Origin of the sequence: Streptomyces sp. NPDC014891, from assembly GCF_043081085.1 — a bacterium.
Taxonomy (GTDB): domain Bacteria; phylum Actinomycetota; class Actinomycetes; order Streptomycetales; family Streptomycetaceae; genus Streptomyces.
This window is the reverse complement of sequence record NZ_JBIBWF010000001.1, coordinates 1,034,886-1,089,552: the sequence shown is the minus strand read 5'-3', so window position 1 is coordinate 1,089,552 and position 54,667 is coordinate 1,034,886. Positions and strand designations below refer to the sequence as shown.

At 73.6% G+C, this 54,667-nt stretch carries 58 protein-coding genes and 1 riboswitch (2 of these 59 only partly in view); of the genes, 39 read left to right on the top strand and 19 right to left on the bottom strand.

The window, feature by feature from the left end; translation table 11 throughout:
• The 4 genes from ACF09E_RS04620 to ACF09E_RS04605 all read left to right on the top strand — a co-directional run.
• On the top strand, positions 1-65 hold the 3' portion of the coding sequence (locus ACF09E_RS04620) for a MerR family transcriptional regulator (RefSeq protein WP_392203821.1). 679 nt of this gene lie to the left of the window's left edge; the window shows 65 of its 744 coding nt (coding positions 680-744); the start codon falls outside the window, past its left edge; the stop codon is at positions 63-65.
• Between the two features lie 122 nt (positions 66-187).
• Positions 188-661 (top strand): bifunctional nuclease family protein, encoded by a 474-nt coding sequence (locus ACF09E_RS04615; RefSeq protein WP_015032172.1) that lies wholly within the window; start codon positions 188-190, stop codon positions 659-661.
• Positions 662-853: 192 nt separating this feature from the next.
• The gene (bldO, locus tag ACF09E_RS04610) at positions 854-1,498 is read left to right on the top strand and encodes a whiB transcriptional repressor BldO (RefSeq protein WP_392203820.1); all 645 of its coding nucleotides are present in this window, start codon (positions 854-856) and stop codon (positions 1,496-1,498) included.
• Positions 1,499-1,684: 186 nt separating this feature from the next.
• Positions 1,685-3,073, top strand: coding sequence for a DNA polymerase IV (locus ACF09E_RS04605; protein WP_392203819.1), 1,389 nt, complete (start codon positions 1,685-1,687; stop codon positions 3,071-3,073).
• A gap of 162 nt (positions 3,074-3,235) precedes the next feature.
• On the opposite strand, the gene ACF09E_RS04600 is transcribed toward ACF09E_RS04605, so the two are convergent.
• Positions 3,236-3,601, bottom strand: coding sequence for a PRC-barrel domain-containing protein (locus tag ACF09E_RS04600; protein ID WP_388805456.1), 366 nt, complete (start codon positions 3,599-3,601; stop codon positions 3,236-3,238).
• 125 nt (positions 3,602-3,726) lie between these two features.
• Positions 3,727-3,826, top strand: a riboswitch (glycine riboswitch).
• Positions 3,827-4,003: 177 nt separating this feature from the next.
• Between ACF09E_RS04600 and gcvP the strand changes: the two genes are divergently transcribed.
• A complete protein-coding gene (gene gcvP / locus ACF09E_RS04595; protein WP_388805453.1) occupies positions 4,004-6,889 on the top strand; it encodes an aminomethyl-transferring glycine dehydrogenase in 2,886 nt (961 codons plus the stop codon).
• Between the two features lie 93 nt (positions 6,890-6,982).
• On the opposite strand, the gene ACF09E_RS04590 is transcribed toward gcvP, so the two are convergent.
• Both ACF09E_RS04590 and ACF09E_RS04585 read right to left on the bottom strand, forming a co-directional pair.
• The gene (locus tag ACF09E_RS04590; RefSeq protein WP_361859001.1) at positions 6,983-7,189 is read right to left on the bottom strand and encodes a DUF5999 family protein; all 207 of its coding nucleotides are present in this window, start codon (positions 7,187-7,189) and stop codon (positions 6,983-6,985) included.
• Positions 7,190-7,523: 334 nt separating this feature from the next.
• Positions 7,524-8,114 carry a hypothetical protein gene (locus ACF09E_RS04585; protein ID WP_388805450.1) on the bottom strand — a complete coding sequence of 197 codons (591 nt, stop codon included), beginning with the start codon at positions 8,112-8,114 and terminating at the stop codon, positions 7,524-7,526.
• Between the two features lie 478 nt (positions 8,115-8,592).
• On the opposite strand from ACF09E_RS04585, the gene ACF09E_RS04580 reads away from it, so the two are divergent.
• The gene (locus ACF09E_RS04580; RefSeq protein WP_392203818.1) at positions 8,593-10,092 is read left to right on the top strand and encodes a glutamate--cysteine ligase; all 1,500 of its coding nucleotides are present in this window, start codon (positions 8,593-8,595) and stop codon (positions 10,090-10,092) included.
• A 113-nt stretch (positions 10,093-10,205) separates the two neighbouring features.
• Positions 10,206-10,997, top strand: a complete 792-nt coding sequence (locus tag ACF09E_RS04575; RefSeq protein ID WP_392203817.1) for a CPBP family intramembrane glutamic endopeptidase — start codon at positions 10,206-10,208, stop codon at positions 10,995-10,997.
• A 78-nt stretch (positions 10,998-11,075) separates the two neighbouring features.
• Here ACF09E_RS04575 and ACF09E_RS04570 read toward each other — a convergent pair whose 3' ends face one another.
• Positions 11,076-11,885, bottom strand: coding sequence for a PhzF family phenazine biosynthesis protein (locus ACF09E_RS04570; RefSeq protein WP_392203816.1), 810 nt, complete (start codon positions 11,883-11,885; stop codon positions 11,076-11,078).
• 303 nt (positions 11,886-12,188) lie between these two features.
• On the opposite strand from ACF09E_RS04570, the gene ACF09E_RS04565 reads away from it, so the two are divergent.
• Positions 12,189-12,803: a PadR family transcriptional regulator gene (locus tag ACF09E_RS04565; protein ID WP_392203815.1), complete on the top strand. Its 615-nt coding sequence runs from the start codon at positions 12,189-12,191 to the stop codon at positions 12,801-12,803.
• Between the two features lie 85 nt (positions 12,804-12,888).
• Here ACF09E_RS04565 and ACF09E_RS04560 read toward each other — a convergent pair whose 3' ends face one another.
• Positions 12,889-13,317 (bottom strand): SRPBCC family protein, encoded by a 429-nt coding sequence (locus tag ACF09E_RS04560; RefSeq protein WP_392203814.1) that lies wholly within the window; start codon positions 13,315-13,317, stop codon positions 12,889-12,891.
• A 69-nt stretch (positions 13,318-13,386) separates the two neighbouring features.
• Positions 13,387-13,611 carry a hypothetical protein gene (locus tag ACF09E_RS04555; RefSeq protein WP_392203813.1) on the bottom strand — a complete coding sequence of 75 codons (225 nt, stop codon included), beginning with the start codon at positions 13,609-13,611 and terminating at the stop codon, positions 13,387-13,389.
• Positions 13,612-13,897: 286 nt separating this feature from the next.
• Here ACF09E_RS04555 and ACF09E_RS04550 point away from each other — a divergent pair, with 286 nt between their 5' ends.
• From ACF09E_RS04550 to ACF09E_RS04540, 3 genes are all read left to right on the top strand, one after another.
• Positions 13,898-14,443 (top strand): Clp protease N-terminal domain-containing protein, encoded by a 546-nt coding sequence (locus ACF09E_RS04550; RefSeq protein WP_392203812.1) that lies wholly within the window; start codon positions 13,898-13,900, stop codon positions 14,441-14,443.
• 41 nt (positions 14,444-14,484) lie between these two features.
• The gene (locus ACF09E_RS04545; RefSeq protein ID WP_392203811.1) at positions 14,485-15,516 is read left to right on the top strand and encodes a DMT family transporter; all 1,032 of its coding nucleotides are present in this window, start codon (positions 14,485-14,487) and stop codon (positions 15,514-15,516) included.
• Between the two features lie 174 nt (positions 15,517-15,690).
• Complete coding sequence (locus ACF09E_RS04540; protein ID WP_392203810.1) at positions 15,691-16,656, top strand: DMT family transporter; 966 nt, start codon at positions 15,691-15,693, stop codon at positions 16,654-16,656.
• A 37-nt stretch (positions 16,657-16,693) separates the two neighbouring features.
• Here ACF09E_RS04540 and ACF09E_RS04535 read toward each other — a convergent pair whose 3' ends face one another.
• Both ACF09E_RS04535 and ACF09E_RS04530 read right to left on the bottom strand, forming a co-directional pair.
• Positions 16,694-17,338, bottom strand: coding sequence for an FMN-binding negative transcriptional regulator (locus ACF09E_RS04535; RefSeq protein ID WP_392203809.1), 645 nt, complete (start codon positions 17,336-17,338; stop codon positions 16,694-16,696).
• Positions 17,339-17,390: 52 nt separating this feature from the next.
• Entirely contained in the window at positions 17,391-18,107 is a 717-nt protein-coding gene (locus tag ACF09E_RS04530; protein WP_392203808.1) for a pyridoxamine 5'-phosphate oxidase family protein, read from the bottom strand.
• Positions 18,108-18,142: 35 nt separating this feature from the next.
• Between ACF09E_RS04530 and ACF09E_RS04525 the strand changes: the two genes are divergently transcribed.
• Entirely contained in the window at positions 18,143-19,477 is a 1,335-nt protein-coding gene (locus tag ACF09E_RS04525) for an aminotransferase class I/II-fold pyridoxal phosphate-dependent enzyme (protein WP_392203807.1), read from the top strand.
• A gap of 15 nt (positions 19,478-19,492) precedes the next feature.
• Here the strand turns inward: ACF09E_RS04525 and ACF09E_RS04520 are convergent, their stop codons facing one another.
• Positions 19,493-20,584, bottom strand: coding sequence for a DMT family transporter (locus tag ACF09E_RS04520; protein WP_392203806.1), 1,092 nt, complete (start codon positions 20,582-20,584; stop codon positions 19,493-19,495).
• 73 nt (positions 20,585-20,657) lie between these two features.
• Here ACF09E_RS04520 and ACF09E_RS04515 point away from each other — a divergent pair, with 73 nt between their 5' ends.
• Entirely contained in the window at positions 20,658-21,560 is a 903-nt protein-coding gene (locus tag ACF09E_RS04515; protein ID WP_392203805.1) for a LysR family transcriptional regulator, read from the top strand.
• A gap of 11 nt (positions 21,561-21,571) precedes the next feature.
• Here the strand turns inward: ACF09E_RS04515 and ACF09E_RS04510 are convergent, their stop codons facing one another.
• Positions 21,572-22,039 (bottom strand): pyridoxamine 5'-phosphate oxidase family protein, encoded by a 468-nt coding sequence (locus ACF09E_RS04510; protein WP_392203804.1) that lies wholly within the window; start codon positions 22,037-22,039, stop codon positions 21,572-21,574.
• Between the two features lie 78 nt (positions 22,040-22,117).
• Here ACF09E_RS04510 and ACF09E_RS04505 point away from each other — a divergent pair, with 78 nt between their 5' ends.
• The gene (locus tag ACF09E_RS04505; RefSeq protein ID WP_392203803.1) at positions 22,118-22,816 is read left to right on the top strand and encodes a cysteine hydrolase; all 699 of its coding nucleotides are present in this window, start codon (positions 22,118-22,120) and stop codon (positions 22,814-22,816) included.
• On the opposite strand, the gene ACF09E_RS04500 is transcribed toward ACF09E_RS04505, so the two are convergent.
• Positions 22,803-23,252: a Rieske (2Fe-2S) protein gene (locus ACF09E_RS04500; protein ID WP_392203802.1), complete on the bottom strand. Its 450-nt coding sequence runs from the start codon at positions 23,250-23,252 to the stop codon at positions 22,803-22,805. The two genes, ACF09E_RS04505 and ACF09E_RS04500, sit on opposite strands and share 14 nt — an antisense overlap.
• 173 nt (positions 23,253-23,425) lie before the next feature.
• Here ACF09E_RS04500 and ACF09E_RS04495 point away from each other — a divergent pair, with 173 nt between their 5' ends.
• Both ACF09E_RS04495 and lepB read left to right on the top strand, forming a co-directional pair.
• Positions 23,426-24,523, top strand: coding sequence for an AraC family transcriptional regulator (locus tag ACF09E_RS04495; protein WP_392203801.1), 1,098 nt, complete (start codon positions 23,426-23,428; stop codon positions 24,521-24,523).
• 247 nt (positions 24,524-24,770) lie between these two features.
• The gene (gene lepB / locus ACF09E_RS04490; RefSeq protein ID WP_392203800.1) at positions 24,771-25,379 is read left to right on the top strand and encodes a signal peptidase I; all 609 of its coding nucleotides are present in this window, start codon (positions 24,771-24,773) and stop codon (positions 25,377-25,379) included.
• 77 nt (positions 25,380-25,456) lie between these two features.
• Here the strand turns inward: lepB and ACF09E_RS04485 are convergent, their stop codons facing one another.
• Positions 25,457-26,074: a TetR family transcriptional regulator gene (locus ACF09E_RS04485; protein ID WP_392203799.1), complete on the bottom strand. Its 618-nt coding sequence runs from the start codon at positions 26,072-26,074 to the stop codon at positions 25,457-25,459.
• Positions 26,075-26,288: 214 nt separating this feature from the next.
• Here ACF09E_RS04485 and ACF09E_RS04480 point away from each other — a divergent pair, with 214 nt between their 5' ends.
• The 7 genes from ACF09E_RS04480 (at position 26,289) to ACF09E_RS04450 (ending at position 31,097) form a co-directional block, all read left to right on the top strand.
• Positions 26,289-26,969 carry a cholesterol esterase gene (locus ACF09E_RS04480; protein ID WP_392203798.1) on the top strand — a complete coding sequence of 227 codons (681 nt, stop codon included), beginning with the start codon at positions 26,289-26,291 and terminating at the stop codon, positions 26,967-26,969.
• 100 nt (positions 26,970-27,069) lie between these two features.
• Entirely contained in the window at positions 27,070-27,639 is a 570-nt protein-coding gene (locus ACF09E_RS04475) for a DUF6114 domain-containing protein (protein WP_392203797.1), read from the top strand.
• Positions 27,636-28,421: a DUF6230 family protein gene (locus ACF09E_RS04470; RefSeq protein ID WP_392203796.1), complete on the top strand. Its 786-nt coding sequence runs from the start codon at positions 27,636-27,638 to the stop codon at positions 28,419-28,421. Before ACF09E_RS04475 ends, ACF09E_RS04470 begins: the two co-directional genes overlap by 4 nt.
• A complete protein-coding gene (locus tag ACF09E_RS04465; protein ID WP_392203795.1) occupies positions 28,415-28,810 on the top strand; it encodes a DUF6114 domain-containing protein in 396 nt (131 codons plus the stop codon). The genes ACF09E_RS04470 and ACF09E_RS04465 overlap by 7 nt, the downstream gene beginning before the upstream one ends.
• Positions 28,807-29,439 (top strand): hypothetical protein, encoded by a 633-nt coding sequence (locus ACF09E_RS04460; RefSeq protein ID WP_392203794.1) that lies wholly within the window; start codon positions 28,807-28,809, stop codon positions 29,437-29,439. The genes ACF09E_RS04465 and ACF09E_RS04460 overlap by 4 nt, the downstream gene beginning before the upstream one ends.
• On the top strand, positions 29,436-30,218 hold the full coding sequence (locus tag ACF09E_RS04455; protein ID WP_392203793.1) for a DUF6230 family protein: 783 nt from the start codon (positions 29,436-29,438) through the stop codon (positions 30,216-30,218). The genes ACF09E_RS04460 and ACF09E_RS04455 overlap by 4 nt, the downstream gene beginning before the upstream one ends.
• 231 nt (positions 30,219-30,449) lie before the next feature.
• A complete protein-coding gene (locus ACF09E_RS04450; protein ID WP_392203792.1) occupies positions 30,450-31,097 on the top strand; it encodes an alpha/beta fold hydrolase in 648 nt (215 codons plus the stop codon).
• A 92-nt stretch (positions 31,098-31,189) separates the two neighbouring features.
• Here the strand turns inward: ACF09E_RS04450 and ACF09E_RS04445 are convergent, their stop codons facing one another.
• From ACF09E_RS04445 to ACF09E_RS04425, 5 genes are all read right to left on the bottom strand, one after another.
• Entirely contained in the window at positions 31,190-31,903 is a 714-nt protein-coding gene (locus tag ACF09E_RS04445; protein WP_392203791.1) for an adenosylcobinamide amidohydrolase, read from the bottom strand.
• Positions 31,904-32,020: 117 nt separating this feature from the next.
• The gene (locus tag ACF09E_RS04440) at positions 32,021-32,701 is read right to left on the bottom strand and encodes a TetR/AcrR family transcriptional regulator (protein ID WP_392203790.1); all 681 of its coding nucleotides are present in this window, start codon (positions 32,699-32,701) and stop codon (positions 32,021-32,023) included.
• A gap of 293 nt (positions 32,702-32,994) precedes the next feature.
• On the bottom strand, positions 32,995-34,002 hold the full coding sequence (locus tag ACF09E_RS04435) for a hypothetical protein (protein WP_392203789.1): 1,008 nt from the start codon (positions 34,000-34,002) through the stop codon (positions 32,995-32,997).
• Between the two features lie 332 nt (positions 34,003-34,334).
• Positions 34,335-35,492 (bottom strand): agmatine deiminase family protein, encoded by a 1,158-nt coding sequence (locus tag ACF09E_RS04430; protein ID WP_392203788.1) that lies wholly within the window; start codon positions 35,490-35,492, stop codon positions 34,335-34,337.
• Positions 35,493-35,813: 321 nt separating this feature from the next.
• Positions 35,814-36,410 carry a TetR/AcrR family transcriptional regulator gene (locus ACF09E_RS04425; protein ID WP_392203787.1) on the bottom strand — a complete coding sequence of 199 codons (597 nt, stop codon included), beginning with the start codon at positions 36,408-36,410 and terminating at the stop codon, positions 35,814-35,816.
• A gap of 228 nt (positions 36,411-36,638) precedes the next feature.
• Between ACF09E_RS04425 and ACF09E_RS04420 the strand changes: the two genes are divergently transcribed.
• The 8 genes from ACF09E_RS04420 (at position 36,639) to ACF09E_RS04385 (ending at position 46,125) form a co-directional block, all read left to right on the top strand.
• Positions 36,639-38,324: a serine/threonine-protein kinase gene (locus tag ACF09E_RS04420; RefSeq protein ID WP_392203786.1), complete on the top strand. Its 1,686-nt coding sequence runs from the start codon at positions 36,639-36,641 to the stop codon at positions 38,322-38,324.
• A gap of 141 nt (positions 38,325-38,465) precedes the next feature.
• Positions 38,466-39,041: a TetR/AcrR family transcriptional regulator gene (locus tag ACF09E_RS04415; RefSeq protein ID WP_392203785.1), complete on the top strand. Its 576-nt coding sequence runs from the start codon at positions 38,466-38,468 to the stop codon at positions 39,039-39,041.
• A gap of 577 nt (positions 39,042-39,618) precedes the next feature.
• Positions 39,619-40,632, top strand: a complete 1,014-nt coding sequence (locus tag ACF09E_RS04410; RefSeq protein WP_392203784.1) for an agmatine/peptidylarginine deiminase — start codon at positions 39,619-39,621, stop codon at positions 40,630-40,632.
• Positions 40,633-40,724: 92 nt separating this feature from the next.
• Positions 40,725-42,401 (top strand): ABC transporter substrate-binding protein, encoded by a 1,677-nt coding sequence (locus ACF09E_RS04405; protein WP_392203783.1) that lies wholly within the window; start codon positions 40,725-40,727, stop codon positions 42,399-42,401.
• On the top strand, positions 42,398-43,357 hold the full coding sequence (locus ACF09E_RS04400) for an ABC transporter permease (protein WP_392203782.1): 960 nt from the start codon (positions 42,398-42,400) through the stop codon (positions 43,355-43,357). The genes ACF09E_RS04405 and ACF09E_RS04400 overlap by 4 nt, the downstream gene beginning before the upstream one ends.
• The gene (locus ACF09E_RS04395) at positions 43,354-44,208 is read left to right on the top strand and encodes an ABC transporter permease (protein WP_392203781.1); all 855 of its coding nucleotides are present in this window, start codon (positions 43,354-43,356) and stop codon (positions 44,206-44,208) included. Before ACF09E_RS04400 ends, ACF09E_RS04395 begins: the two co-directional genes overlap by 4 nt.
• The gene (locus ACF09E_RS04390; protein WP_392203780.1) at positions 44,205-45,218 is read left to right on the top strand and encodes an ABC transporter ATP-binding protein; all 1,014 of its coding nucleotides are present in this window, start codon (positions 44,205-44,207) and stop codon (positions 45,216-45,218) included. The genes ACF09E_RS04395 and ACF09E_RS04390 overlap by 4 nt, the downstream gene beginning before the upstream one ends.
• Positions 45,211-46,125 carry an ABC transporter ATP-binding protein gene (locus ACF09E_RS04385; protein ID WP_392203779.1) on the top strand — a complete coding sequence of 305 codons (915 nt, stop codon included), beginning with the start codon at positions 45,211-45,213 and terminating at the stop codon, positions 46,123-46,125. The genes ACF09E_RS04390 and ACF09E_RS04385 overlap by 8 nt, the downstream gene beginning before the upstream one ends.
• Before the next feature lie 37 nt (positions 46,126-46,162).
• Here ACF09E_RS04385 and ACF09E_RS04380 read toward each other — a convergent pair whose 3' ends face one another.
• Positions 46,163-46,801 (bottom strand): TetR/AcrR family transcriptional regulator, encoded by a 639-nt coding sequence (locus ACF09E_RS04380; protein ID WP_392203778.1) that lies wholly within the window; start codon positions 46,799-46,801, stop codon positions 46,163-46,165.
• Between the two features lie 185 nt (positions 46,802-46,986).
• On the opposite strand from ACF09E_RS04380, the gene ACF09E_RS04375 reads away from it, so the two are divergent.
• The 8 genes from ACF09E_RS04375 (at position 46,987) to ACF09E_RS04340 (ending at position 54,498) form a co-directional block, all read left to right on the top strand.
• Positions 46,987-48,129, top strand: a complete 1,143-nt coding sequence (locus ACF09E_RS04375; RefSeq protein ID WP_392203777.1) for an agmatine/peptidylarginine deiminase — start codon at positions 46,987-46,989, stop codon at positions 48,127-48,129.
• Positions 48,130-48,371: 242 nt separating this feature from the next.
• The gene (locus ACF09E_RS04370; protein WP_392203776.1) at positions 48,372-49,217 is read left to right on the top strand and encodes a HipA family kinase; all 846 of its coding nucleotides are present in this window, start codon (positions 48,372-48,374) and stop codon (positions 49,215-49,217) included.
• Entirely contained in the window at positions 49,214-49,597 is a 384-nt protein-coding gene (locus tag ACF09E_RS04365) for a DUF3037 domain-containing protein (protein WP_073902014.1), read from the top strand. Before ACF09E_RS04370 ends, ACF09E_RS04365 begins: the two co-directional genes overlap by 4 nt.
• Positions 49,598-49,882: 285 nt before the next feature.
• Complete coding sequence (fabG, locus tag ACF09E_RS04360) at positions 49,883-50,644, top strand: 3-oxoacyl-ACP reductase FabG (protein ID WP_361857212.1); 762 nt, start codon at positions 49,883-49,885, stop codon at positions 50,642-50,644.
• A 29-nt stretch (positions 50,645-50,673) separates the two neighbouring features.
• The gene (locus tag ACF09E_RS04355; protein ID WP_392203775.1) at positions 50,674-51,441 is read left to right on the top strand and encodes an SDR family oxidoreductase; all 768 of its coding nucleotides are present in this window, start codon (positions 50,674-50,676) and stop codon (positions 51,439-51,441) included.
• A gap of 148 nt (positions 51,442-51,589) precedes the next feature.
• Positions 51,590-53,167: an ABC transporter substrate-binding protein gene (locus ACF09E_RS04350; RefSeq protein WP_392203774.1), complete on the top strand. Its 1,578-nt coding sequence runs from the start codon at positions 51,590-51,592 to the stop codon at positions 53,165-53,167.
• Between the two features lie 104 nt (positions 53,168-53,271).
• Positions 53,272-53,955 (top strand): uracil-DNA glycosylase, encoded by a 684-nt coding sequence (ung, locus tag ACF09E_RS04345; protein WP_392203773.1) that lies wholly within the window; start codon positions 53,272-53,274, stop codon positions 53,953-53,955.
• 69 nt (positions 53,956-54,024) lie between these two features.
• Positions 54,025-54,498, top strand: a complete 474-nt coding sequence (locus ACF09E_RS04340; RefSeq protein WP_148005107.1) for a hypothetical protein — start codon at positions 54,025-54,027, stop codon at positions 54,496-54,498.
• A 66-nt stretch (positions 54,499-54,564) separates the two neighbouring features.
• Here the strand turns inward: ACF09E_RS04340 and ACF09E_RS04335 are convergent, their stop codons facing one another.
• Positions 54,565-54,667, bottom strand: the end of a protein-coding gene (locus tag ACF09E_RS04335; RefSeq protein WP_392203772.1) for a hypothetical protein. It continues 386 nt past the right edge of the window; only the last 103 of its 489 coding nucleotides appear in the window; its start codon lies beyond the right edge, outside the window — the gene reads right to left on this strand; the stop codon is at positions 54,565-54,567.

Here is a 54,667-nt window from a genome sequence, read left to right as displayed (position 1 = left end):
CCGCACAGTCGGTACGGCTGCACGCGGCCCTGGTGCGGAGCGCGCTGGGGATCCGGCCGCAGTGAGCCCGCTCGGGCACTCCGAGGCGTGATCCGGGCCGCTTCGTACCCGGCTCGGGGCGGGTTCGTGCCGTGCTCGGGAGGGGCCCGACTATCCAAACCGGTCGGGCACGTCCTAGGGTTGCTGTGTGAACGAGCTCGACGTTGTGGGTGTCCGGGTGGAAATGCCCTCCAACCAGCCGATCGTGCTCCTGCGTGAAGTGGGAGGCGATCGGTACCTCCCCATCTGGATCGGACCGGGTGAGGCGACCGCGATCGCCTTCGCCCAGCAGGGGATGGCCCCGCCGCGGCCGCTGACGCACGACCTGTTCAAGGACGTGCTGGAGGCCGTGGGACAGGAGCTCACCGAAGTCCGCATCACGGATCTGCGTGACGGGGTCTTCTACGCCGAACTGGTCTTCGCCAGCGGCGTCGAGGTGAGCGCGCGGCCTTCGGACGCGATAGCACTGGCCCTGCGGACCGGAACGCCGATCTACGGCAGTGACGGTGTGCTGGACGACGCCGGTATCGCGATTCCGGACGAGCAGGAGGACGAGGTGGAGAAGTTCCGCGAGTTCCTCGACCAGATCTCACCGGAGGATTTCGGGACCAACAGCCAGTGAGTCGTAGCGGCGCGGCCACGGGCCGTTCGCGGGGCGACGTCAGCGCATTCGGTTAGCCTTTCCCCGGCGAGAGGGTCGGGAAACCACCCTCAGGGTGATTATCACTCGGCGTGCCGAGTGTGGCGATCGTTGACGCACCCCGAGTGACTGCCTACCTTCGTGTGGGCAGGTCAAGGACGGAGGGTCGGCGTGATGAGCAGCGCGGACGGTACGGCAGGGAGCTCGCTCGGACGTGTGTCCGGGGAGAGCGGCCCGTACCCGCTTCACGGCAGTGTCGGCGACTTCGGTACGGAGACCGGTGGGGGACCCGGGGCCGCTTCCGGCGGCCCGGACGCGGCGGGCGAGAAGGTCGGCTACCGCGGTCCCACGGCGTGCGCCGCGGCCGGCATCACCTATCGCCAGCTGGACTACTGGGCGCGTACCGGCCTCGTGGAACCGAGCGTGCGGCCGGCGTACGGCTCGGGGACCCAGCGGCTCTACAGCTTCCGCGACGTCGTCGTGCTGAAGATCGTCAAGCGGTTCCTGGACACCGGGGTCGCCCTCCAGAACATCCGGGCCGCCGTGCAGCACCTGCGGGCGCGGGGCTTTCGCGACCTGGAGCGGATGACCCTCATGAGCGACGGTGCCACGGTCTACGAGTGCTCCTCGCCGGACGAGGTCGTCGACCTGCTCCAGGGCGGCCAGGGGGTCTTCGGCATCGCCGTCGGCGTGGTCTGGCGGGACGTCGAGGCGGCGCTGTCGCAGCTGCACGGGGAGCGGGTCGACACGGGCGAGACGCTCGTGGGGCACAACCCGGGGGACGAACTGGCGCGCAGGCGGCGGGACAGGGCGGTCTGAGGCCGGCGGGGGCCCGTCGCGGCCTTCCCCGGCCCGTCCCGGGCACCGGGGCTCCGCGGTCGGGCCCGGCCCCGTGGTGGGGCGTCAAGGTCCGCTCAGGGGCCACGGCCGGGCTTCGAGGCCGGCCCTGATCCCTCCACGGTGTTGCGGGGCCCGTTGTCAGTGGTGTGAGGCAGCATCGGAGCTGTGAGAGCCGCGCCCACCATCCTCCATCTCGACATGGACGCCTTCTTCGCCGCCGCCGAGCAGGCGTCGAAGCCCAGCCTGCGCGGAAAGCCCGTGGTCGTCGGCGGCCTCGGGCCCCGGGGCGTGGTCGCCACCGCCTCCTACGAGGCGCGCCGCTTCGGAGTCCACTCGGCCATGCCCATGGGGCAGGCGCGGCGGCTCGCGCCGAACGCCGCCTACCTCGTGCCCCGCTTCTCCTTCTACCGGTCCATCAGCGAGCAGGTCATGGAGCTGCTGGGCCGGCTCTCGCCGCTCGTGGAGCCGCTCAGCCTCGACGAGGCCTTCGTGGACCTGGAGGCCGGGGGAGCGGCCCACGACAGCGCGAGCGCCCGCACGGCCGGCGAGCGGCTGCGGGTCGACATCCTGGCGACGACGGGGCTCACCGGGTCCGTGGGGCTCGCGGGATCCAAGATGATCGCGAAGATCGCCTCCGAGGAGGCGAAGCCCGACGGTCTCGTCCTGATCGAACCCGGGACCGAGCGGGAGCTCCTGGCCCCGCGGTCGGTGCGGATCCTGCCGGGGGTGGGTCCGGCCACCGGGGAGCACCTGCGGCGGGCCGGGATGTCCACCGTGTCCGATCTGGCGGAGGCGGGCGAGGACGAGCTCGTACGACTGCTCGGGCGGGCGCACGGGGCCTCGCTGTACCGGATGGCCCGGGGGTTCGACGATCGGCCCGTGGTGGCCGAGCGGGACGCCAAGTCGGTCTCCGTCGAGGACACCTTCGACGTCGACCTGCACGACCGGGTGCGGATCAGGGTCGAGGTCGAACGGCTCGCGGAGCGGTGCGTGGGGAGGCTGCGGGCCTCCGGCCACTCCGGGCGGACCATCGTCCTGAAGGTGCGGCGCTTCGACTTCTCCACGCTGACGCGGTCCGAGACGCTCCGGGGGCCCACGGACGATCCGGTGGTGGTGCGGGAGGCCGCGGGGCGGCTGCTGGAGGCGGTGGACACCACCGGGGGCGTCCGGCTGCTCGGGGTCGGGGTGAGCGGGCTCGCCGACTACACGCAGGAGGACCTCTTCGCGCAGGCGGAGGCTGAGGCGGAGGTGGCCGCGGCCTCGGTGGAGGCGGGGGCCGGGGTGGCGGCGGTCCCCGCCGACCCGGGTGCGGACGTCCCCTCGTCCGCCGGTGAGGGCGGCGCCGACGAGCCCGCCGTCCGGCACTGGGCCCCGGGGCACGACGTCCGGCACGCCGTGTACGGCGCGGGGTGGGTGCAGGGCAGCGGGGTCGGGCGGGTCACGGTGCGGTTCGAGGAACCGGGGTCGAAGCCCGGGAGGGTGCGGACCTTCGCCGTGGACGATCCCGAGCTGGAGCCCGGGGAGGCGCTGCCGCTGGTGGAGGGCGGGACATAGGAGCAGCCTCGGGCTGCGGGCTGCGGGACCACTGCCGGACCGTGCGGTGTCGGGTTCGGGCGGCGTGCTCCCGGGAGAGGGGCCGGTGTCCACGCGCGCCCTCGTGGTGGCCCGGCGGCCCGTCGGCCGCCGGGTGCGCGCGGCGACGCCGCCGCGGTCGGTCTACTGGCCCGCCAGGCGGCCGAAGTCGGTGTCCGGGCTGTCGGTCGGGGGCGGGGGGAGCGCGAGGCTGTAGTGGCGGTAGAGCTGCAGCTCCTGTTCCGGGGACAGGTGGCGCCCGACCCCGAAGTCGGGGGCGTCCTTGATGAGGGCCCGCTCGTACGGGATGTGGAGGCCGTTGTCGATCAGTTCGCTCGGTTCGAGCGGGACGAAGGCGTCCCGGCTGAACAGGCCGGTGCGGACGGCCGCCCATTCCGGGATGCCGGTCGCGTCGTCCAGGTACACCTCGTCCACGGTTCCGATCTTGTGTCCGTTCCGGTCGTACGCCTTGCGGCCGATCAGGCTGCGCGGATCGATATCGGTCTGCACGGTCCCTCCAACAGGTCGCAACTGCTCTGCACCCACCCCTACACCCCTACGAAAGTGCACAACTGGGATGTCGGCCACTTGAGCGATGGAAGCCGGAACCTCGCTGGTAGGCTGGGTGTGGCTGGCGACCCCGTGCGGGAGAGTCCCCCGGAGATCACTTCCGGTGGGCGCCGAAGGAGCAAATCCTCCCCGGAATCTCTCAGGCCCCTGTACCGCGCGGACGAGGTCACTCTGGAAAGCAGAGCGGTGTCCGACGGCATGCGCTCTCACCGACGGTGAAAGCCGGTGTGCCGTGAGGCGGGCCGGTGAAACTCTCAGGTTGAGATGACAGAGGGGGAGGCCGTCCGGGTACCCGCGCCGTGGTGCCCCTCGCAGGTCGTGACGACCAGGAGGCCTCCGTACATGACCGCCAACCGCATTCCGCTCTCCGAGCTCGAACAGGGCATCCCGTTCGAGCAGCGGCACATCGGGCCCGACGCCGAGGCGCGCGCCAAGATGCTCGCCCAGGTCGGTTACGGCTCGCTCGACGAGCTCACGGCCGCCGCGGTGCCGGACGTCATCAAGAACACCGAGGCGCTGGCCCTGCCGGCCGCGCGCACGGAGGCCGAGGTGCTCGCCGAGCTGCGGGCGCTCGCCGACCGCAACCAGGTCCTCGCGCCGATGATCGGCCTCGGCTACTACGGCACCTTCACGCCGCCGGTGATCCTCCGGAACGTGATGGAGAACCCCGCCTGGTACACGGCGTACACGCCCTACCAGCCGGAGATCTCGCAGGGCCGCCTCGAGGCCCTGCTGAACTTCCAGACCGTCGTCGCCGACCTGACCGGGCTGCCCACCTCCGGCGCCTCGCTGCTCGACGAGGGCACCGCCGCCGCCGAGGCCATGGCGCTCGCCCGGCGCGTCGGCAAGGTCAAGAACGGCGTCTTCCTGATCGACGCGGACGCCCTGCCGCAGACCATCGCCGTCATCGAGACCCGCGCCGAGCCGACCGGCGTCGAGGTCGTCGTCGCCGACCTCAGCGAGGGCATCCCGGCCGAGGTCGCCGAGCGCGGCGTCTTCGGCGTGCTGCTCCAGTACCCCGGAGCCTCCGGTGCCGTCCGCGACATCAAGCCGCTGATCGACGCCGCCCACGAGCTCGGCGCGATCGTCACCGTCGCCGCCGACCTCCTCGCCCTCACCCTGCTCACCTCGCCCGGCGAGCTCGGCGCCGACATCGCCGTCGGCACCACCCAGCGCTTCGGCGTCCCGATGGGCTTCGGCGGCCCGCACGCCGGCTACATGGCCGTCCAGGACAAGCACGCGCGCTCGCTGCCCGGCCGCCTCGTCGGCGTCTCCGTCGACGCCGACGGCAACCGCGCCTACCGCCTGGCCCTGCAGACCCGCGAGCAGCACATCCGCCGCGAGAAGGCCACCAGCAACATCTGCACCGCCCAGGTGCTGCTCGCCGTCATGGCCGGCATGTACGCCGTCTACCACGGCCCCGAGGGCCTCCAAGGCATCGCGCGCCGCACCCACCGGTACGCCGCGATCCTCGCCGCCGGCCTCACCGCGGGCGGCGTCGAGCTGACCCAGGGCGCCTTCTTCGACACCCTCACCGCCCGCGTGCCCGGCAAGGCCGACACGGTCGTGGCCGCGGCCCGCGAGGCCGGCGTGAACCTCCACCGCGTCGACGCCGACCACGTCTCCATGTCCTGTGACGAGACCACCGGCCGCGCCCAGCTCACCGCCGTGTGGGGCGCCTTCGGCGTGACCGCCGACATCGAGGCCCTGGACGCCGCCACCGAGGACACCCTGCCCTCCGGTCTGCTCCGCTCCGACGCGTTCATGACCCACCCGGTCTTCCACGCGCACCGGTCCGAGACCTCGATGCTGCGCTACCTGCGCAAGCTCGCCGACCGCGACTACGCGCTCGACCGCGGCATGATCCCGCTCGGCTCCTGCACCATGAAGCTGAACGCGACGACCGAGATGGAGTCGGTGACCTGGCCCGAGTTCGGCCAGATGCACCCCTTCGCCCCGGTCGAGCAGGCCCAGGGCTACGTCACGCTCATCACCGAGCTGGAGGAGCGCCTCGCCGAGGTCACCGGCTACGACAAGGTGTCGATCCAGCCGAACGCCGGATCGCAGGGCGAGCTGGCCGGCCTGCTGGCCGTCCGCGCCTACCACCGCGCCAACGGCGACGAGCAGCGCACCGTGTGCCTCATCCCGTCCTCCGCGCACGGCACGAACGCCGCCTCCGCGGTGATGGCCGGCATGAAGGTCGTCGTCGTCAAGACCGCCGACGACGGCGAGGTCGACGTCGCGGACCTGCGCGCCAAGATCGAGCAGTACCGCGACGAGCTGTCCGTGCTCATGATCACCTACCCGTCGACGCACGGCGTCTTCGAGGAGCACGTCGCCGACATCTGCGCCGAGGTCCACGAGGCCGGCGGCCAGGTGTACGTCGACGGCGCCAACCTCAACGCGCTGGTCGGCCTCGCCAAGCCCGGCCACTTCGGCGGCGACGTCTCGCACCTGAACCTGCACAAGACCTTCTGCATCCCGCACGGCGGCGGCGGCCCCGGCGTCGGACCGGTCGGCGTCCGCGCGCACCTGGCCCCGTACCTGCCGAACCACCCGCTCCAGCCCACCGCGGGCCCGGAGACGGGCGTGGGCCCGATCTCGGCCGCCCCGTGGGGCTCCGCGGGCATCCTGCCGATCTCGTGGTCGTACGTGCGCCTCATGGGCGGCGAGGGCCTCAAGCGGGCCACCCAGGTCGCCGTCCTCGCGGCGAACTACATCGCCAAGCGTCTGGAGCCGCACTTCCCGGTGCTCTACACCGGTCCGGCCGGACTGGTCGCCCACGAGTGCATCGTGGACCTGCGTCCACTGTCCAAGGCCACCGGCGTCACGGTCGACGACATCGCCAAGCGCCTGATCGACTACGGCTTCCACGCGCCGACGATGTCGTTCCCGGTGGCCGGCACGCTGATGATCGAGCCCACCGAGTCCGAGGACCTGGCCGAGCTCGACCGCTTCTGCGACACGATGATCGCGATCCGCGCCGAGATCGAGAAGGTCGCCGGGGGCCAGTGGCCCGCAGACGACAACCCGCTGCGCAACGCCCCGCACACCGCGGCGGCGCTGGGCGGCGAGTGGAACCACGCGTACACCCGCGACGAGGCCGTCTTCCCGGCCGGCGTCTCGGCCGCCGACAAGTACTGGCCGCCGGTCCGTCGCATCGACGGCGCGTTCGGCGACCGGAACCTGGTCTGCTCCTGCCCGCCGCTGGACGAGTACGACAACTGATCACGGGCCCGGCCGGGTACGGGGGCCGGGCGTGCGAACGAGGGCCGGTTCGGAGGACGTCTCCGGGCCGGCCCTCGGCGTCGCGCGGTCCCCTCAGGCGGCGGTCGTCACCTGGCCCGCCGACAACGGCCGGTGCGGGGCGATGATCTGCCCGTCCGGCAGCAGTTCGCCGGTGTCCTCGAAGAGCAGGACGCCGTTGCACAGCAGGCTCCAGCCCTGCTCCGGGTGGTGTGCCGTCAGTCGGGCCGCCTCACGGTCGGCGGATTCGGCAGTGGGACAGGCAGGCTGGTGCTGGCACATGGGTGGGTTCTTTCGCTGCGTCGTAGTGGATGTCCTGCGGCTCTTCGCGCTCATCGCCGCCCCCGTCGGTCGGTTCGGTTCCGATCCCAGTCTTGCCCCATGGACGGTCTTCCGCAGGGATTTCGCGGCAGCTCGTCCTTTCCTGGGAAGACGCATCACCCGCAGGGGCGGTTCAGGTCAACTGCACCGTCTCTTTGGGTGGTTCGGAGTGGTCCCAGTGGGCTAGTCCGTCCGGGAGGGGTGTTCGGGTGCGGTGTTCGGGCCGGGATGTCGGACAGCAGTGCGCCCCGTGACCCGGGCGGGGGTCACGGGGCGGCGACGCTCGTGCGGTGGATCAGGCGGGCGCCGCCGAGCCCAGCAGGGGCGGCGGCGCGAGGCGGGTGCTGAGCACGGGCAGGAGGTCGGCGACCTGATACGGGCGGTGGGCGGCGATCCCCGGCGGGGCGGGTGCGAGCGGCACCATCAGGTCCGCCGCGCCCGGACCGCCGGCGGCCCCGTCCGCCTCCGGGTCGGCGTGCAGCCAGAGGGTCAGCATGTAGAGCTCCGGCACCGAGAGCAGTCGGGGCTGGTACGGGCCGGGCAGCGCCTCGGCCTGGTGCAGCGCCCGTTCCGTCGCGGTGACGTACGGCCCCTCGAAGAAGTGCGAGAAGGACCAGCCGTCCGGGGTCATCATGGTGTCCGCGGCGGCGATGGTCCGGCCCCCGTTCCTGATGAGGAAGCGCCAGCCGGCGAGGCGGGTGCGGGGGGCCTGCCCGGGTGTCCCGGCGACGCCGAGCACGTGGACGGGCAGGGGGAGTTCGGGGCTCAGCGGTCCCTGCGCGGCCCGCAGGGCGGGCGTTCGCGGCTCGCGGACGGCTGTCGGCGAGCCGAGGGCCGCGAGGACGCTGCGGAGGGCCGGCGCAGGGGCCGGGGAGGGTCGGAGCATGGTGGGTCGCCTCTCGCTCAGGAGACACGGTGACGCGTGGGCAGGTACGACGGCGCTGTCGGCGGCGGGGCCAGAGGAGTGCCTGTGGCCATGACCGGGCGCCAACACTCTGCCTCGTCCGCGGAGTTTATACGACACGTGTTCACGGAGTGTTTCCGCTAGACGTCGGCGATATTCCTGGCAAGGCTTCATCAGGCCGTAAAACAGCGGCTGCGGAAGCGGAATCCACGGGTATCGGCGCCCCCACCTGCGTATTCCTCGCGAAGTCGGACGGCCGAATTGTCTCCCCGGGTCCGGGGACAATAGGACATTGGTATATGTCGATTGTTCCGTGCCATCGGGATGTGACGGAGGGGTGCTGCATCCAGCCTATCCTCCGGCGGCCCTCCTCCGCAGGCGTTGTGGATCAGCGCGCTGGGCATATGGTCCGAGACGCGCGGCCCCCCTGACGGCCGCCCACACGTGGAGGGACGCTTCGATGGGGGAGAAGGTCGTGGCCGACGGGTTCGGCCCGTCCGACCGGCAGCAGTACCGGAGAAAGCTCCAGCAGTGCCTCGCGGGGCTCGCGAGGCTGCTGGCGGAGAAGAGGTTCGACCGTCCCCGCAATCTCATGGGAGTGGAGATCGAACTCAATCTCGCCGGTGCCGACGGACTGCCCCGCATGCTGAACGGGCCGGTTCTGGAAAAGATCGCGAGCGCCGATTTCCAGACGGAACTCGGATTGTTCAACCTCGAAGTGAACATCGCGCCCCACCAGCTCGACGGGCGCGTATTCGACCGGCTCGCCGAGGAGATCGGCACCGGAATCGGATACGCCGACCGCAAGGCCGCGGAACTGGACGCGGGCGTCGTCATGATCGGCATACTGCCGACCCTCACGCAGGACGACCTGGTCCCGGAGAACCTCTCGGCGGCGGACCGCTACACCCTCCTCAACGACCAGATCCTCGCCGCCAGGGGCGAGGAGTTCACCCTGGACATCCACGGGGTCGAACGGCTCCTGTGCACCTCGGAGTCGATCGTGCCCGAGGCGGCCTGCACCTCGGTGCAGCTCCACCTCCAGGTGACACCGGCCCGCTTCGCCGCCGTGTGGAACGCGGCGCAGGCGGTGTCCGGCGTGCAGATCGCGCTCGGCGCCAACGCGCCCTTCGTCTTCGGGCGCGAGTTGTGGCGCGAGTCCCGGCCCCCGCTCTTCACCCAGGCCACCGACACCCGCCCGCCCGAACTCCAGGCGCAGGGCGTGCGGCCGCGCACCTGGTTCGGCGAGCGGTGGGTGGACTCGGTGTACGACCTCTTCGAGGAGAACCTGCGCTACTTCCCCGCGCTGCTGCCGATCTGCGACGAGGAGGACCCGCTGCTCGTCCTCGACGGGGGTGGCGTCCCGCGGCTCCAGGAACTCGTCCTGCACAACGGCACGGTCTACCGCTGGAACCGGCCGGTGTACGGCTGGGTCGACGGCGTCCCGCACCTGCGCGTCGAGAACCGGGTCCTGCCGGCCGGGCCGACCGTCACCGACGTCATCGCCAACGCGGCCTTCTACTACGGGCTCGTCCGTTCCCTCGCCGACGACCCGCGGCCCGTCTGGAAGCGGATGGCCTTCGAGGACGCGGAGGCCAACTTCGACACGGCCTGCCGGCACGGCATCGAGGCGGAGCTGCGCTGGCCCCGGTCGGGGCGGGCCGGCGGCGTCGCGACCGTCCCCGCGGTGCGGCTGGTCCTCGACGAGCTGCTGCCGCTCGCCGCGGCCGGACTCGACGCCTGGCACATCGAACCGGCCGACCGGGACTTCTACCTCGGGGTGATCGAGCAGCGGTGCCTGCGGAAGGTGAACGGGGCCTCGTGGCAGGCCGACACCTTCCACCGGGCCCTGGAGTCGGGGCTCGACCGGAAGGCGGCGCTCGCCGCGACCACCCGCCGCTACCGGACCCTCATGCACGCGGGCGAGCCGGTGCACACCTGGCCGGTCGGGATCGACTGAGCGCGGCTCCCTGGGTCGCGGGCCGCGGCGACGGCCGGTCATGGCACAGTGATCGGGATGCCGCCCGATCGGCGTCGGTCCGCGACCGGGAAGTGGAGACAGGTGTGGTGTCGGTGCAACGAGTCGGTGACGCTTCCCTGCCCCCCGACGGACTGTCGCGCCCGGTGCTGCGCAACGAGACGCTCATCGTCCTCGCGCTCTCGCTCGGCGCCAGCGCCCTGTCCTCCCTCATCAGCTTCGTCGGCTCGCTGACGAAGTCCGGTGCGCTGAAGGAGCAGGCGGCCACCCTCAACGGCTCGTACGCGCCGGGGCGGCCGTGGCTGGACCTGTCCTGGCAGCTCTTCGGGATCGCCTCTGCCCTGGTGCCGGTCCTGCTCGTCGCCCATCTGCTGCTGCGCGAGGGCTCGGGACTGCGTGCCATCGGCTTCGACCGGACGCGGCCCTGGCCCGACCTCGGGCGCGGGGCGCTGGTCGCGGCGGGCATCGGCAGCGCGGGCCTCGCCTTCTACCTGGCGGCGCGGGCGACCGGCTTCAACCTCACCGTGGTGCCCGAGTCGCTGCCCGAGGTGTGGTGGAAGTACCCGGTGCTGATCCTGTCGGCGATCCAGAACTCCGTGCTGGAGGAGGTCATCGTCGTCGGGTACCTGCTGCGCAGGCTGGGGCAGTTGGGGTGGACGCCGATGGCGGCGCTGGTGGCGAGTTCGGTGCTGCGCGGCTCGTACCACCTCTACCAGGGGATCGGCGGCTTCGTCGGCAACGTGGTGATGGGCGTGGTCTTCGTCCTGCTGTACCGGCGGTGGGGTCGGGTCGGGCCGCTGGTGGTGGCGCACGCGCTGCTCGACATCGTGGCCTTCGTCGGCTACGGGCTGCTCGCGGGCAAGGTGGGCTGGCTGCCGACCGTGTGAGGGCCCGGCCGGGAGGCCGGCGGGACGTGAGGGGCGTACGGGTTCTCCGTACGCCCCTCACGCGTTCCGCCGCGAGCGTCAGGCGCGCAGTTCGCCCTCGATGACGGTGACCGCGTGGCCGTTCAGGAGGGTGCGGTCGCCGCGCAGCCGGGTGCGGACGATGCCCGTGCGGGCGCCGCCCTGCAGACCGACCAGGTCGTCGCGGCCGAACCGGGCCGACCAGAAGGGGGCGAGCGCGGTGTGGGCGCTGCCGGTCACCGGGTCCTCGTCGATGCCGACGGCGGGGAAGAAGCCGCGGGAGACGAAGTCGTGGCCGCTGCCGGGATCCTGGGCGGCGGCGGTGGTGATGACGCCCCGGGTCGACAGGGCCTTGAGGGCGGCGAGGTCCGGGGCGAGGCCGCGCACGGTGGGCTCGTCGCGCAGCTCGACGACGAGGTCGCCGATGTGCTCGGCCGTGTCGTGGACGCCGACGACCTCGGCGCCGAGGGCCTCCTCCAGTCCGTCGGGGACGGCGACGGGGGTCAGGGAGGAGGTCGGGAAGTCCAGCGTGACGGTGCCGTCGGTCTCGGTGGTGGCGCCGAGGACGCCGCAGCGCGCCGCGAAGCGGACGGCGCCGCTCGCCGTGCCCGTGGAGTGCAGGACGTGGGCGGTGGCCAGGGTGGCGTGGCCGCACATGTCGACCTCGGTGGTGGGAGTGAACCAGCGCAGGGCCCAGTCGGCCCCGCCGCCGGCGGGGAGCGGGTGGGCGAAGGCCGTCTCGGAGAGGTTGACCTCGGCGGCGACCCGCTGGAGCCAGGCGTCGTCCGGGAAGGCGTCCAGGAGCAGGACTCCGGCGGGGTTGCCGGAGAAGGGCCGGTCGGTGAAGGCGTCGACGATGCGGATCTTCATGGCGCCGACCGTACCGGGGTCGGAATCGGGCGGACCAAGGCCAATCGCGGAGGACTGGACCGGATCGCGGACGACCGGACCGGACGCCCGCACGCCCGCACTCCGCGCGCCGCCGCGTCCGTGGCCCGGGCGGATCGTGCGCGCGGCCCGGCGGACCACGGCGTGCGGGGCGGTCCGTGGCGGCCAGGCACGGCACCGGCCGGGAGCCGATGCGGTCGGAAGCTTGCTCACCGAATAGTTCCGATATATCGTTGAGGCATCGCGACAGTTCAGCGAGTGAATCCCGATGGAAGGAGCGTTGCGATGCGTTCACATGGACACGACCACGGAAACGGACACGGAGCCGGCCGTGGAGGCTTCGGCCCCGGCCCTCGCGGTGACTTCGAGGGGCGGCGCGCGGCCTTCGGCCCCTTCGGGCCGGGCTTCGGCGGCGGAGGCCCCTTCGGGGGCGGCCGCGGTCACGGCGGCGGCCGGGGACGGGCGCGGCGCGGCGACGTGCGGGCCTCGATCCTGGCGCTCCTCAAGGACCGCCCGATGCACGGCTACGAGATGATCAGGGAGATCGGCGAGCGCAGTGACGGGGCCTGGCGGCCCAGTCCCGGCTCCGTCTACCCCACCCTCCAGATGCTGGAGGACGAGGGCCTGATCGTCAGCGAGAGCGAGGGCGGCAAGAAGCTGTTCACGCTCACCGACACCGGGCGGGCCGAGGCCGACGGCGGACCCGAGGCGCCCTGGCAGGACGCCGGGCGCGGCGTCGACTGGGAGGCCATGAACGAGATCCGGCAGGCCGGCTTCGGCTTGATGGAGGCGTTCGGGCAGGTCTGGAAGGCCGGCAGCGCCGAGCAGCGCAAGAAGGCGGTCGGCGTGATCAACGAGGCCCGCAAGAAGCTGTACCTGATCCTCGCCGACGAGGACTGACCGGTGCCCGGTGGGACCGGAACCGGCCGAAGGGCCCCGCGGCACCCGCCGCGGGGCCCTTCTCCGGGTGTACGGGGTGTACTTCTCAGGCCACCAGGCCCGAGAGCTTGCGCAGCGACTCGGTCAGTGCGGCCGTCGCCGAGTCCCTGAGCTTGCCCGCCATCAGCGAGACCGCCGCGCCGGTGAACTCGCCGTCGATCCGGACCGCGGTGGCGTCCCCGTCCGCGGCGAGCGAGTAGCGGGTGGTGACCAGCACGCCCATCGGGCCCTTGCCCTTGATCGCGAAGGCGCGCTCGGACTCCAGCTCCTCGACCGTCCAGAGCACCTCCGCGGGGAAGCCCATCAGCTTCATGTTCTCGGTGAAGGTGGCGCCCGTCTCCAGGGTCGCCGGGCCGCCGTTCGGGAAGTCGGTGTGGGTGGCGTTCCACTCGCCGTACGAGGGGAAGTCCATGAGCTGGGCCCAGACCTTTCCGGCCGGTGCCTCGATCCGTGCCTCCGCGCTGACTTCGGCCATGAGACCACCCCTTCACGCGTGCCTGCTGGGTTTCGGTGTCGCGGAACGTAGCCGGAGGACCGTGAACATTCAATACTGATGAACCGTCAGTTCTGCGGCGGCCGGACCCGCCCCGTCGCCGACCCACCAGATCTCGGAGGCGTCGAACCGGTCGGAGGCGCGAGGCCTCCCGGCCTCCTCGTGGTGGTGGAAGGCCGCCCAGAACAGATCGGCCGGCAGGGCGTCCCGGGGCGCGTACACCCGGTAGACGTACTGCCGCCCGTCGCGCGCGGGCAGGGTCACCATCCAGAACACGGCCGGAGGACGTGGGCTGCGCGCCCCGTGGTTGCGTCGGGGGCGCAGGGCAAGGCGGCGCGCGCCCCGGGCGGTCGACGCACGCGATCTCATCCGTAAGGAGGAGGAACCGCGCACGCGTGCCCGCCTCCGGTGGGATGCGGACATGCTTCTCCCCGGCGATGTCCCGGCGGCCCGCGCCTGATGAGGTGAGAGGGTGCACCGTCCCGTCCCGTTTCACCAGCAGCCCCTCGGGCCGCCCGCCGTCCCGCGGGCGGAGCTCGCGCCCCGTCTGACGCCGTCCCTCATGACGGTCGTCACGGGGGCGCGCCGAAGAGCCCTCCGGGACGGCGACCGCCAGATCGACACCGCCCACCTGCTGCACGCGCTCATCGAGTCCGACCCCGAGGTCGCCGCCGCCTTCGAAGGGGGCCGGCGCGCCCGCGTCCTCGGCTACCTCGTGCAGCGCTCCATCGGATACGGACTGCGCTGGCAGCGCTCGGTCGAGGAGTCCGGCGCCGGACGCCGGCTGCCCGCCGTGCGCGCGGCCGAGGTCCACGGCGGCGGCCGCGGCTCCGGCTGGTCGCCGGCCGCGGCCGCGGCCCTGGAGGAGGCCTTCCGGCGGGCCGCCGAGCGGGGGGATCCGCAGGCCCGCGGCCTCGACCTGCTCGCGGTCGTCGCGGCCGACCCGGAGAGCCGGGCCGCCGAGGTGCTGCGGCGCGCCGGAGTCGATCCCGGCGCCCTGAGCACCCGGGCCGGAGCGCGCGCCGGAGACCTCGCCGGCGGCGGTGCCGCGGCCCTGGCGGAAGGTTCCCTTCCACGGGCTGACGGGGACTCGTCTCAACAGGTGTAACGGGGGTTACGCCCCTGACCGCGTCCTGTCATCATGGCCCGATGCACGCGTCTCAGGGGAGAAGCGCCGGCCTGGGACTCGCCCTGGCCTCGGCCTTCGCATTCGGTGGTTCAGGAGTGGCGGCCAAGCCGCTGATCGAGGCGGGCCTCGACCCGCTCCACGTCGTGTGGCTCCGGGTCGCCGGCGCCGCACTCGTCATGCTCCCGGTGGCCTGGCGCCACCGGGACCTCCTGCGCCGCAAGCCGGCCCTCCTGGTGGGCTTCGGACTGCTCGCCGTCGCCGGCGTCCAGGCCTTCTACTTCGCCTCGATCTCCCGCATCCCGGTCGGCGTCGCGCTCCTCATCGAGTACCTCGCCCCGGCCCTCGTCCTCGGCTGGGTCCGCTTCGTCCAGCGCCGGCCCGTCACCCGGGCCGCCGCCCTCGGCGTCGTGCTGGCCGTCGGCGGTCTCGCCTGCGTCGTCCAGGTCTGGTCCGGGCTCACCTTCGACCTGGTCGGACTCCTCCTGGCCCTCGCCGCCGCCTGCTGCCAGGTCGGCTACTTCGTCCTGTCCGACCAGGGCTCGGGCGAGGCCGAACAGGCCGACCCGATCGGCGTCATCGCCTACGGGCTCCTCATCGGAGCCGCCGTGCTCACCGTCGTCGCCCGCCCGTGGGGCATGGACTGGGCCCTGCTCGGGGGCCGCGCCGACATGGACGGCGCCTCCGTCCCCGCGTGGCTGCTGCTCGGCTGGATCGTGCTGATCGCCACCGTGCTCGCGTACGTCACCGGCGTCGTCTCGGTGCGCCGGCTCTCGCCTCAGGTGGCGGGCGTCGTGGCCTGCCTGGAGGCGGTCATCGCCACGGTCCTCGCCTGGGTGCTGCTCGGGCAGTATCTCGACGCCCCGCAGATCATCGGCGGCGTGGTCGTCCTGGTCGGCGCCTTCATCGCCCAGTCCTCGACGCCGAAGGCGCCCGCCGCCGGACCGGTTGCGGGGTCCGCGGCGGAGGTGACGGCGGCCGGCGCGGTGCCGCTGGACGGCGGCGTGGACGACGGGGCGAGAACCGGCTTGCCCGCCGGGCGGGCCGACACCTAGGGTGCCGATCATGCATGCGACCGTGCTTCCGCCTCCCGCCGCCTAGGGCGCGCGGAGACACTCCCGACGGAGACCGGGCTCGGCCGGGCGGACCCCCGCCCCCGAGCGGTTCGTCGCTGCCCGCGCGCGGAGCCCAGCGACCACCCTTCCTTCCGTCCTCCCCGGAGCACCCACGTGTCGAAGTCCTCACCGTCCGCCCTGTCCGTCGGACGCAGCCTGCTCTATCTGATCGTCGCCGGAGTCGCCTGGGGCACGGCCGGCGCCGCCGCCTCGCTGATCTTCCGCAGCAGCGACATGGGCCCCCTCGCCCTCTCCTTCTGGCGCTGCGTCGGCGGCCTCGTCCTGCTCCTCGGGGCACTCGCCCTGCGCCCCCGGCGCCGCACCGTCCGTCCGGCGGCGGAACCGCGCGGCCGCCGCACCGCCCGCATCCTCGGCACCGGGATCGGACTCACCGTCTTCCAGAGCGCCTACTTCGCCGCCGTCCAGGCCACCGGGCTGGCCGTCGGCACGGTCGTCACGCTGGGCGCGGGCCCCGTCCTCATCGCGGTCGGCGCCCGGCTCACCATGGGCGAGCGCCTCGGCCGGGGCGGCATCGCCGCCGTCACCGGCGCGCTCGCCGGGCTCCTCGTCCTCGTCCTCGGCGGAGGCGCCGCCGAGGTCCGCCCGCTGGGAGTCGTCCTCGCGGTCGTCTCGGCCGCCGGCTACGCGGCGATCACCCTGCTGACCCGCTACCTCGGCCGGGACGGCGGCCGAACCGACGCGCTGTCCACCACGACCTGGGCCTTCGCGATCGGGGCCGTCGGGCTGCTGCCGGCGGCGCTCGCCGAGGGCCTCGTCCCGCACACGGACGCGCCGCTGCAGGTACTGCTCCTGCTCGGCTACGTGGCCGCCGTGCCGACCGCGCTCGCCTACGCGCTCTACTTCGCGGGGGCGGCGGTCGTCCGGGCCGCGACCGTCTCCGTGATCATGCTCCTGGAGCCGGTGAGCGCGGCCGTGATCGCCGTGGGCCTGCTCGGCGAGCGGCTCACCGCCGCCGTCGTCCTCGGCACGCTGCTGCTGCTCACCGCCGTCACCGGCCTCGCGTTCGCCGAGGCGCGGACGGCGACGGCGGAACGGCGGCGGGAGGCCGTCGCGGTGTAGGAGCCACCGGGCACCGGCGCCGCGGCCCCGCCCCGGTTCAGCCGGCGGTGCGGCGGCGCAGCTGGTGTCCGCGCGCCGCCCGGTCGCGGGGGCCGTCCCGCCCGGCCAGCCGGTCCATGACCCGGTCCTGGACCTCCGGCGGCTTGTTCCCCGCGTACTTGAACTTGGCCCGCACGGTCGTGACCTCCAGCCGCAGCACCCGGATCCCTGCCAGCAGCCGGCCGAAGGGGGCCTCGCCGGGGACCGCGGGGGCGGTGCCGCCGTCCGGCTGGAAGTGGGCGACCTGGCGGTTGAGCAGCTCCGCCTTCTCGGCCGGATCGTCGACCACGTGCGCGGTGCAGTGCAGCTGCACCGCCGCGTAGTACGAGGTCGGTGTGCCGTGGGAGGCCGGCGTCCCCTCCGGGGCGGTCCACGTGCCCGGCACGAAGACGTAGTCGTCGACCACGCTGAGGAGGACCGCGGGGTCGGCCTCCACGGCGCGCCACAGCGGGTTGGGGCGGGCCAGGTGGGTGAGCACCCGGCCGTACGGGCCGGGTTCGGCCTCGTACCGGAAGTGCGCCGGCTGCACCCACGGCGGTTCTCCGGGCAGGCCGTTGACGGCGAGCTGGCCGAAGTCGTGCCGGGAGAGCCAGGCCCGCCACTCGTCCTCGTCGCGGGGTGCGTCCCAGGGGTGGATCAGCATGGGGTGTCCGTCCTCGGCATCGTCGGTCCGTCCCTTCGCCTTCCGCCGCCCGCTAGAGCGCGGCCAGGTAGCCGGGCAGACCGATGGACGGGTCGAGGTCGTCGGCCGGGACCGGGACGCCGTAGCCGCCCCGCACCGGGACCACGCCCGACCAGTGGGGGAGGGTGAGGTCCCCGGCGTCGTCGTTGGGTCCGCCGGTGCGGACCTTCGCCGAGACCTCGTTCAGGTCGAGCCGGATCACGGCCGTGGCGGCGAGCTCCTTGGCGTTCGCCGGGCGCGAGTCGGCGGAGCGTCCCGGGACGACCTGGTCGACGAGGGCGTCCAGGGCGGTCCGCAGCTCCTCGGGGTCGGTGACCTGGTGGGCGGTGCCGAGCACCACGACCGAGCGGTAGTTGAGGGAGTGGTGGAAGGCGGAACGGGCGAGCACGAGACCGTCGACGTGGGTCACGGTGAGGCAGACGGGCAGTCCGGGGGAGGCCGTGCCGTCGCCGGCCGCCCGCAGCGGACGCGAGCCGGTGGATCCGTGCACGTAGAGGCGGTCGCCGATGCGCCCGAAGAGCGTCGGGAGCACGACCGGCGCGCCGTCCCGCACGAACCCGAGGTGGCAGACGTAGGCCTCGTCGAGTATCGAGTGCACCAGCGCCTTGTCGTACGAAGCGCGCTGCCGCGAGCGGGTGGGGACGGTCCGGTCGGTCGGCGTGTACGCGCCGGCGGAGGTTCCGGAGGTTCCGGGGGTCTCGGCGGGGGCCGTGTCGGCGGGGGTGCCCATTGCGTTCTCCATTGCACTAGTGCATACTTGTGTTTGTGCTAGGAGAGTATCGGATCGAAGGTCGTCGCGCATCGGAGATCGCCGCCAGCGTGGAGCGCGGGGTGGGGCTCGGGGCTCTGGAGCCCGGGCGACTCCTGCCTCCCATGCGGGAGTTGGCCGTCACGCTCGGGGTGAACCCGAACACCGTCGCCGCCGCCTACCGCACCCTGCGCGAACGCGGGGTCATCGAGACCGACGGGCGACGGGGCAGCCGGGTGCGCCCGCGCCCCGCCACGACCGCCCGCGGATCGATCCGGGTGGAGGCCCCTGCGGGGGTCAGGGACGTGAGCAACGGCAGCCCCGACCCGGCGCTGCTGCCCCCGATCGGGGAGGCCTTCGCCGAGGTCGCGCGGCGGTACGCCGAACGGCCCGGCATGTACGGGGAGGCCCCCGTCGACGAGGAGTTCGCGCGCCTCGCGCGCGCCGCCTTCGACGCCGACGGGGTGCCCGAGGGTCCCGTCGGCGTCACCTCCGGATCCCTCGACGCGGTCGAGCGCGTGCTCGCCGTGCACCTGCGGCCCGGGGACGCCGTCGCGGTCGAGGATCCCGGCTGGGGCAGCCTCCTCGACCTCGTCCCCGCGCTCGGGCTGCGGCCCGTACCGATGGCCGTGGACGAGGAGGGGCCGAGACCGGAGGCCGTCGAGCGGGCGCTCGCCGTGGACGGGGCGCGGGCGGTGATCGTGACGGACCGGGCGCAGAACCCCACCGGCGCGTGTGTGACCGGGGCCCGTGCCGAGGAGCTGCGGCAGGTGCTCGCCCGGCATCCGGGGGTGCTGCTGATCGAGGACGACCACGGCCACGGGATCGTCGCGCAGCCGCTGCACCCGCTGGCCGGGGGCCGCGACCACTGGGTGCTGATCCGCTCGGTGGCCAAGGCCTACGGCCCCGACCTGCGGATCGCCGCCTTTACCGGCGACGCCGAGACCGTCGACCGGGTCCTCGGCAGGCAGCGGTTGGGGCCCGGCTGGGTCAGCAAGCTCCTCCAGCGGACCGTCGCCCACCTCTGGGCCGCGGAGGCGGTGGACCCGGCGACCGTCTCCCGCGCCTACGGGAAGCGGCGCGACGGTCTCGTCCGGGCCCTGGCCCGGCGGGGTGTCGAGGCCCGCGGACGCAGCGGAATGAACGTCTGGGTCCCGGTGCCGGACGAGACCGGGGCGGTGGCCCGGCTGCTCGCCGCGGGCTGGGCGGTCGCGCCGGGGGCACGGTTCCGGATGGACACGGGGCCGGCCGTCCGGATCACCGTCTCGGGCCTCGCCCTCACGGACGTGGAACCGCTGGCCGAGGCGGTGGTGGGAGCGGTGGGGCCGATGGTGGCCCGGAGTTGGGGGTGAGGGGCCCGCTCCGCCTCAGGAACGCATGCCCGCGACGGGGTGCGTGGGGGTGCCGTTCCTGGCGGGCGCGTTGCCCGAGACGGGATGGGGAGGGGTGCCGTTCGTGGCGGGTGCGTTGGCCGCGACGGGCTGGGGAGGGGTGCCGTTCGTCGTGGGCGTGATCGGGGTGGGGGTGGCGGCCCGTCGGGGGGTTCGGCGGGTCTGGGTGAGGGCCGCTCCCGCCAGGACCACGATCGCGCCGACCGGGGTGTTCCAGGCGAGCCGCTCGTCGAGCAGGGCGACGCCCGCCGCCGTCGCGATGACCGGGATGAAGTACGTGACCATCGCGGCCGTCGTCGGGCCGACCTCCGCCACCACCCCGTACTGGAGCAGCATCGCGTACCCCGTGCCGAGCGCGCCGAGCGCGATCACGGCGAGCAGCGGGAGCACCTCGACGGAGGTCGGGACCGACGTGAACAGCGGTGTGACGACCGCCAGTTGCAGTGTCGCGAGACCGACCTGCGAACCGGCGAGCGAGAGGTTCGAGGCGCCCGTGCCGCTCAGCGTCCTACGGACGTAGATCCAGCCGACGGCGTAGCTGAGGGACGCGAGCAGGGCCAGCGCCGTGCCCGTCACGTCGACGCCCGAGAAGCCCTGCCAGGCGCCGAGCACCGTCAGCACCCCGACGAAGCCGATCCCGAGGCCCGCCGCGCGGACCCGGGTGGGACGGTCCTCGGAGAGCGCCACGAGGGAGAGCAGCATGCCCCACAGCGGTGTCGTCGCGTTGCAGATGCCCGCCAGGGTCGACGGGATGGTCAGCTCGGCGTACGCGAAGAGGGAGAACGGCAGGGCGTTGAGCAGGAAGGCCGCGACGGTCAGATGGCCCCAGACGCGGGCGCCGCGCGGCAGCCGGTCGCGCTTCACGACCAGGGCCACGGCCAGCACCGCCGTACCGAAGAGGAGCCGCCCGAAGGTCACCTGGAACGGGGCGAAGCCCTCCGTGCCGACCTTGATGAAGACGAAGCTGAATCCCCAGATCAGGGCCAGGACGCCGAAGCGGACGCGCCAGTCGAGCAGACGGGAGGCGGCGGAAGGGGCTGCGGGCGGGAGCGGGGCTGCGGGGCTCATGCACTCAGAGTGAGGGCGACGACCTCTTAGAACAAGCCAGAATTCCTCGACCCCTCCCCTTAGAATCGCTTACATGTTGAATCTGGAGCGCCTGCGCACCCTCGACGCCGTCGCCCGGCACGGCTCGGTCAGCGGCGCGGCCGAGGGGCTGCACGTCACCACCTCCGCCGTCTCCCAGCAGCTGTCCAAACTTGAGCGTGAGGTGGGCCAGCAGCTGCTCGCCAAGAACGGCCGGGGGGTGCGGCTCACCGACGCCGGGATGCTGCTCGCCGAGCACGCCGCCCGGATCCTCTCCCAGGTCCAGACGGCTCAGGCCGACATCGAGGCCCAGCGCGGCCAGGTGGTGGGCGAGGTGCGGGTCGCCGCCTTCCCCACCGCCGCCCGGGGCCTCTTCCCCGCCGCGCTCGCCGCCCTGCGCGAGGGCCACCCCGACCTGCGGGTCCGCACCACGGAGCTGGAGCCCGAGAGCGGGGTGCGCGCCGTGCTCCGCGGCGACGCGGACCTCGCGCTCGTCCTGGACTGGAGCAACAAGCGGGCACCCGTGCCCGGGGGGCTCGAGCGGGCCCATCTCCTCGACGACGCCGCCGACGTCGCCCTGCCCGCCGGGCACCGGCTCGCCGGGCGCGAGGCGGTGGACCTGGTGGACTTCGCGGACGAGGAATGGGTCTCCTGGCCCGAGGGCGAGTTCTGCCACGACTGGCTCATGTTCACCCTGCGCTCGCAGGGCATCGAGCCGCGCATCGGGCATCTGGCGGGGGAGCACCACACCCAGCTGGCACTCGTCGCGGCGGGACTCGGCGTGTGCGTGACACCCAGGCTGGGGCGGCCGGTGCCGGAAGGGGTCGTCTTCGTCCCCGTACGGCAGCCGGTGCGGCGCCACATCTACGCCACCTGGCGCTCCGACGCGGGGCGCAGACCCTCCGTACGGGCGGTCGTCGGGGCGCTGCGGGAGGCGGCCGGGCCGCTGGGGAGCTGACCGGGCTTCGGTCAGGGGCCCGCGAGTTTGCGGAAGTTCCAGGAGGCGATCGCGTCCGGTGTCAGCCGCATCCAGGCGTGCCTCCCGTCGTGCGGCATCGCGTCGAGCCCGAAGTTTTTGGCGGCGAACAGCTGCTCGGGCACGTCGAGTTCGGGGCACGGTTCGCCCGTGCGCGGCGCCTCGCCCACGAACTCGACCGTGCCCGACAGCTCCGCGCCGCGCAGTTCGCCGTACTCCACCCCGTCGTCCACCACGACGGCGATCCTCGGGTCGGCGCGCAGCTCCGCCCACCGCCGGCTGCGGGTCAGCGAGTACAGCCAGAGCGAGGAACCGTCCCAGGCGAACCAGAGCGCGCTCACGTGCGGGCGGCCGTCGGCGGAGACGGTCGCGACCCGGCAGGTGCGCTGTTCGGCGAGGAAGGAGTCGAGCTCCGCCGGGGTCATCATGATCCGGCGTCCACGGCGCTGTGCGACGGTCATCGTCCGCACCCTTCTGGATTTCTGATGAGACGTCAGAAAGCATGGGGGGCCATTCGCCCGCGTGCAAGGGGAGAGGTCATGGAGCGGACTGCGAGAGAGCGGCTCGGAGAGCGGATCAGGCCGGACGGAGGCGTCGTGCTGCTCACCGTCGAATGCCAGCAGGGGGTCGTCGGGCCGGACAGCGCCCTGCCCGAACTGGCAGCCGCCGCACGAGCGTCGGGCGCGCTGTGCAACGTGGCCCGGCTGGTGGCCGCCGCCCACGAGGCGGACGTCCAGGTCATCCACGCCGTCGCGGAACGGCGCCCCGACGGGCGGGGCGCCAGCAGCAACGCCCGGCTCTTCCGGGCCGCGGCCCGGCTTCCCGTCCAGCAGCACAGCGGAAGCACGGCGGTACGCGTCGCGGAACCGATCCAGGTCGCCGAGGAGGACCTCGTCGTACGGCGGCTGCACGGGCTCTCGCCCCTGGCCGGGACCGACGTTGACCCGCTGCTCCGCAACCTCGGCTGCCGGACCCTGATCGTCACCGGCGTCTCCGCCAACGTGGCCGTGCCCAACGCCGTCTTCGACGCCGTCAACCTCGGCTACACCGTGGTCGTGCCCGCGGACGCCATCGCGGGGGTGCCGGCCGACTACACCCCCGCGATGATCCGCCACACCCTGGCGCTCGTCGCCACGATCACCACCACCGACGACGTGCTCGCCGCCTGGAAGCTCCCCCGGCGGTCCGGGGTCGCGGGGAGGGCGCCGGGTGCCGGGGGCGTCGTCAGCCGAAGCTGATCGCGTCGCCGATCACCTGGATCGGCGTCGGCGGCAGCGGGGAGCCGGCGGGGCCGGACTTCACGCTGCCGTCCGACATGTCGAAGTGGCTCTGGTGGCAGGGACAGACGATGACCCCGTCCTGGACGCTGCCGACGGCGCAGCCCGCGTGGGTGCACTTCGACGAGAAGGCCTTGAACTCGCCGGCCTTCGGCTGGGTGATCACCACGCCCTTGCCGGCGATGACCTTCCCGCCGCCCACCGGGATGTCCCCGGTCTGCGCGAGGGTCTCGGCCTCGGGGGTCGCGCCGCCGTCGTCCGTCCCGCCGCTCGCCGCGCCCCCGGTGCCGCTGCCGTCCCCGTCGGCGGTGCCGCCGCCCCCGCAGGCGGCCAGAACCGCGACCAGTCCGGTACCGCCCGCCGCCGCGACCACGGTCCGGCGTGCCACTCCGCTCATCTGCTGCCCCTCTTCCCTCGTGCGTTCGGCGCGTTTCCGCCCCAGCCGAAGGTACGGCTGTGACCTGTGTCCCGTTCACAGGATCGGGCGTTCTCCGCCTTACAGTTCTGGCTAGAGTGTCTGATCCTGGACAACTGAGGGTTGAACTGTCCACGGGGGAGGGGGCGACGGGCATGCTGACGCAGTCGGTGAGCGCCCGTCACGTACGGGCCGTGCTGCTGGCGGCCGAGCGGCGCGGCGTCGCCACCGGACCGCTGCTCGCCCGCGCGGGGCTGCCCGCCGCGCTCGCCGAGGAAGCCCGGACAGCGGAGCGGGTTCCGGCGGAGCGGTTCGGCCAGCTCGTCAGAATGCTCTGGACCGCCCTCGACGACGAGCTCATCGGCTTCGGCGGCACCCCGAGCAAGGTGGGGACCTTCGCGATGATGGCCCACGCGGTGGTCCACGGCAGCCGAGACCTGCGCGAGGCGCTCCGGCTGGCCGGGGCCTTCTACGCCCTGTTCCCGGGCGGGCCGCGCTTCCGCCTCGTCGAACCGGCGGGGACGGCCGGTGCGGCCGGCGACGCCGACGAGGCGCTGCTGGAGTTCGACCTCTCCGGGTACGACGACCCCCTCCACTTCGGTGCCGAGGCCACGGTGCTGGTCGCGCACCGCTTCGCCGGCTGGCTCGTCCGGCGGAGAATCGGGCTCCGCCGGGTCGAGTTCGCCCACCCCGAACCCCGCCACGCGGGCGAGTGCGCCCTCCTGTTCGGGGCGCCCTGCGTGTTCGGCGCCCCGCGGACGGCCGCCGTCCTCGACCGTGCGGACCTCGACGAGCCGGTCCTGCGGGACGCGGCCGCGCTCCGCGTCTTCCTCCGGCGGGCCCCCGTCGACGTGCTCGTCCGCGTCGACCACGAGAGCACGGCGACCGGCCGGGTGCGGCACCTGATCGGCAGGTCCCTGCCGGCCGGCCCGGTCCCGACCCCCGAGGAGCTCGCCGCCCTGCTGTCCGTCAGCCCGCAGACCCTCCGCCGCCGGCTGGCCGCCGAGGGCACCACGTACCAGCGGATCCGCGACCAGGTGCGGCGCGACCACGCCCTCGCCGAGCTGGCCGGCGGCCGGATCTCCATCGAGGGTCTGTCGCACCGGCTCGGATTCTCCGAACCCAGCGCCTTCCACCGGGCGTTCCGCCGCTGGACCGGCGAGACGCCCCGGGCCTACCGGGCCCGGGCCGGATCCGCGGACCGGCGGGCCGGCCCCGCCCCGGCGCCGAGCGCACCCGGTCAACAACCCTGAGCGGTACGGTCACGGCCGCCGTCCGCCGCCCGTCCTACCGTCCCGGCATGACCGAGATCGACCGGTCCGGCGGCGTACGGCTGCCGGACGTCCGGGACGGCCGTCCCGACGACGGACGCCCCCGCGGCCGACCGCGCGGCGGCGCTCGTGCCCGTCCCGGCGACCGTCCCCGCGGTCGCCTCCGTGCCCGTCGCCGTGGTGGCCGCGTGCGTCCCCGTCTCCGTTCCCGGGCCCGGAGCGGGTCCCGGTGACCGGGCGCCGGGCGGCGGCCGCCGTCCTCGGTGCCGGAGTGGTGCTCTGCCTGGTGGCGGTGGTGGCCGTGACGGCCCTCGGCGTGCGGGTCGACGGCACGAGCATGGCGCCGACCCTCCACCCGGGGGACCGGGTGCTCGCGGCGCCGGGTTCCGCGGCGGCGGCGCGCCGCTTCGACGTCGTCCTGCTCCGGGCCACCGGAAGGGACGCGCTCCTGGTCAAGCGGGTGATCGGGCTGCCCGGTGACCGCGTCGCCATCGTGTCCACGCCCGAGGAGCCGTTCCAGGTGCTGCTGCAGGAGGCGGGCGAGGGTCCGCTCCGGCGGGTCGTGGCACCGCAGTGGGCGGCGCAGGCCCACCGTACGGGGGCGTGCTGCGGTCCCGACGGGGCGCGCTCCGCACGGTCCGCGCTGCGGACCGTGCCCGAGGGGTCGTTCTTCTACCTCGGTGACAACCCCGACCTGTCGGACGACTCGCGGGCGTACGGCTGGGGCGACATCGCACGGATCGAGGGCCGGGTCGGGGTACGGGCCTTCCCGGTCTCCGCGTCCGCGGCGATCGGCAACCGTCCCGTCCTGGAGGCCTATGCGGGGCCTGCTCCCTAGGGGGTGTCTTGTCGATCAGGCCGGGCGTCGCGTGCCGGGCCGGGACCTGCCGGACCCGGCCCGGGAACCGCCGTCGCTCAGGCCGGGGGCGCGGCCTCCGGCACCCGCTCGGTGCCCGTGCTCAGCGCGATCCGGACGACGGTGTCCGCGATCCGCCGGGCCGACTCCTCCGGCGAGGAGGCCGCCTGGACGATGTGGCTCGCCGTCAGGCGCACCGCCGCGTCCACGGCGAGCTCCCGCGCCACCGGGTCGATCGCCGGCCAGGCCTCCGTGACGTACGCGTCGGCCATCGCCGTCGCCAGGTCGAAGGCCGCCGCCGAGCGGGTCGTCAGATAGGGGAGGAGGCCGTCCTCGCCGGTGCTCGTCAGCATGGCCTTGATCAGCGGGTTCCGGCCGGCCAGCGTGAGCGTGAAGCCGACCGACGCCTCGACCGCCGCCCTCAGGTCGTCCCGGTGGGCGTCCAGTCCCTCCTGGATGCCGACCAGGCAGCGCTCCAGCTCGCGCTGGAAGAGTGCCTCGCCGACGGCCTCCTTGGACGGGAACTCCGAGTACAGCGTCTGGCGGCTGACCCCGACCGCGCCGGCCAGGTGGGACATCCGGAGCTTGTCGAAGCCGCGGTCGGCGACCGCCTCGTACGCGGCGTCCAGCAGCCGCTCGCGCAGCAGTGTCCGGACCGTCTCCCTGAACCGTGGCATCGGGCAAGCCTAGTCCAGTCGCACTTCTCCCCAGGATTGTCCGAGCTATTGACACTCTTTATAGGAGTGTCCAATTCTCAAACAGGTAGTCGTGAAGTGTCATCCGCTCCGGGTCGGCCTCAGCGGCCGTCACATCGGCCGCACCGGCCGCGGGGCGCACGGCCGCATCCGGATCCCCCCGCGCGACCCGTGCGGGACGACGGTTGGAGACCACATGCAGCACGAGCCCCGAGGCATCACCCGCTGGCGCAGATCCGCCTTCCTCGCCGTGCCCGCCGCGGCGGCGGTAGCCGCCATGGCCACGGCCATGGTGCAGGGCGCGCTCGCCGCGAACCTCTCGCTGACCAGCGTCCCCTTCACCCTCAGCTCGAAGACGGTCGCCGCCCCGCAGGGCATCGGCGCCGTGATGCACACCGTCGACGCCGGCGGGTCCAAGGGGGCCGCCGAGGTCGGCATCGCCAAGGCCGGACTGGACGGCATCTGCGTGCACGCCGTCCAGTCCGTCGCCCTCCCGGTGATCGGCAGCCTCGGCACCTGGTCGCTCAACATCTCCTCACCGGCGGCGGCCACCCCGCTGACCAGCGACCAACTCGTCGCCGGTGCCGGACTCCAGGCCGACAGGCTGGTCCTGGACGCCCAGTCGCTCAAGGCCGCCACGGCCACGCTCAACGCGAGCACCACCACCCCGAACGTCATCGGCGCCGCCGCCGACGGCGCCGGGATCAGGGGCAGCGGCATCACCGACGGCACCCCGGGCCAGTTCGGCCTGGACGCCACCGGCGGCCGCACCGACATCAAGAACCTCCACGCCGATGCCCACGGCGCCACCATCTCCGGAGCCATCACCCTGCCGGACCTCGCCATCGGCATCGCCCACGGCGACAAGGGCTGCTGACCCGCACGGATCCCGGCCCGATCCCGCCCACCCGGAGGCCGCGTCCCCGGCGGACCCGGCCTCCGGCCCCTCCCGCCCCGACCCCAGCTGCGAGGCACCCATGACCACGGATCCACCGCCCGAACCGCCCGAACACCCCCTCGGAGCAGGCGAATCCGCCGCACCGGCTCCCACCGGTCCCGCCGGAGGCACCCGAGGGACCCGCGCGGCCTTCCGCCGCTGGCGGCGCACCCGGCCGTTCTGGGCGACGGTCTGGACCGCGCTCGGCGGATTCGTCATCCTCTTCCTGCCGATGGCCCCGCTCGGGAAGATCCTCCAGGTCGGCGTCGGAGGCATCGCGGGCATGGCCGGCGGCGTCGTCCTCATGGCGATGGCCCTGCTCATGCTGTTCTTGCCCGGTCAGCGGCACACCGCCGGCGTCATCGCGGTGATCGCGGGAGTCGCCTCCTTCCCCCTGTCCAACCTCGGCGGACTCTTCGCCGGCATGGTCCTCTCCGTCCTCGGCGGCTCCATGGCCTTCGCCTGGCTCCCCGAGAAGCCCGCCCCGGGACGCGGCTTCCCGGGCCACGGCCTCCCGCGCCGTGGCCGGACCGCCGACCGGGCCCCCGGAGACTCGGGACCCGGCGGCCCCTCCGTACCCCCCGTGTCCGTGAGGAGCGGATCCGCATGACGCAGACCCCGTCCCTTCCCCGCCGCATCGGTCCGGCCCTCACCCGGATGCGCACGGCCGGCACCCGGGCCGCCGCCGACTGGAACACCCGGATGCTCGCCGAGGCGGCCGACGGCCGGCGGCGCGGCACCCGCTGGGGCCGCGGCGCCCTCGCCCTCGTCCCCTCGGCCCTCGCCATCGGCGTCCTCGGCACCGCCCTGGCGCAGGGCGCGCTCGCCGCCAACTTCAGCGTCACGGGGCAGCCCTTCACCCTGACGTCCAACGGAGTCGAGGGCACCGGCTTCGGCGCCATCGTCAACACCCCCGCCGTCGGACGCCCGGACGGCAGCACCACCACCGACACCGGGATGGCCCGCGTCGGTTTCGCCAGCGCCGGGCTCGCCGGGCTCTGCGGGATCGTCCACCAGACCATCGCGGGCGTCCCGTACTCGCTGCTCCTGACCGGCGGCCAGAAGGTGGCGGCCACCCCGCCCACCGCCTTCACCACCGACATCGACGCCTCGAACCTCTACATCCAGGCCACCGAACTCCGGGCGTACGGCAGGACCACCCTCCAGAACGCCGTCCTCGGACAGTCCGCCGACCAGGTCACCGTCGCCGGCCGACCGCTCACCGGCGCCGTCCCCGGCGGGTTCGGGCTCGGCTCGGCGGGCGGCGAGGGCGGCAGCTCCATCACGCTCCACGGACTCGACGCCACCGCGTACGACGCCGAGATGGCCGGCGCCCTCGTCCTGCCCGACCTCAGGATCAGGGTCGTCGCCGGAACGGCCACCACGTGCTGAGCCGGGCGGCGCACGCGCGCGCCTGGTTCCGGGCCTTCCGGCGCACCCGGCCCTTCTGGGGCGGGCTGTGGCTGATCGCCGGGGGATGGACCGTCCTCAAGTTCTCCCTCAGCTCACTGCAGTTGATCGTGAGCACGGGATTCGGGGGAGTGGCCGGCTACCTCGTCGGCGGCGGGATGATCCTGTGCGGACTCATCCCCCTGGCACTGCCCGGCCAGCGCTACACCTTCGGTCTCATCGGCACGGTCCTCGCGGTCGTCTCGCTCGTCGTCTCCAACCTCGGCGGCTTCCTCCTCGGCATGCTGCTCGGCGTCCTCGGCGGCTCCATGACGGTCGGCTGGGGCGTCCGGGAGCCCCGCCGCCGGGCAGCGGCGGAGGCCGAGGGATGAGGCCGCCCGCCCGGCACCGGACCGGGGCGCCGCACAGGGCGGCGGCCGTCGCCGCCGCGCTCCTCCTCGCCGTGGTCACCGCCCTCTGGTCCGGGCAGCCGAGCCGGGCCGCGGGGGCGGCGGCCGCCGTGGAGCCCCTGGGTGCGCCCTTCCTGCCCTCCCCGGACCCGCTCCGCGTCACCATCGCCAGCATGGTCGCCGTCTCCATGACCGTCGAGAAGAACGTCACCGTCCGGCTCTCCGACGGCACGACCCGGGTCACGAACCAGTACACCTTCACCAAGCTCAAGATCCGCTCGCACCTGAACGTGACGCAGCGGGCGGCCGGTCACACCGTCACCATCGACGTCCCCGGCGAGGGATCCCTCGGCGGCTACGACCGCGCGGGCAGGCCCGAGACGACCACGATGTGGGGCACCATCACGAACGTCTGCGTCCGCGTCCTCGTCAAGATCTGCGGAGTGCAGGGCCTGCTCGACTTCTTCGGCTCCCTCATCCCGCTCACGGCCGGCGCCGAGGACTTCGTCGGCGACGTCTACGCGATCCGCACGGTCGACGACCACGCGGCCCTCGACTCCACCGACAACCCCGTCCACCTCCCCGGAACCATCACGGTGACCACCCCATGAGCCCCGAGCCCACCGAGGACCCCCGGTCCCCGACACGCGACGAGCACGCCGGGGGCCCCCGCAGGCCCGGACCCACCCGGAACCCCGACGGCCGGGGCGCGGAGGGCCGGACCCACTGGCGGCGCTCGCTCGCCGTCGCCGTGCCCGCCCTCCTCGCGGCCGGCGGCCTCGGCTCGGCCATGGCGAGCGGCGCACTCGCCGTCGGCCTCCGCATCCAGGACCGGCCCGTCGACTTCACCACCAGCAGCCTGTACGGGACGCAGTACGGCGCCGCCGTCGTCGACCAGGCGGTCGTACGGCCCGACGGCTCCACCGGGACCGTGCGGGTCCTCCGCATGGGCTTCGCCGACGGGGTCGTCAACGGCCTCTGCATCAGCCGGCGGCAGGAGATCGCGGGAGCCGCGTACACCCTGCTCCTCACCCTCGGGGACGACGACCCGCGCTCCTGGGAGATCCGGACCGAGAACACCGTCCTCGACCTGCGGAACGCCACCGGCGTCCTCGACATGGACGGCGTCGTCGACCTCAACACCAACGGCGCCGGCGTGAAGACGGTCAAGGACGCGAGCGGCGCGTACGTGGTGAACCCGCTGAACAGCCCCCAGCACCGCTTCGGGATCCAGGCGCGGTACGCCAAGTTCGACCGGATCGTCGGCACCGCCCAGGACTTCCAGATCCCCGGCCTCCTCACCACGCCGAGACTCACGCTCTCCGTCCGGCCGGGTACGGTCGCCTGCCCCGCCCCGGCGGCACCCGTCGGGACCCCGGGCACGCCGTGACCCCCGACCGCCGGGCCGGCCGCCGGGGCCCGTATCTGACGGACCGTGCGACCTGGCAGACTTCGGGTCTCAGCGTCGTGTCCCCGTGGCGTGAGCGGGCCGCTCCACCGGGGAGGCGGCAGGCGACTCCTGGAGGCCCCTCATGGCGCAGCAGCCCGGACGGCCGGCGGTCCGCACCAGCGGACGGCCCCACCGGCCACCGCACCGTCCCGGGAGCGGGGCGAGCGGCCGATGACGCTGTGCCCCACCCGCCGGGCCGACCCCGGCGCGTTCGTCGTCCGGAGCGGGCCGGCGGTACCGACCGCGGCCGTGCTGCTGCTCCACGGCGGGCGGGCCGACGGCCCCGGGCCGCCGCCCGCCCTCAACCTGCCCGCGCTGCGCATGCGGCCCTTCGCCGCCGCCGTGAACCGCGCCGTCCGGGGCCGGGACGTGCTGATCGGCGAGGTGCGCTACCGGCACCGCGGCTGGAACGGCGCGAGCGCCGACGCCGCCCGGGACGCGGAGAGCGCCCTCGTACGCCTCCGGGAACAGGCCGGGCCCGTCCCCGTCGTCCTCGTCGGCCACTCGATGGGGGGCCGCGCGGCCCTCGCCGCGGCGGGCGACCCCGCCGTCCGGGGGGTCGTCGCCCTCGCGCCCTGGTGTCCCACCGGCGAGCCCGTCGACCACCTGGGCGGCCGGCGCCTCTATCTGCTGCACGACGAGAGCGACCGCGTCACCTCGGCCCGCGCCTCCTGGGACTTCGTCCGCAGGGCCCGGGCGGCGGGGGCGGACGCGGCGGGCATCCCGATGCCGACGGGCGGCCACGCGATGCTGCGGGGGGCCCAGTTGTGGCACCGCCGGGCGGCCGAACTCACGGCGGCGCTGTTGTCGCACGGGTGAGGGCGGCGACCGCCGGTCCGGGCGGGAGGGCGTGCGGAGGCGGGCGGGGGGCTCTCTCGGTGCCGAGTGGCACGCAGCCGCGGACTCGTTCCTCACGCCCGGCGGGACGCGGTCCCGGGTGGTCCCTGGGGAGTGATCAGCTCCGCGCAGGCCGCCCGGGTCGCCGCGTGGACCGCTCGGGCCAGGCGGGCGCCCCACAGCGAGCGCGGGCCGGCGAAGGGCTGGGCCGCGCCGGCGGTGGGTACGGGAGCCGCCACGCAGACCGCGTCCGTCGGGGTCCCGGAGGCGTCCGCGCCCAGTTCCACCAGGGCCTGCACCTTCGCCTCGGTGGCGGTGGCGACCGCGTTCACCAGGGCCGCGTCCGTCAGGGGGACCGGCAGCGACACGACGATGTTGATGGTGCCGGGGCGGGGGACCGTCGCGTCGCCGACGCCCGGTTCCGCCGCCCAGCCCCGTACGCCGATCCCCGCGGTGACCACGGCCCGGGCGCCGCCGTCCTCGGCGTGGCGCAGGTCCGCGACCGAGGCGGCCGTCATCAGGCCCACGCCCGGGCCGGTGAGTCCCGCACCGGCCGCCAGCTCGCGGAGGTGGGCGGCGGGATCGAGCCGGTCGTAGCCGGGCGGGACCTGGGCGTTCAGCACCCACTCCCGCTCGCCGATGCCGCCGCCCAGCACCGCGCTCGACACCATGCGGATCCCCGGACCGGGTGCCCATGCCAGCAGCGGCCACGTCCGGCCCTGCTCCGTGTGGGCGAGCAGGGCCGCGTCGGCGAGAGACGGGCTGGTCAGAAGGGTTCGGGTAGCCACCCCCGCACCTTAGGGGCACCGCCCCGCGCCGGGTGGCGCGGGGCCCGGGCGGTGACGGGACGGCCGGGGCGGTGCGGGCGCGGTGGGCGAACGGCGTCGGGCGGTGCGAGGCGGCGGTCAGCGTGAGGCGGCGTCGGGGTCGGGGACGGGACACGGCTCGGGTTCTGTGCCGCTCCGCTGCTCGGTTCGCCCGCCGCTCCACGGCTGCGGCGGCCGGCGGCGGGCCAGCTGCTCCAGCTCCACGGAGATCGCCGCGCGCATCAGCTCCCGGGCGCGGTGCAGGGGCAGCCCGCCGCTGAGCCAGCGCGTGCTGAGTCCTTCCGTGAGGGCGGTCAGGCGTTCCGCGGACGCCGTGAGCGTCGGTGCGGGAACGGTCGGGCAGGCCTCGCCCAGGAGCGCCGCCACGTCGTGGACCCAGGCGAGGCCGGTCCTGGCGAGCTCGCGCCGCAGCTCCGGGTCGAACACGGCGCTGGCCCGCAGCTCGCCCCAGGCCGTGCTGTTCTCCCGGACCTCGGGGAGGTCCTGGAACTCCAGCAGCAGCGACCGCTCCAGCTCGCCGCGGGGGTCGAACCCCTCGGCCGCGCCCTCGTCGGCCGCCGTGTACCGGTCCGCCCGGTCGCTGATGAACTCCAGCGTGTGGCGCAGGATGCCCGCGCGGTCCTTGAAGTGGTAGTAGATCAGGGCGGTGGACACCCCGGCCTCGACCGCCAGTTCCTCCACCCGCAGTCCGCGGACCCCGCGCCGCGCGATGACGCGCGCGGCTCCTTCCAGGATCGCGGTTCGGCGGTCTGTGGCCACGTGGTGCCTCCTCTTCGTCGCTCGCAGTGTCTCACGCTGACTGAATCTTTAGTTGGAATGTTGGAACGTGGAATGTTGGAACGTGGCTCAAGGGGCCGAGTCGGGTGGAGGTGGGGGAGTGGAGCGGGTGCGCCGCCGAGTTCCGGGCTCGCCGCAGCCCCGTCGGCGGGCTGCCGCGTGGCTCCTCGGGTCGCCGAGGCGAACACGCCTCCGACTACACGGCGGACGGCGCCGTCCTCACCGGCGACCGGCCAGTCCTCACCGGCGACCGGCGCCGCGACGCCCCCGGCGCCTCAGGACGTCGGCGCGCCCGGTGCGTCCGCGCCCGGTGCATCGGACCAGGACCGCGCCACCTCACCGAGCGCGCCCACCGCGTCCTCGGCCGACTTCCTGTCGCCGCGCACCGAGCGGTTGAACTCGACGTGCAGGAACGGCACGCGCAGCGCGTCGGCCCGTACGCCCTGCACGTTGCGGCGGCCCTCCAGAGCGCCGCAGTCCTCCCGGGCCGCCCGGCACACCGCCAGTCCGCGCAGGTCGAGGGCGTCCGCCAGCCGCTCCGCCGGCTGCCGCGCCGCGTCCCCGCGGCCGGTCGAGACGACGACGTCCTCGCCCGGCAGCGAGTCGTCGGCGAAGCCGTGGACCTGGATCGCGGGCATGCCCTGCCCGGCGAGCAGGTCGCAGACCGCGTCGAACACGGTGTCCTCGCGGTGCGCGACGTCCGCACTGTCCCCGGCCCCCGCGTCGCGGTGCGCCCCGGCCAGCACCAGGACGCCCCGCGGCGCCGCGAGAAGGGTGTCCACGGCGAGCCGCTCGCTATGGAGATCGGCCACCGGATGGGGGGCCTGCACGCTCCAGCGCGCCCGTCCGCCGCCCAGGCCGACGTACACACGCCCCCAGCCGCGCTCCCGGGCCGTCGCGGAGCCCGCGTCGGCCAGCTCGGCGAACTCGCGGCCGCCGGCCCGGTCCCGGAGCGTCCGCACGGTCCAGCCGACCGCGGCGAGCCGCTCGCGCGCCGCCGCCAGGTCGCCGTCGAGCGTCAGGCGGACGCCGTCCGCCACCGTACGGCGCTGCGTGGGGCCCGGACCCTGGTAGCCGCCGTCCGCGGACAGTCGACCGGTGAACGCGGTGATCCGCTTCCTGAGGTCCACGACCTTCCCGGTCGTGGCCCCGGCCCCGGAGGGACGCGGCTCCGACGACGAGCCGTCGGTGCCGCCCGCGCCGTCGGAACACCCGGCCGCGCCGAGCACGACGAGGGACAGCAGGGCCGCGAGCGCCGCGGCACGGGGACGCCGGACGGACACCGCGACACGGGCCCGGGACCGCCGGGCAGGGCGCACGGCACCCCCGCCTGGCCGAGGAGCTGAACCGGAGACGAACGAAGACCGCATGACCGCCGATTCAACAGGACAGCACCCCCGCCACGCATCCGGGGCCCCGCTCCGGTGTCCGCCGGGGACCCGGGCGGCACCGCCCGGCTCGACGGCGGGGGGTTCCACGCGAGGGGGCTGCGGAGCGCCGGGCGCCTGTCGCCGGGCGCCGTCGGCGGGGGACGACGACCGCCCCGGCCCCTCGCGGGCCGGGGCGGTCGTCGCGTTCCCGGGTGTCGGGGGCGGTCGTCGCGCCGCCGGCCGCGTCAGGCTGCGGGCTTGCCCGGCTGGTCGTGGGTGGAGCAGTGGATCCCGCCGCCGCCGGAGGCGATCGTGTCGATGGGGACCATCCTGATGTCGCGCTCGGGGAAGTGCTCCTGGAGGATGCCCTTCGCCCGGTCGTCGGCCTTCCGGTCGCCGAACTTGGGGAGGAACACGGCGTCGTTGGCGACGTAGAAGTTGGCGTACGTCGAGACGAAGTCGTCGCCCTCGCCGGTGATCCGGTCGAGGTCGGGCTGCGGGAGGTCGATGATCTCGAAGCGCCGGCCGCGGGCGTCGGTGGCCCGGCTGAGGACCGAGCGGGCCTGGTCGGCCGAGCGGGACCAGGAGTCCGGGGGAGTGCCGGGGAACGCCTGGTCCAGCAGGACCACGCCCGGGGCGACGAAGCGGACCAGGCTGTCGACGTGCGCGTCGGTGATGTCCTCGCCGCGGACACCGGCCAGCCAGACCACCTTCTCGAAGCCCAGGGTCTCGATCAGCTCGTCCTCGATCGCGTCCCGGCTCATGCCCCGGTTGCGGTTGTCGTTGACGATGGAGCTCTCGGTGATGAGCAGCGTGCCCTCGCCGTCGGTCTCGAAGGAGCCGCCCTCGGCGATCAGCGGGGCCTCGACGCGGGGGATCCGGTACTTCGCGAGCAGGGTCTCGCCGACCAGGGCGTCGTTCTCGTGCTCCTGCTTGCCGCCCCAGCCGTTGAAGTTGAGGTCGACGCCGACGACCTCGCCCTCCTCCTCGACGAACAGGGGCACCGTGTCACGGGCCCACAGGTCGTCGACGTCCAGCGGGACGACCTCGACCAGGGAGCCGCACGCCCGCTGCGCGGCCTTCGCCTGCGCGGGCCGGGCCATCATGACGACCTCCTCGTACTCGGCGATCTCCCGCGCGATCCGCGCGATGTCCTTCCGTACGTAGGAGAGGTCCTCCCCCCACACCGACTCCAGCGCCGGCCAGGACATGAAGGTACGGGTGTGGCTCTCCCACTCCGCGCCGAGCCGGCGCTCCCCGCCGTTCCCGCCGCGCGGTTTCGCGCCGCCCGAGGAGGAGGACGGCCCGGGGTCGCCGGGTCCGCACGCCGAGGCGCCGAGGACGAGCGCGGTGATGCCGGCGAAGGAGCGGAGGGCGGAACGCCGGGACGGGAGGAAGGTCATCGTGGACTCCGATCGTGGACTGGCGGGGCGGAGGCGTCCGGCCGCGGTGGGGGCACGGGGAGAGGGCGGCAGAACCGTCACGCGAGTCCTGCTTCAGAGGGTGCATCATCCGCACCGCGACCGCGCGGCGCCGTGGGAGCGCCGGCGGCCTCATGTCAAGCACTCTGACACTGACTGGAATTTCAGTCAAACGGCGAGGGTGGGATGCGGGCGTCCAGAGGCGGGCGGGGCGACCTGCGGGGCGGCCCGGGGTGCCGTCTGGAGCGTCGCCCCCGGCGGGGGTGCGGAGGTACGCGCCACCGGCGGCCGGGGGGCCCAGGGTCAGCCGGCCGTGCCCGGGTGCGCGGCCAGGTGTGCGAGTTCCACCGCGATCGCCTCGCCCAGCAGCTCGCGGGCGTGCTCCGGCTGCAGGACGCCGCTGAGCCGGCGGGCGTTCAGCCCCTCGCGCAGCGCGGTCAGGCGCTCGCCGGAGGCAGCGGTCTCCGCCGCGTCCGCCTCCGGCCTCGCGAGGGCGAGGAGTCCCGCGACGTGCCGGGCCCAAGCCGCGCTCGCCGCGGACAGCGCCGCGCGGAGCTCGGGTTCGAAGATCGCGCCGGCGCGCAGCTCGCCCCAGGCCGTGGCGTTCTCCCGTACCTCGGGGAGGTCCTGGAACTCCACCTGGAGGGCCGCCCCGAGCAGCTCCACCGGGTCCGCCGGCAGGTCGGCCCCCGGGCGCACGGCGTGCTGCCGCGCCCGGTCGGTGATGAAGCCGAGGGTGTGCCGCAGGAGGCCCGCCCGGTCCTTGAAGTGGTAGTAGACCAGCGCGGTCGACACCCCGGCCTCGGCCGCCAGTTCCTCCGTGCGGAGGCCGCGCACGCCGCGCCGGGCGATGGTGCGGGCGGCCGCCTCCAGGATCGCGGTTCTGCGGTCCGTCGCCATGGGGGTTCCTTCGTCGCCGGTCCGGGGCCGTCGCGACCGGGTCGGGCGGCTGCCGCCTGGTCGTGCCGTTCGCGCCCGCCATCGTCTCATATTGACTGAAACTTTAGTTAAGGGCACGATGCGGGGACCGTCCCCGCGCAAGGGGCCCACCCGCCGCCGCTCGGGCGGCGCACCGGGCCGCGTCGCTCCGCGCGTCGCCCCGTTCCACCTCGCCGAAAGAGCCACCGCATGTCCGCTCAGCTGCCCGGTGCACAACCCGCCCCCACGGCTCTGTCCGACGACGACCCCCGCGAGATCGGCGGGTACCGCCTGCACGCCAGGCTGGGCGCGGGCGGCATGGGCGTCGTCTACCTGGCTTACACCCCAGGGGGACGCCCGATCGCGCTGAAGGCGGTGCGGGCCGAGTTCGCCGCGGACCCCGAGTTCCGCGAGCGCTTCGCCCAGGAGGTGGCCAGCGCCCGGCGGATCCACGGCCTGTTCACCGCGCAGGTGGTCGACCACGGCGTGGACGCCCGTACGCCGTGGCTGGCGACGGCGTACGTCCCGGGCCCCACCCTCCAGCAGGTGGTCCGGCGCCACGGACCGCTGCCGGTCCGCACCGTCCTCCTCCTCGTGGCCGGCATCGCCGAGGCCCTCCAGGGCATCCACGGCGTGGGCGTCGTGCACCGGGACCTCAAGCCCGCCAACGTGCTGATCGCCGCGGACGGCCCCCGGGTGATCGACTTCGGCATCGCGCGCGCGGCCGACGCCGCCGCGCTGACCGGCACGGGCCTGCGGATCGGCACCGCGGCCTTCATGGCGCCCGAGCAGGCGCTGGGGCTCCCGGCGACGGCGGCGACCGACGTGTTCGCCCTCGGCGCGCTCGCCGTGTACGTCTCGGGCGGGGCACCGCCCTTCGGGAGCGGACCCGAGTCCGCCGCGCTCTACCGCGTGGTCCACGAGGCGCCCGACCTCGCCCCCGTCCCCGCCGCCCTGCGCGACCTGCTCGGGCGCTGTCTGGCCAAGCGCCCCGAGGACCGCCCCACGACCGCCGAACTGATCGCCGCCGTCCACGCCCATCCCGCCGTGGGGCCGCGGCCCGGGTTCGCCGACGACTGGCTGCCGCACCCCGTCAGCGCCGACCTCGCGGGCCACGCGGCCGGACCGGAGCCGGCCCACGTCCGGCCCACGGTCACGGCCACCGCGGTCTCTTCGCGGAACCCCCACCCGGGGACCGGCGCGGTGCCGGGCCGTGCCGGCGACACGGGCACCGCTCCCCCCTCCGGCACCGGCACACCCCCGCCGGGCGTGGCGGGGGCCCCTCCCGGGGGCCCAACGGAGCGCGCCCCCGGATCGCGCCGGGCGCCCCGCCGCGGCGGCCGGCTCCTGGTCACGGTCCTCGTGGCACTCCTCGCGCTCGTCCTGGGCGGGGCGGCCGTCTACTACCTCGACCCCCCGCCGGAGGAGGGGGCGGACCCCGCCGGGGCGACCGGTGCCCCCTCCGCCCGGCCGCCCGTCACCGTGGGGCCGCCGCCTTCCAGTGCCGCGCCGGCCCCGGCCCCCTACACACCGGGGTACGCGGGCGTCGAACTCACCTCGCCCGACACCACCTACGAGTTCGACCTCAAGGCGGGCAAGGTCGTGCCCGAGGAGACCGCGGCCTGGTATCTCGCCCGTACGGACACGGCGTTCGTCCTGTCCGAGGAGAGCGACGCGTTCATCGCGTCCGGTGACGAGCTGAGTCCGACGGAATGCGTCCGCGGGATCGAGTCGGAGCCGGTGACGACCCTGCCCTTCGCCGAACTCGCCGACGAGCGGCCCTTCTGCGTGCGCAGTGCCGACCGGAAGGAGATCGTGATCGCCCGCCTGGCCGAAGCGGCCGACGGCGGCGGGGCGGTGACGGTCGTCCTCGACCACCACAGGCGCGACCGATGACGCCGGGATCCGGGGATGTGGTCTCCGGCGGGGCGCGGTGGTCCGGGCCCGTCGTCTCCGGCGGAGCGCGGTGGTCCGGGGCTCCTTCGGCCCTCCGCGGGCGGCACGGGGGACGGCGGACCCACCGGACGGGGTGCGGGCATGGCGACGCGTAGCACCCAGATCCTCGAAGCGGCCGCGCGGGTCATCGCCCGCCGGGGGATCCGCGGTCTGCGGGTGGAGGAACTCGCCGCGGAGGCGGGCGTCTCCACGGCCCTCGTCTACTACTACTTCAAGGACCGCGCCGGAATCCTGCGCCACACACTGGGGTTCATCAGCCGGCGTGCCGAGCGCTACACGAGCGACCGCGACCCGGGCGCCCCGCCGCCGAGCCCGCGCGAGGAACTGGAGGGGACGCTCCTCCTGGAGCTCCAGGACACCCCCGAGGTGCGGGAGAACAGCGCGGCCTGGGGGGAGTTGAGGGCGAGCGCGGTCTTCGACGAACTGCTCCGCGAGGACCTCGCCCGAGCCACCCTCATGTGGTCCCAGGACGTCGCCGTCCTGCTCGGCCAGGTGCGGCCCATGGCATCGGCGTCCGCGCTGGCGGCGGCGGGGGAGCGGCTCACCGCTCTCCTCGAGGGGCTGAGCATGCGCTGGCTCGGGGGCGGCGTCGAGATCGACCACGCGCGGGCGCTGCTGCGGGGAGCCGTCGAGGCGGAACTGGCCGCCCTCCACTGAGGCCTTCCACTGAACCGGCGTCCGGGCGGCCCGGGGCCCGGACGACCAAGGCCTTGCCGAACAGGTCCTGGCGGCCCCAGCGGCCCGGCGGCCCGGTGCGACGCGCTCAGCGGCCGCCGGGGCCCGTGTGTCGCGCCCCCGACCCGCCTGTCGCGCCTCCCGACCGGCCCGTCGCGCCCCGCAGCCCCAGGCGGCCCTGGGCTCCGGATCATCCCCCATGTTCCGTTCCAGCCGTTGACTGTTTTTTCAGTCAATGCCAGAGTGGGGCCATCGCCGAGAACGGACCGCTCACGCGTCCGCATCACCGGCCTTCCCTGCCGGCCGAGATCCCCTCGGCCCTCCCGTCACCCCCCGCGGTCTCCGGGGTCGTGACCCGGCCCGACATCCGTCGGCGACCCCTTCACCCCCCGCCCCATCGTTCCGCTTCCCAGTGAACGCCCACTGAACCCGCTCTTGACTGAAATTTCAGTCGAGGGGAAGATTCCCACCACCACGTACCCGTCCATGGCGCGATCCGGCCCCCGGGCCGGCTCCCGGACACCGACCGGTATCTCTGGCGAGAGAAGAGAGTCCTCGAATGACCGCATTCCGTATGCCCGCCGAGTGGTCCGAGCACGAGGGCTGCCTGATGGCCTGGCCCACCCGCCCCGACCTCTGGGGCAGCGTGCTGGCCGACGTCAAGGAGGAGTACGCGAACGTCGCCAAGGCCATCGCCGCGTTCGAGCCGGTGACGATGGTCGCCCCCGTCGGCCACGGCGACGACGCCCGCACCCACTGCGGCAGCGGGATCACCGTCCTGGAGCTCCCCCTCGACGACTCCTGGTTCCGCGACTCCGCCCCGCTCTTCGTCCTCGACGGGGACGGGCGCCGCGCCGGCGTCGACTTCCGCTTCAACGCCTGGGGCCGCAAGCACCACCCGTACGACTCCGACGACCGGATCAGCGGACTGCTCCTGGAGCACCTCGGCGTCGACCGCGTCGCCTCCGGGATGATCCTGGAGGGCGGGGCGATCACGGTCGACGGCGAGGGCACGCTGATCACGACCGAGCAGTGCCTGCTGCACCCCAACAGGAACCCCGGCATGAACCGGGACGAGATCGAGGCCGAGCTGAAAGCCCGGCTCGGCGTCACCAAGGTCGTATGGCTCCCGTACGGAGGCCTCCTGGACACGGAGACGGACGGGCACGTCGACGGCGTCTGCGCCTTCGCCGCACCCGGCCGGGTCGTCGTGTCGCTGCCCGACGACCCAGACCACCCGGACTACGCCCGGATGCGGGCCAACCGCGCGGTCCTGGAGGCCACCACCGACGCCCGGGGCCGGTCCCTGGAGATCGTCGACGTGCCGCAGACGGCCTTCGTCGACGTGGCCGAGGGCGAGGTGGAGGTCTCGTACCTGAACTACTACGTCGCCAACGGCGGTGTCGTCGTCCCCGTGGCCGGCCTGCCCCAGGACGACGAGGCGCTCGCGGTGATCGCGGCGGCCCACCCGGGCCGCAAGGTCGTCGGGGTGCCGGCGCTCGCCATCGCCTTCGGCGGCGGGGGAGTGCACTGCATCACGCAGCAGATCCCCGCCGCCCGCCCGCTCGCCTGACCCGGACCGATCGCTCCCGCCGGACCGTCCCCGCGGTCCGGCGGCCTCCCCCATCGCGTACGCACGAGACCGTACGGAAAGAGAGCGCGACGATGACCACAGCCGTACCCCGCCCCGGCAGACGCCGCGGTGCCGCCCGGGGCCGTCCGTCCGGCCGCCGCCGCGCGGCCGCGGCCGCCCTCCTGACCACGGCCGCCCTGGTCGTCTCCTGCTCGGGACCGCCCAAGGACGGCGTCGCGGGCGCCGGCGGCGTCACCCTCTCGAAGACCACGCCCGCCGCCAAGGGCGACATCGACTCCTTCACGTGGGCCGTGTACGCCGAGCCGCCGACGCTCGACTACACCGTGGCGTTCGACTACCCGCAGAACACCATCCTCTCCAACGTGTGCGAGAGCCTGATGCGCTGGACCCCCGGCCTCACGCTCGAACCCGGACTCGCCCGCAGCGCCGCCAACCCCGACCCGACCACCTGGGTCTACGACCTGCGGAGCGGGGTGCGCTTCCACGACGGCCGGACGATGACCGCCGACGACGTCGTCTTCAGCCTCGGCCGCCAGCGCGACCCGGACAACGCCGCCGCCTGGGCGCAGAACTTCGAGAACGTCACCTCCGTGCGCAAGACCGGCCCGCTCCAGGTCACCGTCAAGCTCAGGAAGCCCGACTCCCAGTTCCCCCAGTACATGGCGACCGCCGCCGGCGTGATCGCCTCCAAGGCCGGGGTCGAGGCGGCCGGCAAGGACTACGGCACCTCCGGAGGCCTCGCCTGCACCGGACCGTTCTCCCTCGGCACCTGGAACAAGGGCCAGTCCGTCGAGCTCGACCGCTTCGACGGCTACTGGGGCAGGAAGGCCAGGTCAGGCAAGGTCGTCTTCCGGTTCATGACCGACCCCTCCGCCCGGACGAACGCCATGCTCAGCGGCGACGCCGACGGCGGCTACCTCATCCCCACCGAGAGCTACGGCCGGCTCAAGGACAGCGGCGTCGGCACCCTCCACTTCGGCGAGGGACTCAGCACCGTCAACGTCAACATCACGAACATGAAGGGCCCGCTCGGCGACGTCCGCGTCCGCCGCGCCCTCTCCCTCGCCCTCGACCGCTCCGGCTTCGTCAAGGCGGGACTCGGGGGAGCCGGCACCGTCACCAACTCGCTCACCACCCGCGCCGCCTGGGCGGCGGGCTCCGAGCAGACCCGGAAGAACGCGCTCGACGCCCTCCCCCGGATCACGCCCGACATCGCGAAGGCCACCGCACTGGTCAAGGAGGCGGGCGCCACCGGGAAGACCCTCACCGTCGCCACCAGCTCCATCGGCCAGGACGTCTCCCTGCTCGCCACCGCCGTCCAGGCGGCGGGTGCGCGGATCGGTCTCGATATCCGGCTCAAGACCATCGCGCCCAACGCGTTCACCGCCCTGTTCACCGACCCCGAGGCGCGCGAGGGCATCGACATGTTCCCGCTCACCTACTACGACTCCATCACCGACCCGCTGGACCTGCTGCAGAACTTCAGGACCGGCGCCTACATGAACTTCGCCGGCTACAGCGACAAGGCCTACGACGCGGGTGTCGCCCGGGCGACCGCCGAGTACGACCCGGACAAGCGCCTGGTGATCGAGACGGAGCTGCAGAAGCACGCCGCGGAGAACCTGCTGTGGATCCCGGTCGCGGAATGGCCCACGGCCGTCTTCCTCAACAAGAGGATCACCGGCGCCCCCACCACCATCGCGTACATGTACTACCCGTGGGCCGCCGACGTGGGGGCCGCGCAGTGAACTTCGCCAGATTCGCCGTCCGACGGGTGACGGAGATGGCCGTCACCCTCCTCGTGGCGTCGTTCGTGGTCTTCGGCGCGATGTACCTGGCGCCGGGCAGCCCCGCGAGCTTCCTGCTCTCCGGCCGCTCGGCCTCCCCGGAGGCACTCGCCGCGATCAACGCCCAGTACCACCTCGACGACCCCTTCCTCGTCCGCTACCTCAGCTGGCTCGGGGACATGCTCCAGGGCGACTTCGGGCGGTCCATCACCTACCGCGTCGACGTGTCCCGGCTGCTCGCCGACCGGCTCCCGACCACGCTCCTGCTGATCGCGATGGCCCTGGTGGTGGTCGTCGTCATCGGCCTGCTGCTCGGCTGGATCTCCGCCGTGCGCGGCGGGGCGACCGACTCGGCCGTCCTGGTCGCCACCACCTTCGCCGTCGGCACCCCGTCCTTCGTCGCGGCCGTCCTGCTCCAGGCCCTCTTCGCGGTGAGACTCGGCTGGTTCCCCAGCGGCGGCGCCGGCGACGGCCTCCTCGACAAGCTCTGGCACCTGACCCTGCCGGCGATCGCCCTCGCCCTCTACCTGATCGGCCTGCTCGCCCGGGTCACCCGCTCGGCGATGCTCGAAGCCCTCGACAGCGAGCACGTCACCGTCGCCCGCAGCCGGGGCGTCCCCGAGCGCCAGGTGGTCGCCCGCCACGTCTTCCGGAACTCGCTCGGCACCGTCCTGACCACCGGCGGACTGATCGTCTCGACCCTGCTGGTCTGCACGATCCTCGTCGAGACCGCGTTCAGCATCGGCGGCATCGGCCAGCTCCTGGAACTGTCCACGACCACCAAGGACTTCCCGACCGTCCAGGCCATCTCGCTGATCATCGTCGCCCTGTTCATGATCGTGAACCTCATCGTCGACCTGCTCCTCCCGCTGGTCGACCCGCGGATCACCCTCGGATCGAGGAGCACCTCCGCATGACCGCCGTCCTCACCCGCCGGCCCGGCCTCGCCAAGATCCGCACGGCCCGGTCGCCGCTCCACCTCGTCTGCCTGGGCTTCGTCGTCCTCGTCGTCGCGGGCGCACTGCTCGCCTCCTTCGTCGTGCCCTACGACCCCAACGCCGTCGACCTCGGCAACGCGCTCGCCGGACCCTCCGCCGAGCACCTCCTCGGTGTGGACGCGGCGGGCCGCGACACCTTCTCCCGCCTCCTCCTCGGCGCCCGGACCTCGCTCCTCGGCCCCCTCGGCGTGGTCCTGTTCTCCACGATCGCGGGCGTCGTGATCGGCACGGCCGCGGCCTGGCGCGGCGGCTGGCTCGACTCGGTCCTCTCCCGCAGCACCGAACTGGTCTTCGCCTTCCCCGGCATGCTGCTCGCGATCCTCATCATCTCGATCTACGGCGAGGGCCTCCTGGCCCCGGTCATCGCCCTCGCCGTCGCCTACCTGCCCTACGTCAGCCGGCTGACGCGCTCCCTCGTCCTCGCCGAACGCGCCCGGCCGTACGTCAGCGCCTACCTGGTCCAGGGGCACTCGGCGCTCCAGATCTGCCTGCGCCACATCCTCCCCAACATCGCCCCCGTCGTCCTCGCCCAGTCCACCATCAACTTCGGCTACGCCCTCATGGACCTCGCCGGCCTCTCCTTCCTCGGCCTGGGCGTACCGGCGCTCACCCCGGACTGGGGCCGCATGGTCTTCGACGGGCAGACCGCCGTCCAGCAGGGCTACCCGCTGTCCGCGATCCTGCCCAGCGTCCTGATCGTCCTCACCGTCGTCGCGTTCAACGTGGCCGGAGAGCGCTGGGCCGACCGCGTCGCCAGGAGAGACCGATGAACACGACCGACAGGCCGGTGCCCGCGCCCGACGGGCCGGCCCTCGACATCCGGGGCCTCCGGATCACCCTGCCCGGCACCGCCCGCCCCGTCCTCGACGGGATCGACCTCACCGTCGCCACCGGGGAGACCGTCGCCCTCGTCGGCGAGTCCGGCTCCGGGAAGAGCCTCACCTCGCGCAGCGCCCTGCGCCTGCTGCCGCCGGGCGCCGCCACCGAGGGCACCGTCCTCGTCGACGGCCAGGACGTCCTCGGCCTCGACGCCGACCGGCTGCGCGCCCTGCGCACCGGCACCGCGGCGATGATCTTCCAGGACCCGCGCGCGGCCATCAACCCGCTCCGGCGCATCGGCGACTTCCTCACCGAGAGCGTCCGCGCGACCAGGAGGATGACCGCCGCGCAGGCGACCGACCGGGCCGTCGAACTCCTCGACGCCGTGGGCCTGGACCGCACCGCCCTCGCCAAGTACCCCGGTCAGGTGTCCGGCGGCATGCTGCAACGCGTCATGATCGCCGCCGCGCTGATGGGGGACCCGGCCCTGCTGCTCGCCGACGAGCCGACCACCGCCCTGGACGTCACCACCCAGGCCGAGGTCATCGCCCTCCTCGGCACCCTGCGCGCACGGTTCGGCACCGGCCTGCTCTTCGTCACCCACGACCTCGACCTCGCGGCCGCCATCAGCGACCGGGTGTACGTCATGTACGCCGGACGGATCGCCGAGAGCGGCCCCGCCGAGGAGCTCTTCGCACGGCCGCGCCACCCGTACACGGCGGCCCTGCTGGCGTCCACCCCCCGCCTGGAGAACCCCAGGGGCCGGCTCGCCGCCATCGAAGGACAGCCCCCCGACCTCCGCGCGGCGCTCAGCGGCTGCGCCTTCGCCGCCCGCTGCCCGTTCGCCACCGAACTCTGCGAGCGGCAGGCCCCGGTGTCGCTGCCCGCCCCCGGCCGGCCGGGCCGCCAGGCCGCCTGCCACCACAGCGACCGCCTCGAAGGGAGCGCCGTCGATGCCTGACAACACCGAGAGCGCGGTGGACACCGCGACCGCCGTGGACACCGGGACCGCACCGGGCACCGCCGCAGCCGGCGGGGCGGGCGAGGCCGGGACCACCTGGTACGGAGAGGACGCCGAAGCCGTCCTGGTCGTCAAGGGCCTGCGCAGGACCTTCGGATCCGTACGGGCCGTGGACGACGTGTCCTTCACCCTGCCGCACGGCGGATCGCTCGGCATCGTGGGGGAGTCCGGCTCGGGCAAGACCACCACGGCGCGGATCGTCGTCGGCCTGGAGCAGGCGGACGACGGGGAGGTGTTCGTACGGGGCCGGTCCCGGACCCAGCGACGGCGAGGCCGCGCGCAGCGCCTCGCCCGGGCGCGCGAGGTCCAGATGGTCTTCCAGGACCCGCTGCAGTCCCTCGACCCGCGGACCAGCGTCGAGGCGGCCCTCCGCGAGACGCTACGGCTCCACTTCCCCGAGCGGGACCACGACCGGCGGGTGAGGCAGCTCCTCGACCAGGTCGGACTCGGCACGCGCGCCGCCGACGCGCTGCCGCGCCGGCTCTCCGGCGGCCAGCGGCAGCGCGTGGCCATCGCCCGCGCCCTGGCGGTGGAACCGGCCGTCCTCGTCCTGGACGAGGCGGTCGCCGCCCTCGACGTGTCGGTGCAGGCGCAGATCCTCAACCTGCTCGCCGACATCAGGGAGGAGACCTCGATCGGCTACCTCTTCATCACCCACGATCTGGGCGTGGTCCGGTGCGTCACCGACGACGTCATCGTCATGCGCCACGGCGCGGTGGTGGAGGCCGGCCGCACCGAGGAGGTGCTCGCCGCCCCCCGGCACCCCTACACCCGGCTGCTCATGGAGTCCGTGCCGCGTCCCGGCTGGGATCCGGAGCGGATCGCGGCCGCCCGCCGGGCCCTGTAGGACGGGCCCCGGGCCGTGAGCGAGACGACGGGGCCGTTCAGACGCCGGCGGCGAGCGTATGGACCAGGGTCCGCAGGACCGCGCCCGCGTCCACGTCGGCGTCCAGGGACTCCACCGCGGCCAGCCCGTCGACGGCCGCGGCGACGGCCTCGCCCAGCGGCCGGGGGTCGGGACCGCCGCCGCGCTCGTCCGCCAGCACCTGGAAGAGGGCGACGAAGCAGGCGCGCCAGCGCCGGTACTCCGTCTCCAGCGCCTCCCTCACCCGGTCGTCGTTCAGGGCGTGCCAGTGCAGGGCGGAGTGCAGATGGGCCAGGTCGGCCTTCTCCGGCCTGCCGAGCAGGTCCAGCACCCGCTCGGCGCGCTCGGCGAAGGTCCCCGGGTCGGCCACGGCCTCCTCGAGAGGGGAGATCCACTCGGGACGGATGTCCGTGACGACCGCGAGGATCAGATCGGTGCGGTCCTGGAAGTGGTAGTGGCACATCCCGTGCGACACCCCGCACAGGGCCGCCACGTTCCGGGTGGTGAACCGCTCGCTCATCTCGCCCGCGAGCAGTGTGCGGGCGGCCGCGATCAACCGGGCCCGGGTCTGCTCGCCCTTCGCCGAGGCCCGTGACCGGCCGGCCGGGCGGGTCGGGGGAGCGGTCGGGGGCGGAGAGTCCTGCGCGGATGCTGCCATGCGCTCACTCTAGCCACGCCCCACGCTCACGATCTGCGGGTTTCGCCGCCCCGCCGACCGAGGCGGCGGCCCACGGTCCACCGGTTCCGCGCAATGCTGCGCGCAATATTGACCGAGCGCTCGGTCAGTTTTACATTTCCAGCCAACCGCGGACTCCCCGCGGGGAGTTCAAGCAGGAGGCACAAGTGAGCCGACCCGAACCCAGCCGTCACGCACGCCGGAGCCTGAGCCGCCGCGGGTTCCTCGCCGCGGCCGGTGCGACCGCCGCCGGAGCCGCCCTCGCGACGACCCGCTTCCAGGCCGGTGCCGCCCCCGCGGCCGCCGCCTTCAGGGTCCCGGTCGAGGACGTCCGCCACACCCGTACGTGGATGGCCTGGCCGGACAGCACCTCGATCTGGGGCAACAAGCTGAGCGGCGTCCAGGCGGACATCGCCCTCATCGCCCGCACCATCGCGAAGTACGAGCCCGTGGTGATGTGCGCCAACTCCGGCGCCGCCGCCAGGGCCCGCCAGCTGTGCGGCTCCACGGTCACCGTGATCACCACGATCCCCGTCGACGACTGCTGGATGCGCGACTCCGGTCCCGTCTTCCGTACCGACGGGGCCGGCGGCCTGGACGCGATCGGCCTCAACTTCAACGGCTGGGGCAACAAGCAGGCCCACGCCAAGGACGCCCGGGTCGCCGGACGCGTCGCCTCGTACGTGGGCGTCCCCATCACGTACGCCGACATGGTGGGTGAGGGCGGCGCCATCGAGCAGGACGGCGCCGGCACCCTCATGGCCACCCGCAGCAGCCTCGTGAACCGCAACCGCAACCCCGGGGTCAGCGAGCGGCAGCTGGAGGCCGCCATGTGCAAGGCGTACGGCGCGTCCAAGGTCATCTGGTTCGACGGCGTCCGCGGCCAGGACATCACCGACGACCACGTCGACGCCACGTCCCGCTTCCTCGCCCCCGGCGAGGCCCTCGTCCAGCTGCCCCTCGCCTCGGAGACGGACGCCTACGCCCGGGACGCCCGCCAGCAGTTCAGCATCCTGTCCGCCTCCACGGCCGCCAACGGCGTCCCGATGGACACCATGCGCCTCCAGGGCCCGGACTACTACAAGATCCGCTCCACCAACCCGGACTTCCTGGCCTCCTACGCCAACTTCTACCTCTGCAACGGGGCCGTGGTCAGCGCCCACTTCGGCGACACCCGCGCGGACCAGGCGGCGAGGGCGACCCTGCAGAACCTCTATCCCGACCGCGTCATCGAGCAGTTGAACATCGACCGCCTCGGCACCGGGGGCGGCGGCATCCACTGCGTCACCCAGCAGCAGCCCGTCCGCTAGCGGGCGGGGCCCGGCCGCCGAGGGCCCGGAGCGGGCCCGCGGAGAACCCGAGGGAGGTCCGGCCGGCGCGGGGAGGACTCCGCGCCGACCGGACCTCCCGACCGGCGTTCCGGCAGTCCCGCCGACGGGCGCCCGCCCGGCGGGCCGCCCTCCGGTGTAGATTGGCAAGATCGCCGAGGCGCGCCCATGAAAAAGGGCTGAACCTTCGAATGCCTGGTTCAGCCCTGCGATAGCCTGTGAAAATGCTAACAGAGGTCACTGCAACCCGCTATGTCACGCCCTTGCGTGAGGGTGGCTCGCTCCCCGGGATCGTCGAGGCCGACGACCTCGGCACGTATGTCATGAAGTTCACCGGCGCGGGCCAGGGGCGCAAGACCCTGGTCGCCGAGGTCATCTGCGGCGGGCTCGCCCGCAGGCTCGGACTGCGGGTGCCCGAGCTCGTCACCATCCAGCTCGACCCCGTCATCGGACTCTCCGAGCCCGACCAGGAGGTCCAGGAGCTCCTCAAGGCCAGCGGCGGGCTGAACCTGGGCATGGACTACCTGCCCGGCTCGCTCGGTTTCGACCCGCTGGCGTACGAGGTGGACCCGGGGGAGGCGGGCAGGGTCGTCTGGTTCGACGCCGTGATCAACAACGTCGACCGGTCCTGGCGCAACCCCAACATGCTCGTCTGGCACGGCGACCTGTGGCTCATCGACCACGGCGCCACCATGATCTGGCACCACAACTGGCCCGGCGCCCAGGCCTCCGCGGCCAAGCCGTACGACGCCTCCGACCACGTACTCGCCCGCTACGCGCCGGACATCGGCGCCGCGGCCGCCGAACTGGCCCCGCTCGTCACCCGCGGACTCCTCGACGAGGTCGCCGCCGACGTGCCCGACGAATGGCTCGTCGACGAACCCGGCTTCGACGGTCCGGACGAGGTGCGCGCCGCCTACGTCGAGGCGCTGCTGCCGCGCGCCGCCACCATCCACGAGCGGATCACGCTCGGCCCGCGGACCGAGCACCGGCCGCAGCAGCCGCCCGGCTGGCTCGCCGAACGCCTCGCGCCCCGGACGCACTCCACCGAGAAGGACGCCACCCCGTGACCGACCGCGATGTCTTCGAGTACGCGCTGCTGCGCGTCGTGCCGCGGGTCGAGCGCGGCGAGTGCTTCAACGCGGGCGTGGTCGTCTACTGCCGCGCCCGCTCCTACGTGGCCGCCCGGACCCATCTGGACGAGGCCAAGCTCTCCGTCCTGGACCCGGCGGCCGACGTGACCGGTGTCCGGGCCGCCCTCCGCGCGGTCGAGGGGGTCTGCCTCGGGGGCGACGCCGCCGGTCAGGCCGCGGGCGACGACGCCGGCCGCCGCTTCCGCTGGCTGATCGCCCCGCGCTCCACGGTCGTCCAGCCCGGTCCGGTCCACACGGGACTCACCGCCGACCCGGAGGCCGAGGTCGAGCGGCTGCTCGACCTGCTCGTGCGCTGAGTCCCCGGAGGGCGCCGCGTCCCGCGGGCCCGTTCGGCCGGCGGGGCGTCCCGGGCGCCACGCGGAGGCTCCCGCGCGTGTCGCGGGGCCGGTCCCGGCCGCCCGCCTCCGCGCCCGGCGACGGGGAGTGACCGGGTGCACCCGGTGGGCCGTTGACACCGGGTGCCAGGGCTTCTAGCGTCTCGTTCTGCGGACGATACTAAGCGGTCGCTCATGTGCGGGACGCAGGAGCGCGCGACCGGTTCGACCGCGACCAGGGACGAACCAAGGGCGAGGAGAACCAGCATGTCCACCACCGAGCAGCGCGTAGCCGTCGTCACGGGTGCCGCACGGGGCATCGGGGCCGCCACGGCGCTCCGTCTCGCGGCCGAGGGCCGCGCCGTCGCCGTACTCGACCTCGACGAGGCGGCCTGCAAGGACACCGTCGAGAAGATCACCGCCGCGGGCGGCACCGCCCTCGCGGTCGGCTGCGACGTGTCCGACGGCGCCCAGGTGGAGGCGGCCGTCGCGCGCGTCGCCGCCGAGCTCGGCGCGCCGACGATCCTCGTCAACAACGCGGGTGTGCTCCGCGACAACCTGCTCTTCAAGATGTCGGAGTCCGACTGGGACCTCGTCATGAACGTGCACCTCAAGGGCGCCTTCCTGATGGCGAAGGCCTGCCAGAAGCACATGGTGGACGCGGGCTTCGGCCGGATCGTCTCGCTCTCCTCCTCCTCGGCCCTGGGCAACCGCGGCCAGGCCAACTACTCGGCCGTGAAGGCCGGTCTCCAGGGCCTCACCAAGACCCTCGCCAAGGAGCTCGGGAAGTTCGGCGTCACCGCCAACGCCGTGGCCCCCGGCTTCATCGTCACCGAGATGACCGCGCAGACCGCCGAGCGCGTCGGCATGGGCTTCGAGGACTTCCAGGCCGCCGCCGCGTCGATGATCCCGGTGCAGCGGGTCGGCCGCCCCGAGGACGTCGCCAACGCGATCGCGTTCTTCACCGGCGACGACGCCGGCTTCGTCTCCGGCCAGGTCATGTACGTGGCCGGCGGCCCCCTCAACTGACGACCGGCACCGAGAGGAGTACGGCAGACATGACCGCACAGGCACGGCCGGAGCTGTCCGGCAAGGTCGCCCTCGTCACCGGCGCGAGCCGGGGCATCGGCTACGGCATCGCCGAGGCGCTCGTCGCCCGCGGCGACCGGGTCGTCATCACCGGACGCGGCGAGGAGGCCCTCAAGGAGGCCGTCGAGCGCCTCGGTGCCGACCGGGCCATCGCCGTCCCCGGCAAGGCCCACGACGAGACCCACCAGGCCGCCGCGGTGGAGGCGGCGATGGACGGCTTCGGCCGGGTGGACTTCCTGATCAACAACGCCGGCACGAACCCGGTCTTCGGTGCCATCGCCGACCTGGACCTCGGGGTGGCCCGTAAGGTCTTCGAGACCAATGTGGTCTCCGCGCTCGGCTTCGCCCAGCGGACCTGGCACGCCTGGCAGAAGGAGCACGGCGGGGCGATCGTGAACATCGCCTCGGTCGCCGGAGTCTCCGCCTCGCCCTTCATCGGCGCGTACGGGATCAGCAAGGCCGCGATGATCAATCTGACCATTCAGCTGGCCCATGAATTCGCCCCCCTCGTGCGGGTCAACGCGATCGCCCCCGCGGTCGTGAAGACGAAATTCGCGCAGGCCCTGTACGAGGGCCGCGAGGCGGAGGCGGCCGCCGCCTACCCGCTCGGCCGGCTCGGCGAGCCCGAGGACATCGGCGGCGCCGCCGCCTTCCTCACCTCGTCCCAGTCGGAGTGGATCACCGGCCAGACCCTCGTGGTCGACGGCGGGATTTTCCTGAACGCCGGAGTGGGCTGACCGATTATCGGACACTTTCCGGATTTCGTGTCCGGATTGAGCCCGGTTATACGTCGAATGCCTCAAGTGCCCCGTCAGGCTCGAACATTGACCTGACGGGGTGCTGCGGTATCGTCGGCCGACCCGTGGCTGAACGAGGAGCGTGCACGTGTTCAACCGGACCAGTCTGCAGGCCGCTGCAGCCCTTGTGTCCATATCCCTGGTAACCGGATGCAGTGTCTTCTCTGACAGTGATTCGGCCGGGGATCAGAGAATCGTCGTCGGTACGACGAGCTCTCCCACCACGCTTGACCCGGCTGCCGCCTGGGACAATTCGTGGGAGCTCTTCCGGAACGTATTCCAGACGCTGGTGAGTTTCCCGACGGGCAGCACCACCCCGGCCTCCGACGCCGCGGACTGCAAGTTCTCGGACACCTCCAGCCGGGTCTTCGAGTGCAAGCTCGTGGAGGGCCTCACGTTCTCCAACGGGCACAGGCTGGACGCCAAGGCCGTGCAGTACTCGATCGAGCGCATCCGCACGATCAATCACAAGGGCGGCCCGAACGGCATGCTCGGCTCGCTCGACAAGATCGAGACCGTCGGCGACCGGACCGTCGTCTTCAAGCTGAACAAGCCGGACGCCACCTTCCCGATGGTCCTGGCCACCCCCGCCATGTCCCTGGTGGACCCGGCCGAGTACCCGGCCGACCGCCTGCGCAAGGACGGCAAGCTCGTCGGCTCGGGGCCGTACGTCCTCGACTCGTACACCGACGGCGAGTCGGCCGAGCTGACCAAGAACCCCACCTACAAGGGCTTCGCCGACCGCAAGAACGGCGGCGTGACCATCCGGTACTTCGACGAGTCCGAGGCCATGGTCACGGCGCTCAAGAAGAAGGAGATCGACGCCACCTACCGCGGCCTCACCGCCGAGGAGGTCATCGAACTCCAGGACGACAAGCCCGAGAACCAGGGCCTGCAGATCGTCGAGTCGACCGGCGCCGACATCCGCTACCTGGTCTTCAACACCCAGGACCCCACGATCGCCAAGCCCGCGGTCCGCAAGGCCATCGCCCAGGTCGTCGACCGCGACGAACTGGTCAGCAAGGTCTACCAGGGCACCGCCGAGCCCCTGTACTCCATGGTGCCCAAGGGGATCGCCGGTCACACCACCAAGTTCTTCGACCGGTTCGGCGACCCGGACGCCAAGAAGGCGAAGAAGATCCTCCGCGAGGCCGGCATCACCGACCCCGTCGAGCTGAAGTTCTGGTACACGACGGACCGCTACGGCTCCTCGACGGCCGCCGAGTTCAAGGAGCTCAAGCGCCAGCTGGAGGAGACCGGACTCTTCGAGGTCACCATCGAGGGCAAGCCCTGGAAGGACTTCCAGGCGGGCTACCAGAAGGGCGAGTACCCGGTCTTCGGCCGCGGCTGGTTCCCCGACTTCCCGGACCCGGACAACTTCGTGGCGCCGTTCGTCGGCAAGGAGAACGTCCTCGGCACGCCGTACGAGAGCCCCCGGATCACCGGCGAGCTGCTTCCCAAGTCTCGCCGCGAGAGCGACCGCGGGACCGTCACGGACGAGTTCGTCGAGGCCCAGGAGGTCATGGTCCAGGACGTCCGGCTGCTGCCCCTGTGGCAGGGCAAGCTGTACATCGCGGCCCAGGACGACATCGGCGGCGGCGAGGGCGCGCTCGACCCGCAGACCGTCATGCAGCTCTGGGAGCTGAGCCGCCGGGCCAGCTGGTAGGAGCCGGGCCGGCCGGCCGCCGGGAGCCCGCGGGGGTCACTGTCAGTGGCCCCCGGTAGGTTCGGGGACGGAGTTGAAGGAACGTCCACCGGAGGTTGTTGACCGTGACCGACACCAGCATGCTGCCCGAGTCCTGGCGGGGTGTCCTCGGCGAGGAGCTGCGCAAGCCGTACTTCGCCCAGCTCGCCGAGTTCGTCGAGCAGGAGCGGGCCGAGGGGCCGGTCTTCCCGCCGAAGGACGAGGTGTTCGCCGCCCTGGACGCCACCCCGTACGACAAGGTGAAGGTCCTGATCCTCGGTCAGGACCCCTACCACGGCGAGGGCCAGGGGCACGGCCTCTGCTTCTCCGTCCGGCCCGGGGTGAAGACCCCGCCCTCCCTGCGGAACATCTACAAGGAGATGCAGGCCGAGCTCGGCCACCCGGTGCCGGACAACGGCTATCTGATGCCGTGGGCCGAGCAGGGCGTCCTCCTGCTCAACGCCGTGCTGACGGTCCGCTCCGGCGAGGCGAACTCCCACAAGGGCAAGGGCTGGGAGAAGTTCACCGACGCGGTGATCACCGCCGTCGCCTCGCGCCCGGACCCCGCGGTCTTCGTCCTCTGGGGCAACTACGCCCAGAAGAAGCTGCCCCTCATCGACGAGGAGCGGCACGTGGTGGTCAAGGGCGCCCACCCCTCGCCCCTCTCGGCGAAGAAGTTCTTCGGATCGAAGCCCTTCACCCAGATCGACGCCGCCGTCGCGGCCCAGGGGCACGAGCCGATCGACTGGCGCATCCCGGACCTCGGCTGAGCCTCGGCCCGATCCGGCCGCGGTGCGGCTAGCGTCGGCTCTCCCAGTGGGTGAACGGGTGGAGGTCGCGTGACCGAGCAGCAGCAGGTGTCGGACGACGGGGTCATGACCAGGATCGGGCAGGCCATGATGCTGCTGCACGGCGGCGACCGCGAGGAGGCGCGCAACCGCTTCGGGCTGATCTGGCAGCAGATCGGCCCGGACGGGGACCCGCTGCACCGGTGCACCCTCGCGCACTACATGGCGGACGCCCAAGACGACCCCGACACCGAGCTGGCCTGGGATCTCCGGGCACTGAGCGCGGCCGAGGGGCTTGCGGAGGAGCGGCTCGCCGAGCACAGCTCCGCGGTGGCCCTCCGCGCGCTGTACCCCTCGCTCCACCTCAACCTGGCCGCCGACTACGTCAAACTCCGGCGTCCCGACGCCGCGCGGGTCCATCTGGACCGGGCCCGCGCCGCCTCGGACCACCTCGACGACGACGGCTACGGGAACGGGGTAAGGGCCGCGATCGAGCGCCTGGAGCTGCGGCTCCGCGCCATGTGACCACCGGGCCGGCCGCCCCGCCCGCCGGCGCCGCGCGCCCGGCGCCGGTGCGGCCCGCGCGGAGCCTCAGCGGCCGTACGTGCCGTGGCAGATGCGGGACGGAGCGCTGCCGGGCGCCCAGCCGCCGTACCGCTCGCCCAGCGCGCAGACGTCCGCCCCCGAGAGCGGC

Coding starts and splice junctions, on each gene's coding strand:
- ACF09E_RS04560 (WP_392203814.1), bottom strand. CDS start 13,317: ATGGCCGAAGTCAGCGCGGAGGCACGGATCGAGGCACCGGCCGGAAAG.
- ACF09E_RS04550 (WP_392203812.1), top strand. CDS start 13,898: ATGACGGTCGTCACGGGGGCGCGCCGAAGAGCCCTCCGGGACGGCGAC.
- ACF09E_RS04430 (WP_392203788.1), bottom strand. CDS start 35,492: ATGACCTTCCTCCCGTCCCGGCGTTCCGCCCTCCGCTCCTTCGCCGGC.
- ACF09E_RS04500 (WP_392203802.1), bottom strand. CDS start 23,252: ATGAGCGGAGTGGCACGCCGGACCGTGGTCGCGGCGGCGGGCGGTACC.
- fabG (WP_361857212.1), top strand. CDS start 49,883: ATGTCCACCACCGAGCAGCGCGTAGCCGTCGTCACGGGTGCCGCACGG.
- ACF09E_RS04410 (WP_392203784.1), top strand. CDS start 39,619: ATGACCGCATTCCGTATGCCCGCCGAGTGGTCCGAGCACGAGGGCTGC.
- ACF09E_RS04545 (WP_392203811.1), top strand. CDS start 14,485: ATGCACGCGTCTCAGGGGAGAAGCGCCGGCCTGGGACTCGCCCTGGCC.
- ACF09E_RS04530 (WP_392203808.1), bottom strand. CDS start 18,107: ATGGGCACCCCCGCCGACACGGCCCCCGCCGAGACCCCCGGAACCTCC.
- ACF09E_RS04450 (WP_392203792.1), top strand. CDS start 30,450: ATGACGCTGTGCCCCACCCGCCGGGCCGACCCCGGCGCGTTCGTCGTC.
- ACF09E_RS04585 (WP_388805450.1), bottom strand. CDS start 8,114: ATGCTCCGACCCTCCCCGGCCCCTGCGCCGGCCCTCCGCAGCGTCCTC.
- ACF09E_RS04355 (WP_392203775.1), top strand. CDS start 50,674: ATGACCGCACAGGCACGGCCGGAGCTGTCCGGCAAGGTCGCCCTCGTC.
- ACF09E_RS04480 (WP_392203798.1), top strand. CDS start 26,289: ATGCAGCACGAGCCCCGAGGCATCACCCGCTGGCGCAGATCCGCCTTC.
- ACF09E_RS04455 (WP_392203793.1), top strand. CDS start 29,436: ATGAGCCCCGAGCCCACCGAGGACCCCCGGTCCCCGACACGCGACGAG.
- ACF09E_RS04590 (WP_361859001.1), bottom strand. CDS start 7,189: ATGTGCCAGCACCAGCCTGCCTGTCCCACTGCCGAATCCGCCGACCGT.
- ACF09E_RS04485 (WP_392203799.1), bottom strand. CDS start 26,074: ATGCCACGGTTCAGGGAGACGGTCCGGACACTGCTGCGCGAGCGGCTG.
- ACF09E_RS04505 (WP_392203803.1), top strand. CDS start 22,118: ATGGAGCGGACTGCGAGAGAGCGGCTCGGAGAGCGGATCAGGCCGGAC.
- ACF09E_RS04380 (WP_392203778.1), bottom strand. CDS start 46,801: ATGGCAGCATCCGCGCAGGACTCTCCGCCCCCGACCGCTCCCCCGACC.
- ACF09E_RS04390 (WP_392203780.1), top strand. CDS start 44,205: ATGAACACGACCGACAGGCCGGTGCCCGCGCCCGACGGGCCGGCCCTC.
- bldO (WP_392203820.1), top strand. CDS start 854: ATGAGCAGCGCGGACGGTACGGCAGGGAGCTCGCTCGGACGTGTGTCC.
- ACF09E_RS04580 (WP_392203818.1), top strand. CDS start 8,593: ATGGGGGAGAAGGTCGTGGCCGACGGGTTCGGCCCGTCCGACCGGCAG.
- ACF09E_RS04510 (WP_392203804.1), bottom strand. CDS start 22,039: ATGACCGTCGCACAGCGCCGTGGACGCCGGATCATGATGACCCCGGCG.
- ACF09E_RS04395 (WP_392203781.1), top strand. CDS start 43,354: ATGACCGCCGTCCTCACCCGCCGGCCCGGCCTCGCCAAGATCCGCACG.
- ACF09E_RS04565 (WP_392203815.1), top strand. CDS start 12,189: ATGCGTTCACATGGACACGACCACGGAAACGGACACGGAGCCGGCCGT.
- ACF09E_RS04420 (WP_392203786.1), top strand. CDS start 36,639: ATGTCCGCTCAGCTGCCCGGTGCACAACCCGCCCCCACGGCTCTGTCC.
- ACF09E_RS04475 (WP_392203797.1), top strand. CDS start 27,070: ATGACCACGGATCCACCGCCCGAACCGCCCGAACACCCCCTCGGAGCA.
- ACF09E_RS04385 (WP_392203779.1), top strand. CDS start 45,211: ATGCCTGACAACACCGAGAGCGCGGTGGACACCGCGACCGCCGTGGAC.
- ACF09E_RS04515 (WP_392203805.1), top strand. CDS start 20,658: ATGTTGAATCTGGAGCGCCTGCGCACCCTCGACGCCGTCGCCCGGCAC.
- ACF09E_RS04470 (WP_392203796.1), top strand. CDS start 27,636: ATGACGCAGACCCCGTCCCTTCCCCGCCGCATCGGTCCGGCCCTCACC.
- ACF09E_RS04370 (WP_392203776.1), top strand. CDS start 48,372: ATGCTAACAGAGGTCACTGCAACCCGCTATGTCACGCCCTTGCGTGAG.
- ACF09E_RS04570 (WP_392203816.1), bottom strand. CDS start 11,885: ATGAAGATCCGCATCGTCGACGCCTTCACCGACCGGCCCTTCTCCGGC.
- ACF09E_RS04460 (WP_392203794.1), top strand. CDS start 28,807: ATGAGGCCGCCCGCCCGGCACCGGACCGGGGCGCCGCACAGGGCGGCG.
- ACF09E_RS04405 (WP_392203783.1), top strand. CDS start 40,725: ATGACCACAGCCGTACCCCGCCCCGGCAGACGCCGCGGTGCCGCCCGG.
- ACF09E_RS04425 (WP_392203787.1), bottom strand. CDS start 36,410: ATGGCGACGGACCGCAGAACCGCGATCCTGGAGGCGGCCGCCCGCACC.
- gcvP (WP_388805453.1), top strand. CDS start 4,004: ATGACCGCCAACCGCATTCCGCTCTCCGAGCTCGAACAGGGCATCCCG.
- ACF09E_RS04520 (WP_392203806.1), bottom strand. CDS start 20,584: ATGAGCCCCGCAGCCCCGCTCCCGCCCGCAGCCCCTTCCGCCGCCTCC.
- ACF09E_RS04495 (WP_392203801.1), top strand. CDS start 23,426: ATGCTGACGCAGTCGGTGAGCGCCCGTCACGTACGGGCCGTGCTGCTG.
- ACF09E_RS04415 (WP_392203785.1), top strand. CDS start 38,466: ATGGCGACGCGTAGCACCCAGATCCTCGAAGCGGCCGCGCGGGTCATC.
- ACF09E_RS04535 (WP_392203809.1), bottom strand. CDS start 17,338: ATGCTGATCCACCCCTGGGACGCACCCCGCGACGAGGACGAGTGGCGG.